This window comes from Bacillus sp. AFS029533 (assembly GCF_002585125.1).
Taxonomy (GTDB): Bacteria; Bacillota; Bacilli; order Bacillales; family Bacillaceae_G; genus Gottfriedia; species Gottfriedia luciferensis_B.
Window position 1 is genome coordinate 173,015 of record NZ_NUQC01000015.1, and the last position, 51,720, is coordinate 224,734.

The following is a 51,720-nucleotide window of genomic DNA, read 5'->3' on the forward strand; positions in this document are numbered from 1 at the left end:
CTTGAGCAAGCAGAGATTTACGCTAAACAAGCTGGCCAAACCTATACTACAGAAGTTCGAGAGGCAGACGTTCTTAAGGGAACAAAAGAAACTTTTCAAAAAAGGGTTTTTGAATATCAAAATGAATTCGGTATTGATGAATTTATTTTTACATCATTAATTCCAGATTTTGAAAGAAGAGTTCGCTCACTTCAATTAATTAAAGAGGCTTTTACAGAAATAACAGTTTGACTTAACAGTTTAGGAGTTGAAGCCATGAAATTTGAAATATCTGATGCGCTACTTGAAAAGCTAATTCAAATAAGAAGGAGTTTACATGCAATTCCAGAGTTAGCGTTTGAAGAATATGAAACAACAGCGACACTTGTTCAACTTTTAACAGAGTATAACATACAAATCCTAACTTTACCGTTAAAAACTGGTCTTGTTGCAGAAATCGGTGATGATCGCAAAGGTCCTACAATCGCAATTAGGGCAGACATTGATGCACTTCCAATTCAGGAGGAAACAGGATTACCTTTTTCATCAAAAAATCCGAATAAGATGCACGCTTGTGGACATGATTTTCATACAGTTGCAATCTTAGGTACAGCCATTTTATTGAAGGAAATTGAGAGTGAGCTGCCGGGAAAAGTACAGATTATATTTCAACCTGCAGAAGAAATTGGAAAAGGTGCATTAGAAATTATTAAAACAAATGTATTAAAGGATACAAAAGTGATTATTGGTATGCATAATAAACCTGATTTAACAGTTGGAACCATTGGGATAAAATCAGGTCCTTTAATGGCAGCTGCTGACGGATTTACTGTTGAAATAAATGGGAAATCGAGCCATGCAGCGGTACCGGAGGCTGGGCTAGATTCAATTCTTACTGCATCCCATATTGTTACGTCGCTTCAATCGATTGTGAGCCGTAATATTAGTCCACTTGAAAATGCAGTTGTAAGTGTAACAAAATTCTATAGTGGGAAAGCATCAAATGTGATCGCTGACAAAGCGGTTTTTAGTGGGACGGTTCGTACTTTTAAGAATGAAGTCAGACAGACCATTCAAAATCGATTAAATGAAATTAGTAAGTCTGTTGGTGTTGCTTTTAAAACAGATGTTCATACAAATTGGAATCCTGGTCCACCCCCTGTTGTTAATGATGAAAAATTAGCTCGAATTGCAAGAGATGTAGCAACTAAACAAGACTTACGTGTAATTGAACCGTCTGTATCTGCAGCAAGTGAAGATTTTTCCTATTATTTAGAAGAGATTCCAGGTTTATTCGTATTTTTTGGAACTTCAGGAAAATATGAGTGGCATCATCCTAAATTTGATCTTGATGAAAAAGCAATCCCGTTAAGTATAAGATTTTTTACAGATTTTTCTATCACAATACTGAATGAACTTTCAAAAAGTGTAGTCAAAATATAGGAGGACATACATGAGTACTTTATCAATTGAAATAAGTGAATTTAATCAACTTTATGATTTACTATCGCAAAAAACTTTCAATCTTTCAAAAGAGAAACTGCATTGGAAGAAAAATGAAAGATCGTGGAGTATTTTAGAAGTGCTAACTCATTTAGTAGATCATGCATTTGTAGTGAACTTTCGACTAAGGGAAGTTTTAGCTGGATCAAGTGTTCAATTACCTGCTTTTAATCAAGATAAATGGATTGCAGGGCAATATGCAAACGACGGAAATATTGTAGAAGTACTAGAAACATATCGTGTTATTTTATATTACAATAGTCAATTGCTTAAAAGACTAACAAGTGATGATTGGAAGAAGAGCGGAATAAACCCTCAAAATGCAATCGTTACAGTTGAAGACATAATTAAATCTTTTATTTCACATGTTCATCTTCATTTAAAACAAATACAACGTATTTTGTATGAATACAGCTTAGTTTAATTGAGGAGGTAGGCTATGTCTTCAAATCGCTTAATTATTAGAGAGTCCCAACCAAATGAAATAGATAATATAAAAAAAGTGTTAATCGATGCGTATGAACAATATGCTTCTATTCTTTCAAAAGAACAATGGGAAAACTATAAAAATAGTATTATTGATGCAACTGATAACAGCCACACTAAGACAAAGCTTGTTGCGACTGTCGATAATGTTCTATTAGGAGCATGTTTTATCTATGACTCTGCCGAAAAAGCATATGGATTACCTGAGTTAGAGATTAATTATCCTATTATTCGATTAATAGGTGTTTCCCCTAAAGCAAGAGGATTAGGGATTGCAACAGAATTAATAAAAGCAAGCTGCAATCTGTCATTAGAGTGGGGATCGGATCGCATTGTTCTTCACACATCAGATATGATGAAATCTGCTATTAGTTTATATGAAAAAATAGGGTTTCAACGAGCTAAACAATATGAGTTTATGAATGGAGATATACTTGTTAAAAGCTATGAACTAAATATTAAAGATACTGCAATATTATTGAATTAATGGAGGGGAAAAAAATGACAGAAAGAAAAAAACTAAAGCTTGGGGCACTAGTGCATGGAGTAGGAGGCAGTATGTCTGGCTGGCGTCATCCAGAGGTTCAAACGGATGCAAGTGTAAATTTTTCCTATTACCAAGAGCAAGTGAAACTTGCCGAGAATGGAAAATTTGATTTAGTTTTTATTGCAGATGGATTATATATAACAGAAAAATCGATTCCACATTTTTTAAATCGCTTTGAGCCAATTACCATTTTATCTGCATTAGCAGGAGTAACAAAGAATATTGGTTTAGTCGGCACGCTCTCAACTACCTATAGTGAACCATTTACTGTAGCGAGACAATTCATGTCAATTGATCATATAAGTAATGGGCGTGCAGGATGGAATTTAGTTACTTCTCCACTTGAAGGCTCTGCTAAAAACTATAGTCGAAATGGTCACCCTTCACATGATAATCGATATAAAATTGCAGAAGAGCACTTAGAAATAACTAGAGGTCTATGGGATTCTTGGGAAGATGACGCGTTTGTTCGAGATAAAGAATCAGGTGTATTTTTTGATCCGAAAAAGCTACACAGATTAAATTATGAAGGGAAGTATTTTCAAGTAGAAGGTCCTCTTAATATCGGACGCTCTAAACAAGGTCAACCAGTTGTTTTTCAAGCTGGATCTTCAGAAAGTGGTAAGGAATTAGCTGCTAAAGCAGCTGACGCAGTGTTTACTGGTCATGATAATATAGAAGAAGCTAGGCAATTTTATAAAGATGTAAAGGATCGTGCAGTAGCATACGGCAGATCAAAAGATGATATTGTGATATTCCCTGGAATTGCTCCTATAGTTGGCCGTACGGAAGAAGAGGCAGAGCAAAAGTATTTAGATCTTGTTAATCTAACTAGTATTGAAAATGCCTTGGATTATTTAGGTCGATTTTTTGAGCACCATGACTTTTCTCAATATCCATTAGATGAGCCATTCCCAGACATCGGTGATTTAGGGAAAAATAGTTTTAGAAGTAATACTGATAAGATCAAGAAAGAAGCAAAAGAGAAAGGGCTAACACTTAGACAGGTAGCATTACAGGCTGCTACTCCTAGAAGTGCATTTATTGGCACACCTGAAAAAATTGCTAATCTAATTCAAGAGTGGTATGAACAAGAAGCGGCAGACGGTCTAATGATCTATTCTACAATTCCAAGCGCATTAAAAGATTTCACTGAACAAGTCATTCCACTATTACAAGAAAGAGGAATCTATCGCAAAGAGTACGAATCTTCTACTTTGAGAGGTAATTTAGGCTTACAAATACCTAAAAATCGACATATTGCTAGTCTAGTTAAAAACTAACTTCTTAAAATTTGGAATCACCATAAAGGTGGTTCTTTTTTTACTATATGCTTCAGATAAGTTATTAAGTAAAAATTAAGGATTCTATTACATAATGTAATTAAACAATATAAAGGAGTGGGATTAGTGATGGAAGATTTAGAATCAAATTTAGTAGAAAAAAAACAAAAAGCGAATTTGAAGAACCGTTCAACTACGGGTGCGTTTTCGCCTAAAGTCATTTCTATTTTATTAGTTATCAATTTAGTAATTGGCATTTTTACGTTAATTGGAGTTGGTTATTTAAGTTATAAAAATAATAATCGAACGGAAATGATGAGAAACTTCCGAAATGGAGGAGGCTTCCCACAAAATGGTGGCGGAGGTTATTTCAATCAACAACCAGGAGGATCATCAGGTAGCAGCAATTAAGGAAAAGCCAGAGTTATTGCACATATTAAGGATGATAAAACTTACAAGCTATAATCGGTAAACATGAACAAGAAACAGATATACAATTACAATTTTTAATCGAATCATTCGTACTTAGCTTATTTGGTGGTATGATAAGTGTAAGCGTAATAAAACTGTATTCAATTATTATCATTACATTTTCTCTATTAGTTGGGGTGATTTTTTTAGAGACCCTGTAGAACTTCAAATATGAGACCAATTCAAGCAGTACGATTTGAATATATAAAGGGGAGCGTTGTTATACGATGAACGCTTTTTTTTAGTCTAATGGAGGCAAAAAAGTGAGAATTTTAGTTGTAGAGGATCATATAGAAGTTTTAAATTCAATCGTTGAATTATTATCAAATGATTTTAAAGTAGATAAGGCGTTAGAAGGGGAAGAAGGCTTTTTCTTAGCGATGCAAAACATATATGATGTGATTGTATTAGATGTAATGCTGCCTGAGAAAAATGGTTTTGAAATTGTTAAGGATTTGAGAAAAGTAGGGGTACATACACCAGTTCTTTTTCTAACTGCCAAAGATTCACTAGAAGATCGTGTTGAAGGATTAAACTTAGGAGCGGACGATTATTTAGTAAAACCATTTCAAGGGCCAGAGTTACTAGCAAGAATCTACGCTTTACTTAGAAGAAGTGGTAAATTAACAATTGATAGTTCATTGAAGTATCAAGGAATTATTTTAAAAGGAAAAGAGCATCCTGTTGAAATAAATAATGAATCGATTCATTTAACAATTAAACAATATGAGTTACTAGAATACTTCATTCAAAACCAAGGTAAGATTTTAATGAAAGAACAAATTTTTGATAGAATTTGGGGATTTGATTCTGATACTACTGTTGCAATCGTTGAAGTATATGTACATCAGCTCCGAAAAAAACTAGAACCATTTAATTATGGTAGTATGATTAAGACTGTCAGAGGAATCGGATATATTATGAAAGATGACTAGGTGAAGAGATGTTTAAGAAAACCAAAATTCGATTAACGATTATAAATTCAGTAGTATTTATCTTAATAATAGGAATCCTTTCATTAATTATTTATTCATATACAAATAATCGTTTATATAAAGAAGTTGATCAATCACTTTTATGGAATATTAATCGTATACAAAATAGTGATAATCCAAACCGTTTACCAATTTCAAATCGAGATCCACGCGTTTTAATGATCATGTGGGATGAAAATAAAAAATTAGTAAATCCCATGCCTGGTATGAATGCGATTATTTTACAAGATGAACTTAAGTATCCTACAAAAATAAACGAAATTTATAATGATAAAATCGGTGATATGAATTATCGAACGATCTCAATTCAAGGTGAAACAAATCGAGGGAAAATTACACTGCAAATATTACGTAATATCGACTCGGAAAAGGATTTAGTTGATACATTATTAATCATATTAATCGTTGGTTGGATTTTGGGAAGTGCATTATCAGTTGTAGCAGGGTATATTTTGGCTGGACGTGCCTTAGTACCAATAACAAATGCGTGGCAAAAACAACAAGAGTTCGTATCAGATGCTTCTCATGAAATTCGAACACCTTTAACTGTAATTCAGTCTCGTTTGGAGTTATTGCTCAGAGAGCCAGATGCAACAATCGAAGAAAAGGCACAAGACTTTTCAATTATGTTAAAAGAAAATAGGCGACTTTCCAAACTAGTAGCAAGCTTATTAACCTTAGCTAGATCAGATTCAGGGCAAATACAATTAAATAAAAAAATATTCTCCTTAAATGAATTGCTAGAAGAAGTTGTTTCACACTTCACTGAAATCATTTCATTTCAAAGTAAAGAAATATTTTTATCAATTAAAGATACGTATTTTTATTTTGGTGATCAAGAAAGAATTCACCAATTACTTGTGATTTTAATTGATAATGCAATGAAATTTACAAACGAAAATGATACGATTCAAATTAGCTGTAAACAGGTGAAAAATAACTTTCTAATTAAGGTTATAGATAGCGGAGTCGGAATTAAAGAAGAAAACCTTCCTCGAATATTTGACCGTTTCTTCCAGGAGGATGTTTCACGTACATCCAAAAATGGAATTGGACTTGGCTTATCAATTGCAAAATGGATTGTTGAAGAACATGGTGGGAAAATCAAAGTTCAAAGTGAAAAAGGAGAAGGGACTAGTTTTGAAGTATCTTTACCAATTATGACCTCTTCAAAAAACAGTTAAATGCCAAGCTATCGTAGCCACTTAAGAAAGTCATTTGGTGATTTCCCCAAGAAGATAAAGTATATTTCCGACATTATTTCCTAAGAAATAACGTTAAACTACAATAAATTAATTATAAAATAGATTTAATGAAGAATTTTATACTAAGTAAGAAAATCTACTATGATATTAGTAGGTTTTTTTATTTGGATAGGGAAGAAATAATCAAGAAAAAGCTGTCCTTAATAAATGAAATTAAGCTATTTGTAGTAAGAAAGGAATCATTATATGTTAAATAGAATATTTATTTAAGTGAATATAAGTATAATTTTTATTGGAAATGCGGGAAGCCTGAGACCCTGCAGGAACGAGGAGGCTTAAGTCGCGCCCCGTGGAAAGCGATTCTTGTAGTGGAAATCAACACAATTTATTCACAGAAATTAAGACAAAGATTATATAAAAATCTAGTTCCTATTTTTCCTTGACCTGTTTAGAGGGCTGAAGCAATTTCAAAGTGATATTTTAAATGTACCTGTCGAGCGGCCTTTAATAAATGAAACAACAGCCTTAGGTGCAGCTTATTTAGCTGGCTTAGCAGTCGGATTTTGGAAAAACCGAGAAGAAATAGCCGGACAATGGCAAATGGATCGATGCTTGGAACAACAAATGACAACTGAATTAAGTAATGAGCTATATTCAGGCTGGAAAAAAGCAGTTCATGCAACTTTAGCATTTAAATAAGTAAACGGCTTAACTATTTTTTAATTCGAAACTCTAGGACCTTTCTACATGCAGATGTAATTGTAGCGGTCCTTTTTCATTTTAAATTGATTTTTTTTGTGTCGCTTTTTTATGACAACTAGAAAATTTGTTGAAGTGAGGTTTTACAATGGACGAACAATTTTCAAGTTTAAATAGGAAAAGGATTAAGAAAACATTAGCTGAAAAAGAGTTCGATTTATTAGTGATTGGTGGAGGAATAACAGGTTGTGGTATTGCACTTGATGCTACTACTAGAGGGATGAGTACGGCCCTAGTTGAGATGCAGGATTTTGCATCGGGTACATCTAGTCGTTCTACTAAGCTAGTTCATGGTGGTTTACGATATTTAAAACAGTATGAATTTAAAATGGTAGCAGAGGTTGGCAAAGAACGTGCAATTGTTTATGAAATTGGTCCACATGTGACTACACCTGAAAGAATGCTACTTCCCATATATAAGGGTGGGACTTTTGGTAAGTTTACTACTTCTATTGGCCTTAGATTATATGACTACCTAGCTGGTGTAAAAAAAGATGAACGAAAGAAAATGTTAAATCGAAAAGAAACGATCGAAAAGGAGCCATTAATTAAAAGAGAGGGGCTTAAAGCTGGAGGATATTACGTTGAATATCGAACCGATGATGCTCGCCTTACAATAGAAGTTATAAAAAAAGCAGTTGAACACGGAGCACAGGCAATCAATTATGTAAAAGTGACAGATTTCATCTATGAAAATAATAGAATAGTAGGAGTCAAAGCAATCGATTTAATATCGAAAGTACCTTTTACAATTCGGGCAAAGAGGATTGTTAACGCAACCGGACCATGGGTTGACCAACTTAGGGAAATGGAACGATTAGAAAGTGATAAAAATCTTAGACTAACAAAAGGGGTTCATTTAGTAATTGATCATAAAAAGTTTCCTTTAAATCAGTCTGTCTATTTTGATACGGTGGACGGTCGGATGGTCTTTGCCATTCCAAGAGATGGAAAGACTTATATTGGTACAACAGATACTTTTTTTGATCGAGATACCGCTAATCCAAAAGTAAGTAATGATGATAGGGAATATATATTAAATTGCGTTCAGTATATGTTTCCAACAATAAAGCTGGAAGATACTGACGTTGAATCAAGTTGGGCTGGCATTCGTCCTTTAATTTTGGAAGAAGGTAAGGATCCTTCTGAAATCTCAAGAAAGGATGAGATTTGGGAATCATCCTCTGGGTTAATTTCAATAGCTGGGGGAAAGTTAACAGGCTACCGGAAAATGGCAGAGACAATTGTAGACCTTATTACAAAAGATAAAGAAAATAGATTTAAAGAATGTCAGACTAAAACTTTACCAATATCCGGTGGCGATGTTGGGGGATCAAAAGGTTTTAATTATTTTAAAAAACGATTTTCATCTGCTGGTATTGCAATTGGATTAAATGAATCGGAATATAAAAGATTAAGTAAAATATACGGATCGAATATAGAACATTTAATGAATATATCATTTAGTGAATTGAAAAATGATTCTAATCTACCACTATCATTATTTTTACAATTAGAATATGGAATTCAAAACGAAATGATTGTAAAGCCAGTCGACTTTTTTATTAGGAGAACTGGATTTTTATATTTTCAAATTGATCTAGTTAATAAGTATAAAGACGAAGTGATTCGTTATATGGCGAATAGATTAAGCTGGAATAAGTACCAAATTTTAGAATATCGTTTGGAATTGGAAGAGCAAATAAAAAATGCAGTTTCTTCATCTGATGAATGATGTTTAAAATAGGTTCCGAAATTAAGAATACCCAGACTGTTTGAAAGCGAGAATTCGTCAACAGCCTGGGTATTTTTTATTATCTTGAAACAAATTTATTTTCCGTAATCCAAAATCTCCATGGATAGTCCCGCGCTTCACCGGTATTTTCAATACCGATTCTAGGTCCACTACTAATATGTTCTGGTTTAATTCCTTCTTTGATGTAAACGGGAGGGAGCCAAATTGGTTTTCCATAAGATTCCATCGTAATATTCAATGCTTTTGTAAGCTTACCTGGTCCATTCGTTAAATTAGAAATGGGTTGATTTTTTCGAAATTCGATCATTTTTTCAATCCCGTCTACAGGTTCTAGTGCTCTAATTAATATTGCATTAGGAATGCCAACTTCCCCGCAAACAACATTTATTAAGGTATGAGTGTGCATTTGATAAGTATAGATGAATCCTGGCTCATGAAACATAATTTCTGTCCGTTTCGTACGTCGGTTTTGAAAACTATGTGCAGCACGATCATCTGGGCCCATATATGCCTCGGTCTCTACGATCATTCCAGAAAGTTCCAATTCATCAGTACGATGAACTAAGATACAGCCCAATAGCTCCTTTGCTAATTGTAAAGTTGGTTTTAAAAAGAAATCTTTTTTAATTGTCGAATTCATAATAAACTCCTCGAAATTTGATTAATAAAAAGAGAAAATGTATTTTCTTGTCACTGAAATAAGAATATGTACCTATTCCTAATGTTAAAAAAACATTAAAAATGGATTAAATAGATTAAGTAAATCATTAGAAATTATTCATAATTACTCATTGTACAATGCCCCTTAAGCTAGTACTATTTAATTTGTTGGAAGATTCTGAAAAGGGGTGTAGATTTATGGCAAGACCATCATACTGGAAGGTATTATCGAGTGTATCACTTGCTGCAGCATTAAGTATGTCCATTTTTTCAACTGGAGTTACTTCAAAAGCAGCAATTCCTACTGAAAGTGAAAGTAAGCAGTTAGTAGAAAGTCCTTATTTAGATTTAAACGTAGTGGATGAAGAAAGATTAGAAAAGGCTTTAAGAGACAGAGGCGTGATCAAAGATTCTGATAGTGCTGAAGTAGCTAAAGAAAAAGTACAAGCATACATAAAAGAAAAACAAGGTGAATATAAAGAGAAAGTACAAGCACAATCTCAGTCAGAAATTGCTGATAAACAAAGAGCAACATTAGAAAAACGAAAAGCTCAACTTTTATCACAATTAAATAAAGGACACGAAAACTATAAAAAAGGCAAACCAACTGGTGTAGTAAAAGTTGATTCTGCTAAACAGGCTAGCTATAACGGCGGAGTTCGTGAAGATAAGGTATTAGTAATTTTAACTGAATTCGCTGATTTCAAACATAACAATATTGATAAACAAAATGGGTACATGTACTCTGATGATTTCAGCAAAAAACATTACGAAGACATGCTTTTCGGAGATAAAGAATTTACTTTACACGATGGCTCTAAAGTAAAAACTTTTAAACAATTTTATGAAGAGCAATCTGGTGGGAGCTATACTGTTAAGGGTACAGTTACAAACTGGTTAACAGTTGCTGGTAATGCAGCTGATTATGGCGATGATAGCCCAACTGGTGGACATGATAACTTAGCACCAAAAGGTCCTCGTGATCTAGTTAAAGAATCACTACGTGCTGCAATTAATTCAGGTATTAATTTAGCTGATTTTGATGATCTAGATATTTATGACCTTGATGGCGATGGAAATATTAATGAGCCTGACGGATTAGTGGATCACTTAATGGTTCTTCATGCTGGAACTGGTCAAGAAGCTGGTGGCGGTAAATTAGGAGATAAAGCGATCTGGTCACATCGTTGGACTTTAAATGGAGTAACTACTTTCTCCGGAACAAAATCAAAATCTACAAATTGGAACGGATTGATGGCTGCATATGATTACACAATTGAGCCAGAAGATGGAGCAGTTGGTGTATTCGCTCATGAATTCGGTCATGATTTAGGATTACCAGATGAGTACGATACCGGGTACACTGGAAATGGTGAACCAGTTGCTTCTTGGTCAATCATGAGTGGTGGTAGTTGGAACGGTGCAATCGCAGGTACAACACCTACAAGTTTCTCACCACAAAACAAAGAGTACTTCCAAAAAACTTATGGTGGAAACTGGGCAAATATGACTGAAGTAGACTATAAGGATATTGATGAAAAAGGTATTGCTGCTATTATCGATCAAAGTGTTACTAAATCAAATAACCCAGGTGTGGTAAAAGTTAACTTACCAAAGAAAGAAGTAAAAAGTAAAATTCAACCTCAATTTGGTGCTAAGTATTACTTTAGTACAAAAGGTGATAACCTTCATACTACGATGACTTCACCAGTATTTAATTTAACAGCAGCTACAAATGCAAGCTTCGCTGTAAAAGCAAACTATGAAGTTGAATACAATTATGACTATCTGTATGTAAATGTATTAGATGCTGCAACAGGTGCTAAACTTGCAACAATTGATACGATTGGTGATGAAAATACTGCAGGTGGACTTGAAACATCTAAAGGACTTTGGGTAGATAAAGTTTATGACTTATCTGCATACAAAGGCAAAAATGTAAAAGTTCAATTTGAATATGTAACTGATGGTGGACTAGCTCCTGAAGGATTTGCTTTCGACGAAGCAAAATTAACTGTTGACGGTGCAGTTAAATTTACTGATGGTGCGGAAGGAACTCCAGCATTTACATTAGACAAAGCAACTGTATCAAATGGTACTGATTTTAAAGATCACTACTACTACTTAGAGTGGAGAAACTATGCTGGCTCTGATAAAGCATTAGAATATGCTCGTGGGGTTAAGTATAATACTGGTTTAGTAGTATGGTATGGTGATGATAGCTACACAGATAACTGGACAGGTGTTCACCCTGGTGAAGGTTTCTTAGGTGTTGTAGATGCTCATCCAGAAGCTATGGTTGGTACATTAAATGGTAAACCATCTGTATCACAAAGTACACGTTACCAAGTAGCTGACGCTGCTTTTAGTTACGACAAATCACCTGAATTCTATATTAATTCACCATCTCGTGGAATCTTTGACTATGATGGACTATCTGGTGTAACAGAATTCAATGATTCAAATAGTTACCAAAATACTTTAATTCCAGATGCAGGAAGAAAAGTACCTAACTACGGCTTAAAATTCCAAGTAATTGGAGAAGCAAAAGATAATTCAGCTGGTGCTGTTTGGATTCATAAGTAAGATAAAAGAATACGAGTCTGATATAAATTCAGACTCGTATTCTTTTTTTTGTTTTTATAGACTGCACCGAAAAATGAGTTATTCAATTAGTCTATTGGTTAATTTCGGTTATAGCTTTTCATGAGTATGATCTTTTTGTCTTCTTGTTTTTTTACATATTCATGAGCAGGTTATGAGTAAGTAAATTACAAAATCCAGCGTAAATAGTTCCTCATGACCCCGTTATGAGGAAGTAATATACGAAATCCAGCGTAAATAGTTCCTCATGATCCCGTATGAGTAAGTAAATTACAAAATCCAAACTACGCCTCTGTTTCCACCTAAAGGCTCACCAATCGGAAAGTTTTCTTTATCGTGGTTTTTATGAACAAAATGGTTTTAATGGACTTTACGTCTTTAACGTTCATAAAAACTTTTTTCAGAATTATTAAACTATAATACTTGTATTAGAAAGCGTTTCCAAAAAAGGGAGGAACTATAGGTGAAATTTAAAAAGACTGGTTTGTTTGTAATGACTTCTTTAATTACTGTGAGTCTTGCAGCATGTAAAAGTAGTAGTGTAACAACGGGAAGCAATAACTCAACTTATCCTAATAAGGCAATTTCGGTTGTAGCACCATCAGGAGCAGGCGGCGGATGGGATTTAACAGCTAGATCGTTTACTAAAGTATTAAGTGAAACAAAACTTGTTAAAGAACCTATGACGGTTGAAAATAAGCCAGGTGGTGGCGGTACGGTATTCATGGCCGAGTATGCTACTCAAGATAAAGCTAATAATGAAAAATTATTTGTAAACTCACCACCTATTATTATTAACAACTTGAAAAAAGAAGGAAATAGTCCTTATGGCTATAAAAATAGTACTCCATTAGCACAGCTAACAAAGGATTATGGTGCAATCGTTGTAAAGGCTGATTCTAAGTATAAAGATTTAAAATCACTTTTAGATGATATTAAAAAGAATCCGAAGAATATTACTTTAGCTGGGGGTTCTGCTCCAGGGTCAATGGATCATTTAGTCGGAATTTTACCTGCTTATAAATACGGTATTGATCCTACGAAAATTAAGTATGTATCGTATGATGGTGGTTCAGAGGCAATAACAGCATTATTAGGTAATAATGCGGATGTCATTTCGACTGATGTCTCTAGTACGCTTGAGTTTGTTAAATCAGGTAAAGTTAAAGTTTTAGCAGTAACATCACCTGAACGTTTACAAGGAGATGTTTTGTCTAAGTTTCCAACAGCTAAAGAACAAGGCATTGATGCTGAGTTTATCATTTGGCGTGGGATTTTTGGACCAGAGAAAATGTCTAAGGATGCATACACATATTGGGAGAAAACAATTTCAAAATTAGTTGAAACAAAAGAATGGAAAGAAGAAGTAGAAAAGCAAGGCTGGCAGCCAGAATATAAAGATGGTAAAGAATTTAATTCGTTTTTATCAGAACAAGAAACACAAGTTCAAGATTTATTAAAAGCATTAGGAATGAATAAATAATTGAAATAAAGAAGGGGGATCACACTCCTTCTTTTCCATTACTGAACTAAAGAGGTGAGATTATGAATAAAAAATTTGATCGATTAGCAGCAATCATTTTTCTTATTACAGGTATTACTTTTATTTTAGAAAGTCGGAGTATAGCAGCTACTGCTTATGGAAGTGTAGTTGGTCCGAACGTTTTTCCATTTATACTTGGCTGTGCGCTTTCTTTATTAAGCTGTAGGTTATTTTACGAAACATTTTCTTATAAGGGAAAAGAGCAGGAAGCAGTTCAATATAATTATAAGCAATTTTTTATCATCCTAGCTTCAGCAATTCTTTACGCACTTTTACTTGAGAAAATCGGTTTTATTATTAGTTCGTTTTTATTCCTAATTGTAGCAATCCAAACAATGGAGCGAGGAAACTGGATAAAATCACTTTCGATTTCATTAGGTTATTCACTTATTATTTATTTTATTTTTGTCGATGTTTTAAAAGGCACGTTACCGGTTTGGTCAATTTGGTTTTAGAAAAAAGAAGGGAGAGTTATTAACTTGAGTACTTTTCAATATTTAATGCAGGGATTTGAAACTGCATTTACATGGTACAACTTATTGTTCGCCTTTGCCGGCGTATTAATTGGTACAGCAGTAGGGGTATTACCTGGTATCGGGCCAATGAGTGGGGTCGCTTTACTAATACCTGTTACTGCTTCGGTAACTGGTTTTTTAGGACCTGAGCAAGCAGCGGGCAGTGCAATTATATTATTAGCTGGTGTATATTATGGTGCTATGTATGGTGGTTCTACTACATCAATTTTATTAAATACTCCAGGTGAATCTTCATCGGTAGTGACAACCTTAGATGGTTATCAAATGGCTAAAAAAGGTAGAGCAGGAAGTGCTTTGTCAATTGCAGCAATAGGTTCATTTGTGGCAGGTATTTTTACTCTTATTGCACTGATCGTATTAGCAAAACCATTATCGGCATTAGCAATAAAGTTCGGTCCAGCTGAATATTTTTCATTAATGCTTCTTGGTTTATGTGCTGTAAGTGGACTAGCAGGAAAGTCAGTAACAAAAGCATTAATTATGACGATCTTTGGACTACTACTAGCTACAATTGGAATTGATTCTGTATCAGGAGTTTCTCGTTTTACATATGACATTCCATGGCTATATCAAGGGCTAGAATTTTTAACAGTAGCGGTAGGATTATTTGCGCTAGGGGAAGTATTTAAAACAATTATTGAAAATGAAGTTGAAGATGGCGAGATGGCAAAGATTAATAATTTATTACCATCTAAAGAGGAATTAAAAGAAAGTGTTGCTCCGATCGCTAGGGGCTCTGTTTTAGGATTTTTCGTCGGTTTATTACCGGGAGCGGGTGCTATTTTAGCTTCATTTTTTGCTTATATTTTAGAAAAGAAAGTCAGTAAAACGCCAGAAAAGTTTGGAACTGGTACAATTGCTGGGGTTGCTTCTCCTGAGTCAGCAAATAATGCCGCGTCTGGCGGAGCGATGATTCCTTTATTAACTTTAGGGATCCCAAGTTCAGGAACAACAGCAATCCTAATGGGTGCTTTAATGATGTATAACATACAACCGGGACCACTGCTTTTCGATGAACATCCTGATGTTGCATGGGGATTAATTGCAAGTATGTTTATTGGTAACGTAATGCTTATTATCTTAAACATGCCTCTAGTGAAAATATTTGCAAAAATTATTCAAACGCCAAAGAAATACTTATTGCCACTTATTGTAGCCATTTCAATATTTGGTGTTTATGCCGTACAAGTATCAGTAAATGATTTACTTCTATTAATAGCATGTGGTATTTTTGGATATTTCCTTTCTAAAAATGATTTTCCAATCGCACCACTAGTATTAGGTATCGTTTTAGGTCCAATGATTGAGAATAATTTAAGAAGAGCTTTAACTGTATCAAATGGTGATTATAGTATTTTCTTTACTCATCCTATTTCATTAGTATTTTTAATAATTGGAGTACTTTGGATCCTCATTCCAATTATTATTAAATTGAAGGGTAAAGAAGTAGTTATTAATGTAGAAGCTTAAAATATTCTAACAAAACTCCTTTTATTAAAGGAGTTTTTTGATTATTATAAAAATATAAGGAGAAATTTTATGCGTTTACATTATAAGTTAATCATCTTTATTTCTGTTCTCATTTTAGTTATTAGTAGTGTTTTTGAAATAGTATCTCAAGAAATGTTTCTAAAAAACCTTAAACATGAAAAGGGATTAAAGGCCTTAGCTATTTCTCAAACTGTGGCAAATATGCCAGAAGTTCGTGAAGCATTTTCAAGTGAAAATCCATCAGGAATCATTCAGCCAATCGTTGAACAAATTCGAAAGAAAGTTGGAGCGGAGTTTATCGTTGTTGGAAATATAAATGAAGTACGCTATTCACATCCAAACCCATTCCTAATTGGGAAGAAAATGGTTGGAGGAGATAATGATAAAGTATTTAAGGGAAAGGAAATCGTATCAGAATCAACTGGTACACTTGGCCCTTCTTTAAGAGGAAAAACTCCTATTTTTGATGATAATGGTAACGTAATTGGAGTTGTTTCTGTAGGTTACTTAATAAAAGATATTGATCATGAGGCACAAACGTTTAGTAAAAAACTAATAAAAAATAGTATTGTCATATTACTTCTTGGAATAGGTGTAGCTTTTTTAATCTCATTTAATATAAAAAAATCGATCTTCGGATTGGAGCCGAAAGAAATTGGAAGGATGTACAAAGAGAAACACGCAATTTTGGAATCGATTCATGAAGGGATTATTGCAATTGATGAATACGGAGAGATTACGGTAGTAAATGAAAATGCTCATAAAGTCCTTTCTATTCCTAATAATATAAAGCTTAGAGGATTGAAAATAGAAGATATATTGCATAATTCGCATCTGAAGAAAGTAGTTGAAACTGGTAAGCCAATTTATGATTTAGAGTTTTTAATAAATGAAAAAGTAATGATTATTAATTGTATACCGATAATTGGAGTGAATTCTAAAATTGTTGGAGCAGTCACAACCTTTAGGGAAAAATCAGAATTGAATAAATTGCTAAATGAACTATCGCAAATAAAAGCATATTCAGAAGGCCTTAGAGCTCAGGCACATGAATATTCGAATAAGTTGCATACAATTTTAGGCTTAATACAGCTTGAATCCTATCAAGAAGCGATTGAATTAATTTCAAAGGAATCAAATATAACTCAAAATATTATCCATTTTATTATGGAAGAAATTTCAGACCCAGTGGTTGCAGGACTTCTTTTAGGCAAAATAAGTTTAGCTAATGAGTTAAAAGTAGACTTTAACATTGATTATAATAGTAGTTTTGCAGATGTCCCAAAAGAAATAAATAGGGAAGACTTAATAACGATAATCGGAAATCTATTAAATAACGCATTCGATGCAGTATTAGAAACAAATAAATCAGAAAAGCTTGTTTCACTATTTCTTACTGATTTAGGTGAAGATTTAGTGATTGAAATTGAGGATAATGCAAATGGTATCCCTGAGGAATTAATCGATGAGATTTTTGAATATGGTATTTCTACTAAGGAGCAATCTAAAAACTCAGGGATCGGACTTCATCTAGTCCAGAGATTGCTCCATAAATTAAACGGACAAATTACTTTTCATTCAAACGAACATGGGGGAACTACATTTATTGTTGCCATTCCGAAACGCCAAAAGGAGAGTAACAGATACGATGAAAAAGAATTTAATAGAAGTGTTAATAGTTGAAGATGATAGTAGAATTGCAGAAATTCATCAGCGATTTATTGAAAGAATAGATGGGTTTAGTGTAATTGGTATTGCGACAAATTACCAAGAAGCAGTTGATTTAATTGAGATTCTAAAACCGCAGCTAGTATTACTAGATGTTTATTTTCCGGATATGAATGGCTTAGATTTTTTACAATGGATGAAGAAAAATTCAATTTTGGCAGATGTTATTATGATTACAGCATCTAAAGAAATCGATTCAGTTAATAAGGCCTTACATTATGGTGTATTTGATTTTATTATTAAGCCAGTTATTTTTGATCGTTTTAAAAAGTCTTTAATTCGTTATGTAAATTATTCAAATAAAGTGCAAAGCCTACAATCAAAAAGTGCGTATCTAACTCAGGAAGAAATAGACGGTCTAATCGGTAAAAATAATTCGGTGATTGAAGAACAAAGTATATACCCTAAAGGCATTGATAAACTTACTTTAGATAAGGTGTTATTTGTGATAAATGAAGTTCATAACGGGATGACTGCTGAGAATATAGGACTGGAAATTGGCGTTAGTCGTACTACTGCCCGGAGATATTTAGAATATCTAGTATCTGAAGGAAAAGTATTAGCGGATTTAGCGTATGGAACGATTGGCAGGCCAGAAAGAGTTTATTTGATAAAAAACTAGATTATTTGATTTAGTAAAGTTTACTTAATGACTATGACAAACCTAACATTTCTGTAACAGGAATTGTGAAAAATCATGAAAAAAGAATCGTCTAAACGCTTGGTATACAAGCGTTTTTTTAAGTTTTTTACAAGTTTATGACAATGTGAGTTTACTAGATTCTAGTTTTTGAAAGCGTTGAAAACCTTCCATTTGTTATATAAAATATACTTTGCAAGAACTACGGAGGGATAGGTATGAAAATACGTTTATTAACAAAAGAAGATGCAGAAATCTATCTTAATATTCGTTTAGAAGGTTTAAAAGAGAATCCTGAAGTTTTTATTACAACTATGGATGAAATACTTGATCAAGATGACCCTATTGAATACAAAGCAGAAATATTGGATCAAGATAAAAATTATACGATCGGTGCATTTACTGACAAAGGTCAATTAATTGGAGTAGCAACTTTAAAAACGTTTGAAAAAGTTAAAGCAGAGCATAAAGGGAAAATTGAGTCTGTCTATGTTTCTCCTAGCGCTCGAAAAATGGGGGCAGGCCATCTTCTAATTGAAGAAGCGATCCACTTAGCAAAGAGCTTTGGACTTGAACAACTTACATTAAATATCGTAGAAGGTAATGAAACAGCAAAGAAACTATATGAAAAACTAGGATTCAAAACATTTGCGAAAACCCCTAATAGTTTAAAATTTAACAATGAATATTGGGACCAAGAGCATATGATGCTTACGTTAATTGCAGGAAATGCTGAAGAAGCAGGGAAAGCAGGGTAAGCAAGTATTGCAGGCGTGGTACAAAAAAAAGTTTACCTAAATTGTCCAATCTGACAATAAAGGTAAACCTTTTTAAATTCTATTATTTAGTAAAAGTCTTTTCAATGTCATCTAACATTAAGTAAGCAGCCTTGATTCCACCTGCAGTGTTCCAAGTTACATCATTTACTTTCATGACATGTCCATTTTTAGAAGCATTTAACTTTTTGAATAAAGGATCTTCTGTAAATTCTTTTTCAAGCTGAGATCCAGACTCTTTACCGTCATCAAATGTAAAGTAGAAAATGTAATCTCCATCCATTGCTGGAATACGTTCTTTTGTTACACCTTTTTCAGCAAAATCAGGGGCATTTTGTTCCTCAGGACGTTGGAAACCTAACTGTTTAAGAATGACACCAGAGAAAGTATCTTGGTGATAGATTCGTACATCAGCACCCATGAAACGGACCATTGAAATTTTTTGATTTACTTTATCGCCTAATTCACCTTTAAGTTCATCAACACGTTTTGTATAATCAGCTATTACTGTATTACCTTGTTCTTCTTTATTTAAAACTTTTGCGTAAAATTTGAAATTTTCTTGCCAGTCTCCACGTAATGTTTCAGCAAAAACTGTTGGTGCAATTGCACTTAATTGCTCATACACTTTTTCTTGACGCATTTTATTACCGATGATTAAATCTGGCTTTAAACCAGCGATTTTCTCAAGGTTAACTTCACTTTCCACACCTACAACTTCTACGCCATCCATATCTTTAGAAATGTGATCGTACCAAGGGTTTCCTGTCCATGATTTAACAGCACCAACTGGTTTCACACCTAATGCTAGTAAAGCTTCAGTTCCTTCATTTGTTAAAATAACAACTCTTTTTGGATTAACAGGAACTTTTGTCGTACCCATTGCATGGTCAATCGTAATTGTATTCGCTTTTTTACTTTCTTTACCAGAAGCTTCGTCTGATTTTTTAGTGCCACAAGCACCTAATACCATAATTGCTGCAATGAAAAGAGCAATTAGTGAGGAAAATTTAAGTTTTTTCATAGAATGGTCTCCCTTTTTAGTTGATAATGATTATCATTTCTCTCGACAAGTAGTATTATAAATTAAGATTTGATTAGAAGTCAATAAGAAAATGAAAATCATTCTCATTGACTTGATAATTCATATCATTTAGACTATTAGTAGAGAATAGAATAGTAGGAGATATAAAATGCTAATTCACCCAAGATCAAGAATTATCGTATTAGTAGCTTGTATTTTATTATTAGTCATTTGTTTTTTTTCTAGTATTTTACTAGGATATACAGATACTAGTTTTACAAGTTTAATCCATTCATTTACACAATTTGATGGGTCTAATGAACAATTAATTATTCAAAATGTTCGATTACCAAGAGCGATCATTGCTTCAATAGTAGGAGCAAGTTTAGCAATCGCTGGTTTATTTATGCAAGTTTTAACTAAAAATCCTCTAGCATCACCAAGCGTTCTAGGAATAAACGCTGGTGCCTCGATGTTAATTGTACTTAGTATCACTTTTTTCCATTTACAATCACCTAATGCGACTATATGGCTTTCATTTATAGGAGCTACATTATCAGCCGTATTTGTATTTGGGCTAAGTTCAATAGGGAGAGATGGAGCGACACCATTAAAAATTACTTTAGCTGGAGTTTCAATTGCAGCCATGTTTAGCTCAATAACCCAAGGCTTACTAGTTACTAATGAAGTGGCATTAGAGCAAGTCCTATTTTGGCTAGCGGGTTCAGTTCAAGGGCGCTCACTTGATTCTTTACATATGGTATTACCATATATCGTCATAGCTTGGGTGGTCTCACTTGCACTTGGTGGAAAGATTAATACATTCATGCTAGGAGAAGATGTATCTAGAGCTTTAGGACAAAATACAGCTTTATTAAAAACGACATTAGTCGTGTTAGTCATCATTCTAGCCGGTGGTGCTGTAAGTATAGCAGGACCAATAGGATTAGTTGGTATAATTGTCCCTCAAATAGTTAGAATGTTCGTTAAAAATGATTATCGCTGGATGATTCCGTTTTGTGGTATTTTTGGAGCAATTTTACTTCTTTTAGCTGATGTGGGATCTCGTTACATTTTAATGCCAGAAGAAACGCCAGTTGGTATTATGACCGCCGTTATTGGAGCACCATTTTTTATTTACTTAGCAAGAAAAGGCGGTACAGTAAAATGAACATGATCAAATTAAGAAACAAGTACTTTTCACTACTATTTAATAAACGATCGTTTTCCGTTTTAATAATTGCACTTCTTTTACTCATTAGTTCATTTATAGTGAGCTTAACGCTAGGTGACCGTTATATTTCTATTCCAAAAGTAATATCTGTTATTTTTGGTGAAGGGGAAAAAATTGATGAATTGTTTATTCAAGCATTTCGAATGCCCCGAATTATCATTGCAATTTTTGCTGGGATTTCTTTAGCGATCGCAGGAGCGGTTCTCCAAGGGTTAGTTAGAAATCCACTAGCCTCTCCAGATATCCTTGGTATAACAGGTGGAGCAGGAGCTGCCGTTGTATTATTTTTAGCTATTTTTAGTGATAATCGTACGAATCAATTAACAGTGAGTATAAAATGGCTACCATTAGCTGCATTTATCGGTGCCATCATAAGTTTAGTATTTGTCTATGTTTTTGCATATAAGGATGGGGAATTAAAGCCATTAAGATTGGTTTTAGTAGGGGTTGGATTTTCAGCATTAGCTCAGAGCACAACTTCATTCTTTATGATTATTGGACCTATTTTTAGAGCAACAGAAGCGAATATGTGGTTAACAGGGAGTGTATATGGAGCGAACTGGGAACAAGTTAAAATTATAACAGTCTGGACGCTAGTTTTTATCGTGTTAGCTTTATCGTTTATAAGACATATCAATACTCAGCAACTTGGAGATGAAGTTTCAACAAGCTTAGGAGTTCAAGTAGAAAAAAATCGACTAATCTTGTTATTTATAAGTACTGCATTAGTGGCAGGTGCAGTTGCATTTGCAGGAGCAATCGCATTTGTTGGACTAATTGCACCTCATATTGCTCGGAAAATAGTTGGTGCTTCTTACGGTGCATTGATTCCCTTATCTGGAATAATCGGTGCGATCATGGTATTAGTGGCTGATACAATTGGAAGAACGGTGTTTAGTCCAATTCAAATACCTGCTGGTGTATTTACTGCCGTAATTGGTGCACCATATTTTATTTATTTATTATTTAAGACTGGAAAAAGGTGATAAGATGTCAACGAGCGCAATCGAAACAGAAAAGTTAACGTTATCGTATGATGATCGTACAATTATAAACGAGCTAAATTTTCAAGTTCCAAAAGGAAAAATCACGGTTTTAATTGGAGCTAATGGCTGCGGAAAATCAACACTACTTCGTTCACTTGCAAGATTACTTCAACCAAAAAGTGGAACCATCTTACTTGATGGAAAAGAAATTAGTAAGCGACCTACAAAGGAAATTGCACGCAATCTTTCAATACTGCCTCAAAGTCCTGTTGCGCCTGAAGGTTTAACAGTTTTTCAATTAGTAAAACAAGGAAGATATCCGTATCAAACTTGGTTAAAACAATGGTCAAAAGAAGATGAAGAAAAAGTAAAACATGCCTTAAAAATTACAAATATGTTTGAACTAAAGGATCAATTAGTCGATTCTTTATCTGGTGGACAACGTCAACGTGCTTGGATTGCGATGACTTTGGCTCAGGACACAGATACAATTTTATTGGATGAACCAACAACCTATTTGGATTTAACACATCAAATCGAGATATTAGACTTACTTTACGAATTAAATGAAAAAGAACAGCGTACAATTGTTATGGTACTACATGATATAAACCTAGCATGTCGTTACGCACACAACGTTGTTGCAATTTCAAATGGTGAAGTATACGCAGAAGGAGACCCAGAAAACATCATTAATGAGAACTTAATTTGTGACGTTTTCTGTATGAACTGCGATATTGTGAAGGACCCATTATTTGGAACTCCACTTTGCATACCTCATGGGCGAGGAAGAAAAATAATTTAATTAATTTTAAAAAGGTGTCCTAAAATAGGGCACCTCAGACTGTTGACAAACGCCCGCTTTCTTCGTTACTTCGCCTGTCTGCGGTGCTCATTACCGTCTAGGGTAACTCCGCTCCTCACCAGGCTTCGCGCCTCGAAAGACAAGCGCTTGCAATCAGTCTGAAAATCAAGTTTAAAGTACTTTGCTACACACTGAGGTGTCCTAAAATAGGGCACCTTTCATTTACTAAGAGGTGAGATAGAATGACTTTATCAATTAACAATATAAGTGTAGATATTCTTGGCAGTTCGATCCTTAAAAACATTAATTTTCAAACTAATAAGGGTGAAATTTTTTGCCTAATTGGAACTTCAGGAGCGGGGAAATCGACATTGCTTCGGGCGTTAAATCGATTACAGTCGATAAGTAAAGGTGAAATTCATTTAAATGGACAATCAATATACAAAATGACACCTCAAAGTTTAAGAAAAAGTGCAGTAATGATCCTACAAACTCCTTCATTATTTGAAGGGACTGTTGAGGATAATATTTTGTTTGGAGTCAAATTAAACGGTAGCTATGATAAGACAGATTCGAAAACAGTTGCGAGATCTTTATTAGAAAAAGTAGGATTAGAGACGAAATTACTTGATCGGAATGCTTCAACACTTTCGGTTGGTCAACAGCAAAGAGTTTCAATCGCAAGAGCAATAGCCATGAAACCAACTATTTTATTATGTGATGAAATTACTTCAGCATTAGATCCACAATCGACTCTACATATTCAGGAGCTTCTGGTAACTTTAAAAAGAGAAGAAAATTTAACGATTATTCTTGTTACACATAATATGGATCTAGTTCAACAAATAGCTGATCGAGTTGGGTTACTGATTGACGGTAAATTAGTAGAAGTGAGTCCAGTTAATGAATTTTTTAATAATCCAACCACAGAATTAGGAAAAAATTTTCTTTCTACAATTGCTTAAAGAGGTGAAATGATGGAAGGGAATTTGCATATTACAGGAGTGTCTCTGACATTTTTATTAATTATTATTGCTATCGCATTATCCTATTATCAGAAACTTGGTGTTGAAAAAGACATTGGTGTTTCTTCAGTAAGGACCGTCATTCAATTAATGATCATGGGTTATGTACTTGAATTCATATTGCAAATTGAGCATTTTTTACTTGTCATCATTATTTTATTTTGTATGATTTTATTCGGTGCTTATACTTCGAGTAAAAGATCACAACAAATTGAAGGCGCATTTTTTATTTCATTTATTAGTATTTTGCTAGGCGTCATGATTTCATTAGGAGTTGTTTTGGTAGCAAACAAAATTGCGTTGAAGGCTCAATATGTTGTTCCAATATCAAGTATGATTATTAGCACATCAATGAATGCAAATAGCTTAGCGTTAACGAGACTTAGGGCTGAAATTCAGGCAAGTAAAAATCAGATTGAGGCTGCATTATGCTTAGGGGCAACAACTAAACAAGCTTCAAATAATGTTATAAAAAATTCAATTAAAGCTGCCTTAATTCCATCAATTGATCGAGCTAAAACTGTAGGAATTGTTACTTTACCAGGCTCGATGACAGGAATGATTTTTGCTGGCATAAGTCCTTTATATGCGATTAAATATCAATTGTTAATAGAATGTATTTTAATTGGCGCAATTGCAATTAGTGTATTCTCCTCAACACTTCTATCCTATAGAAAATTCTTCACAAAAGACGATTCATTGAAATATGAAACGATAATAGAACAAGGATAATGATAGAGGGAGAAGGGACTTTTCCTTCTCCCATTTTGCTAAATATTATCCGATTACTCTTAATTGTACATCCATGTTTCCTTTGGTTGCTTTTGAATATGGGCATACTCCGTGGGCTGCTTTAACTAGTTCAACGGCTACTTCTGTTGGAACACCTTGTACTTTTACATCAAGTTGAGCAGCTAATTTAAATCCTCCATCAGCAGGGTCTTTACCGATTGTTATGTTTGCAGTCACTGATGTAGATTCTAGTTTAATTTTTTGCTGGCGGGCTACTAAATTTAATGCACTGTCAAAGCAAGCTGAATAGCCTGCGGCAAAAAGTTGTTCAGGATTTGTTGCTCCACCAGGTCCGCCTAATTCAACTGGTGGTTTAAGTGATAAATTAATAAAATCATCTGATGAAATAACTCTTCCGTCACGACCACCTGTTGCAGTTGCTGTAGCAGTATATAATTTTTCCATTACGATCTCTCCTTAATATAAGTTATCTATTTTTTATTTTCATTAGCAGCTTGAACTTTCTTTAATAATGCCTTTGTTTGATTTAGTATTGTTAAAAATTCCTCTTGAGTAGTATTACTTTCCTTGAAAAACTTCTCAGGTATACAGAAAGCTTTTTCTTTTAATTTAGTACCTTCTTCAGTTAATGTAATAAATACTTTTCTCTCATCACTTGAATCACGTTTACGGAAAATTAGTCCCGCAGATTCCATCCGTTTTAGCATTGGTGTAAGAGTTCCTGAGTCTAAAAAAAGCGTTTCCCCAAGTTCTTTTACAGTTTGTTGGTCTTTTTCCCAAAGTGAAAGCAATGCAAGATATTGCGGATACGTTATACCAATCTCATCTAAGATTGGACGGTATAATTTAGTAATTTCTCGAGAAGTAGCATAAATTGAAAAGCATAATTGATTTTCAAGCAAAAGCTGATTTTCTTTATTCATTGGATCAACATCCTTTTATATTAGTTGTGCACAATTTAATATGACACAATCATAATTGATGAGAAATAGTTTTGCAAGTAATAATTACTATTATTTTTTACCAATTTTTCAATTTTGATTATTAATTGAGTAGATTTGAAGTGGTAATCAGCTTATTCACAATAAAAAAGCCAGTCAATGTTCAATACATTAACTGGCTGTAAATTTAATTTTTTCTAGACCTAGAAATTAATGAAGTTATTTGTAGCATTGTGATTGGTAAGGATGTTTTTTTATGATATGCCAAAAACTTAGGCGTCCAAGAATTCACATATTTCTCTTTGAAGCTTCTTAAACCTTGAAAGTGATATAAAAATTGTCCATATTGATAAATTTGCGCTGCAATCTTTTCACTTGTAAATGAATACTTAGATAGACCAACGTTTGCTAAAGGTGTCATACCGACATTAAAATAATGAAAATCTCTAGACCTAAACCATTCAATTAAGTTAACAAACATAAAGTCCATAATTCCTTTTGGAGCATCAACTTTATGGCGCATTAAATCTATTGAAATCGTATGATCATTATAGTTTGGCATAATGGATGCAAAAGCAATCATTTTATTTTCATTATTTTTAATAATAGCTACAGGTGCAAGTTTGATGTAATCCTCATCAAAATAGCCAAGTGAAAACCCTTTTTCTTTTCGCCCTTTCAACCACTCTTGTGATAATTCCTTTAATTCCGTAAAGAATTCATTTGAATAAGGTGGTTCAATAATTTCAAAACTATATTCTTCGCGTTCAAATTTATTATAGAGTGCACGAATACCTTTATTACGTTTTCCTGATAAAGAGAACGTTGAGATATCGGTGAATCCTTCTTCACCAAGTTTAAAGAAATCAAATCCGTTTTCATGTAGATAGGATAGTGAATTTGAGTTTACTTGGTAGAAGACAAGTGTATACCCAAATTGATCAGCATAGTTTAATAATTCCTCAATAGCAGGATATAAACGAGATTTTTCACCAACCGGGTCACCTAAAATAACTAATTTGTCTGCATATGGCTGAAAAATAAATAATACAGTCTCATCTTGAGCCCAGAATAAATATTTGTCATGTAAAAAAACCAAATGTGAAAGTTCTGTACCACCATACTTATTAAAATGTTCTTTTATTTTTTCTTCTTCAGCTTTCGTATTTATAAATTCAAATTGTTTTCTTTTAACTTTAAAAAATGCGATATAAAAAAATAGTAAAGCAGCTACAAAACCAAGAACTGCACTAATCACGATATCTCTCGAATTAACAAGTATATAAGGTAAATATTTAGCAGGTATTTTGACATTTGTTGTAGGTAGATTGATATAAGCAATAAGTAAATAACTACCTAAAAAGAAGAATAAAATAAAATTATCAACAATGAGCTTACCCCAAGTTAAAACGAAGCTTTCTCTATAAAATTGTTTCTTTGAAATAAATAATATAAATGCAACTGCTAATACAAAAAGTGCTTCTTCATAATCTAATCCTTTTGAATAGGTTGTAACTGCCCCAACAATTAGCATGAATAGTGTAATATACCATGCTCTTTTATCTTTATAATCAATTCCACGAGACAGTCCTAACAATGTAAAACCCGCTGTGACCGAAATTAAATGTGAAATATTAATGATTGTCGAAGGTAAAATTAAATTTAAAAGACTTATTCTTAAAAGCATGCTTGGCACAGCAGCAGAAACTAATAGAATAACGCCAGATAAAAATACCAAAATCGTTAAAAATTTATGCCCCAAATAAGTTGAAATTTGATTTGGAATATTATTAAATGATTGATTGATTTTATTCCATAATAATTTCAGAGCTAAAATAATACCGCAAGCAAACGGGAAAAAGAAATAACTGAAACGATAAATCAATAAAACAAGAAGTGTCGTTTCCTTATCGATTCCAAAGTATGTAAAACCTAGTAGGAAAATAAAATCAAAAGATCCAAGACCGCCTGGAATCATACTTAAAAGTGCTGCGACTGACGCTACTAAAAAAACAGGCAATACCTCTATGATTGAAATGTCGATATGTAAAAATAAACAAATGAAGTAAATGAATAATAAAATAAAAGACCATTCACATAAGGAAATCACAACCAGGGAAAGCATATATTTTGCGGAAAAATTCTCCGAGAAAAAATTACGCTTTAAATAAACGACTAAAAACATTACCGGGAAATAACAAATTGCAATGATAATAGCGATATATAGATACTTATATTCATTTAAAAATGATAAATCAAATATTCCAGTAAATAAAACTAAGCTCAATATCGATAATCCAGAAAGTAAGAATATCGTTACACTACTCACTGCTTTAACAATTTCGGGTCCGGTGCGATCTTTTCGATAAAATAGAGTTCGAATGGTGGTACCTGCAACCCCACCAAGACCAATTAGGTTTGAGGAAGTATTCGCTAGCCAAGCTACCATTAATATTTTTCGAAAACTAAAGTCTAATTTTAATAGTCTTACAAGTACGAAATCATATAAAAACATTGGAGATACGGCTAAAATACCTAATGCAAAAATTAAAAAGTACTGTATTAATGTAAGAGACTCCATATAGTTAAAGAACATTTTAAAGTCGAAGTTTAAAAGTACGTTTTTTCCAACAAATATAAATGTAACTAGTAATATTGAAATGAAAAATAGTTTAAATAAACCTACTTTACTAATCCGAATCTTATTCATAAGACACTCCTGAAGTTATTATTCAACAAATAAAATAATAGTTATTAGCTTTAGTATTCCATATTATTCCACTATTTAACAAGAAGATTATTATCAGGTCCTAGAAAATTTAATAACTTATTATTTTGGAGATAAAAAATTAATTAGATTTTAATTTTCAAACCTATTTTGCGATTAGTATTAATGAGAAAAAGAGCTTTCCACTCGTTTTCGTTGGAGAAGACCTAATACGCTTCCATTTTCCATTGGAGTAGGGGCAGTAAAATTCAATTATGAGAGGACTTATTTTATGATTTTTTGAATATTTATAAATGAAAATATTAAATTGGTTCTATATAAAAAAGGGAGACCTCTTATTTGGAAGAGAAAAGAAATTCAAACCTCTCTTGAAGAATATTCAAATGATTTCATAAAAGAAATTGTTAAATAATAACGATTGGATCTCTAACCCTAAATTTTTGCTAGATGACTTTATAGCTTAATAAGAGTGTATTCGATGATGCAAGCATTGTATAAATTGGAAGGAAATATGTAAAGAATAAAATATACACTCGATTAAGGAGAGTAAGAATGAAGTATTTTTATAATAAACTTGATCGCTATGTTACGGAACTTTTTCTAGGGGGAATATAATTGAATATAACAAATGTTTTAATTATCCTTGGATTCATTTTTTTTGCCTTACTACTTTTAGTTTTAATAATAGGTACACTCTATTTGTTTTTTATAGATCGAAGACAAAAGCAGCATCCAATACTCCGTAATTATCCAGTAATAGGACGAGTTAGGTACTTCTTAGAAACTATTGGTCCTGAGCTACGTCAGTATTTATTTAACAATGACCTAGAAGGTAAACCTTTTTCTAGAGAAGAATATGAGCATATTGTCAAAAAAGCAAAATATAAACGGGATGTCCTTGGGTTTGGGTCTAAAAGAGACTTTGAAGAAAAAGGATATTATATTAGAAATTCAATGTTTCCAAAACTGTCAGAAGAATTAAAGATGGACCAGCAAATAAACGTAACAACAAACCGATATTTATTGATTAAAGAGCCTTTGTTTACACAGAAGGAAGAAAGATTAGAGAAAAATGATTCACTTGCATTTTTGTTAGATGATAGTGATGCAATTGTGATAGGTAAAAACACGAGGTATCCTTTTATTGTAAAAGGCCAGATTGGTATGTCTGCTATGAGCTATGGTTCCTTAGGTGAAAATGCTATTACTGCACTCTCAGAAGGATTAGCAATTGCGAAAGGGACTTGGATGAATACAGGTGAGGGTGGTTTGTCTGAATACCATCTAAAGGGTGGCGTTGATATTATCATGCAAATTGGCCCAGGTTTATTCGGGGTTAGAGATAAAGAGGGGAATTTTAATTGGGATGCCTTGAAAGAAAAAAGTAAAATTCCTGAAGTGAAAGCTTTTGAACTTAAATTAGCTCAAGGTGCAAAAACACGTGGTGGGCATATTGATGGGGAAAAGGTAACAGAGGAAATTGCAAGGATAAGAATGGTAGAACCATATAAATCTATTGATAGTCCTAATCGCTTTCGAGAGTTTCATGACTTTCCTTCCTTGTTTGACTTTATGGAACAAATTCGAGAACAAACTGGAAAACCAGTAGGAATGAAAGTAGTTATTGGAAGTGGTCACGAAGCTGATGAATTAGCAAAACATATAAAAAGTACTGGGAAGGGTCCTGACTTTATTACTGTAGATGGTGGTGAAGGGGGGACAGGTGCGACATACCAGGAACTGGCGGATAGTGTAGGTTTGCCAATTAAATCTGCATTACCTTTAATGGATCATGCTTTAAGAAAATATGGCGTACGTGACCAAGTTAAAATAATAGCTTCAGGAAAATTATTTTCCCCAGATCGAGTAGCAATTGCACTTGCAATGGGGGCTGACCTTGTTAATATTGCAAGAGGATTTATGATTACGATTGGTTGTATTCAAGCATTAAAATGCCACTCCAATGCTTGTCCAGTCGGTGTAGCCACAACAGATCCTGATTTACAAAAAGCCCTCGTCATTGATGAAAAAAAATATCGAACAGCAAATTATCTAATATCAATGCGTGAAGGTTTATTTCGGTTAGCTGCCGCCGCAGGATTGGATTCCCCTGCCCACTTTCAAAGTGAGCATGTCGTTTATAAAGATGAAAAAGGGAAAGTGTGGTCACTGAAGGAAATTTATCAATCATTGGTAGAAAAAGTAGATTAAAAATAGTACCTTTAAAACGTATTTTTCGGTGCTAGATCGGACTTTATCATAATAGTTGAACAATGAGAGACTACTTAGGTAGTCTTTTTGTGTGTCAGGTAGTCGCATAGAGGGCTGACCTAGTCAGTGCCCTCCATTTATTTTATTAGACTAAAGAAGACACTTCGGTATAACGATTGGATAAAAGATAATTTTCACCTGAAAATTTTTAAGCCGTGCTTATAGCCTATTCCGCAAACTCCCAAGTCTACATATATTATAAAGATTCAAAAGCCCAAGATTGCTAAATACGTTATTCAAAAGGGAGGAAGGTTAATATGAATTTCTACAACCATGTACCTTATAATGATTATTATAGAAATCCACAGCAAGCTGTAAATCCACAACAAATTCTAACATTAATAAATCCAGCTGTTAGCCATGGATTAAAAGAAGCACAACAACTTGGTTATCAACATGCATTAACAGAAGCAGTTGCTATAGGTTATTTGATGGGAAAAGGTTACGATTATAATACTGCTTGGAAAACTGTTGAATCATGGTGGAGACCACCGGGAACGCCTACACCTACTCCATATTAAAATTAAAAAAGTTATTTTTATCATAGCTAAAGAGAATTTTTTGAGGAATCATTAATTTAGGAGATTCCTTTTTTTGTGTTTTATAAATAATTCTTCATTTAGTAATTAGGACTCTATTATAGTACGTATGTAAAGTATAATTTAGATGTACAAAAAAAATCGACTGCAAAATTGATTTTTTAAATGAGAAAAATGGTAGGTATTTTGAAGAAGGTATTTGTAAACGAATATTGAATGATTAGTTACATATGCAAAAAATGTAAAATTTTAGATTTAAATCAATACGAAGGAGGAATCTACCTTGAGCGAACTTGAACTGATTAATACATACAAAAACGAGCTTCAAAATTACTCTATAGAACAGTTAAGGTTTAAATCTGAAGAAGAGGTTTGGTCTATTGGTCAAATGTATGACCATTTAATTATTTGTGCCCACGAATATCTAGATAACATGGAAATTTGCGCCACCTTAAATGATGAACAACCACTTGGAAAAACGGAATTTGGTGAGAAGTTATATAAGATTGGGGGATTTCCACCGATTAAAATCAGATTACCAGATGAACTAAATGATCCACCTAATAATTCAGATAGCAAGGACGAGCTTATTGGCAGAATTGATCAAGTAATTCTAAGGTTGAGCCAATGGGAATCGAAAGTGGATAGTATAAATCCTAATTATAAAGTCAAGCATGGAGGGTTCGGTTGGCTAAATGCAAGGGAATGGTATGATTTGGTTTATATGCATTTTCGTCATCACTTGCGCCAAAAAAATGAATTAGAACAAAGGCTTGTTAAGTGACAGGCATTCTTTAAACTAACCTATATAAAAATTTTAGGTTTACGAGAAAAAAGGAATTTAATATAGATAGAAATTTAAATAAAACAAAAAGACAAATAATAATAGGGAGTAAACAATGAATAAAAACCGGTTGGAAGCTTTTAGTGATGGTGTACTTGCAATCATTATTACAATTATGGTCCTAGAAATTAAAATTCCTCACAGTCCAAATATAAAAGACTTATTACAACTTTTCCCAACCTTTCTTAGTTATTTACTTAGTTTCATTTATGTTGGTATTTACTGGAACAACCACCATCACATGATACACACTTTACAAAGGGTGACAGGATCAATTATGTGGGCAAATCTACATTTGCTTTTCTGGTTATCCTTAATTCCTTTTGCTTCTGGTTGGATGGGAGAAAACCATTATAAGCCTTATCCAACAATGCTTTATGGTGTAATACTCTTAATGGCCGCAATAGCTTACTTCATTTTACAAGGTATAATTATCCAAAAAGAGGGAAAGAATTCAAAGTTAAAAAAGGCTGTAGGTAATGATTGGAAAGGAAAAGCTTCAGTGGTTTGTTACTTATCTGCAGTTTGCACGTCTTTAATCTGGCCCTGGTTCGCTCAAATAATTTATGTAATCGTGGCAATTATGTGGTTATTACCGGATCGTCGAATTGAGAAGGTTATGCAAAGTAAGTAAACAAAAAGTGCTTTTTAATTCATTTATAAAAAGTGAGGGAGTTATCTATGATGATAAAAGGTTTCGGGGGAATATTTTGGAGGACTAAAAATCTGGATGCTTTAACAAAATGGTACAGTAAAGTGCTGAATGTAGAAATAGAAAATTGGAATGGGACTATTATTAAACCGGACTCTGAAAATGAAACGATCTTTTCGTTCTTTACGGAAGAAGACAGTTATTTTCCAACAGAACAGCAAGTGATGTTAAATTTCCAAGTTTATAATTTAGACGAGACGATTAAGCATCTTGAAAAAGTGGGTGTACCTCTAGCAAAGGAAAAAGAGATTAGTGATTATGGTAAGTTTGCTTGGATTAAAGATCCAGAAGGTAGATTGGTTGAACTTTGGGAGAAATAATCTGAGATAAAAAAGGGTTGCTGCGGCGATCCTTTTTTCTTTTTTGTACAAATAGGCATTTTAGCTTAACAAGGTATAAAAAGATTCTCCATAGAATATTAGTTTTTAGTAACTCTATATTAAGTGATTACCTAAAGGAGAAAACTATGTCAGACTTATTTATTTTTTTGCCACTTTTCATTCTTATTATTGTAATAGCTATTATTGTCTTCTTAATTAATAAATTTGCAAAGAAAAAGAATAAAAGCACAGGAAGAATTGTTGTAACTATCTTATTGTTATATGTCACTTTAAATTTAATAATGGGCGTTATTACTTATTTTAAAGGACCATAGTCAACGATTACATACACTAGCAACTGAAGTAGGGTTACATAACAGAGATTGACTCATGCCCCCTTTATGAGCAAGTAATATTGAACAACTTGCTTTTCAAAATCAACTAGGAAGAGAACATCATAATGGTCATTTTTTGGCCCAGCATTTTTAATCAAAAGACATATTAGTTTCTTTAAGTAGTAAAATAGTTTACAATTTAGTAGTTGAATTGTAATTTAAGTAATATACATAAAATTAAATGACCATAGATCGCTGAGTTTTAGTTGAGTGTTTCTTCTATTATTGAGGACATTCAATTTTGAAGCGGGGGAACCAATTTTTGTGCAATTGTACTTTGGGGTGAATCCTTTTTAGGTAGGGCTACTTTTTAGGTCCGAATCCGACAGCTAACCTCGTAGGCGTGTAGGGAGAAGGTTTCCAAAATGATGTCTTATTAAGGCACTGGAGATTTTCCTAGTGTCTTTTTTGCATTCAATTTTGATAAAGTAAGTGGGGGTTATGAAATGCTAGAAATGTATATATTTGGCGGGATTCTTATTTTAACTATGTTAATAGCAGTATTTATGACTCGTAAGGATTCTGTAGTAGATGATGAAAATGGAAAATATAAATGTGGAAAGTCCGGGAATAGGAAGAGAATCGTTAGAGAGAGAAAATCAGGTAAAGTCGTGAGAATAGATTGATTAGTATTGTAGAAAATCGCGAATTTAAATAGGAAACTTCCTTAAGAGAGTGGTCAATTAAGCCATTCTCTTTTTTATATAGTTAGTTTAGGTTTCATAATTCATATTTAGTTCATAATGAGTTTATATAATATGTACATAATTATTTGTAAATGTAAGTAGGTGAATTTATTGAATCATGTAAATGTATTGGTTGTCGATGATGATGCAAATATTCGGGAGTTAATCTCTATATTTTTAAGTGGTGAAGGCTATACAGTTATTGAGGCTGAAAATGGTCAAGAAGCATTAACATTATTGGAAGAAAATAATATTCAAATAGTAGTAGTTGATGTGATGATGCCTGAAGTAGATGGTTATGAGCTGACTAAAGAGGTTAAAAAGTATTATGATATTCCGATTTTAATGGTTACTGCAAAAGGTGAATCTCAAGATAAATTAAAAGGCTTTGATCTTGGAGTAGATGATTATGTTGTTAAGCCTTTTGATCCTTTGGAAATCGTAGCCCGTGTAAAAGCTCTATTAAGAAGATTTCAATTGCTATCTGATAAAAATATTTTTGTAGGTAATTTAACGATCAATCAAATTAAATATGAAATTTCGGCGAATGATCAATCGATTACATTACCATTAAAGGAATTCGAATTATTGTTGAAGCTTGCAAGTCAAGCTGGAAGAATCTTTACGAGAAATGATTTGATTGAGCAAATATGGGGACTGGATTATGAAGGAGATGAACGCACAGTTGATGTGCATATAAAAAGAGTACGTGAGCGACTAAGAGAGATAAAGGCTACTGTCGAAATCGTTACAATAAGAGGTTTAGGTTATAAATTAGAGGAAAATCACGCATGAAAAGCATGTATACAAGATTGGTTTTAATCTTTATTTCAGTTATTTTGTTGAGTTTAGTCATTACTTTTTTTATCGCTTCAAAATACTTTATAAAACATGTTGAAACAGAGGTACAAGGTGATTTAATTGATGTTGGAGAAAATTTTATTTCCATCTATTCTAAACAAGATAATCAAAATGGAGTAGATGCGACCTTACAAATTCTTAGTAAAAATTTTTATCTATCACTGTATGATGAGTCCGGTAAAATTGTTTTGAAAAATACCGCACTAAAAAAGAAGAACATAAAAAAAGAACAAATATTAAGTGTACTAAACAAAAGAGATGTTCAAACAAAAGGATATCTCATCGGTCTACCTTTTGAAAAAGATGGTCATCGATATGCTTTATTTATTCAGCCCAATATTGATCGTGGGTTCTTTAAAATGCGGAGAGTTTTATTTTTTAGTTTGCTTACAACTTTAATCATTGGGTCAGTAACATTTTTATTTGTTGCTAAGTTACTAGTAAAGCCAGTTAAAGAGCTAATACGTGCCACAAAAGAACTGGCTAAAGGCAACTATGACGTTCAAGTAACGATTAAACGTAAGGATGAAATTGGACTACTCGCTTCAAACTTTAATCTGATGACGAATAAATTAAACAATCTAGAAGAAATGAGAAGTGAATTTGTGTCAAATGTTTCTCATGAAATTCAATCACCGTTAACATCGATTAAGGGTTTTGCAAAGGTTTTAAGAAATAAGCAGTTAGCTGAAGAGAAAAAGGAACATTATTTATCCATTATTGAAGAAGAGAGTGAACGTCTTTCTATGATGAGTGAAAGATTATTAAAGCTAGCTTCATTAGATTCTGAGCAACACCCATTCCAGCTAACGACTTACAAATTAGATGAACAAATTCGAAAAATTATTTTGGCATTAGAGCCACATTGGGAAAGTAAAAAGCTTCAATTAGTTTTAAATTTACCACAAACAGAAATAGTAGCAGATCGTTTACTACTTGAACAAGTATGGATTAATTTACTTCAAAATGCGATTAAGTTCTCAAGTATAGCTGGGTATATTAAAGTAGATGTTTTAGAACTAGATCATACTATTCACGTCTTCATAAGCGATAGTGGGCTAGGAATAAGTCAAGATGATATTGATCGGATATTTGAACGCTTTTATCAAGCTGACCGTTCTAGAAATAAAAAAGGAACCGGGCTTGGGCTTTCGATTGTACAAAAAATTATTGAAATACATCATGGGAAAATAGAAGTTGAAAGTGTTGTTGGAAAAGGAACTAGCTTTACGATTATCCTTCCGAAAAACTTGTAAACTTAAAAAGTTCAAATTATGTTCTTAATTGTTCATATTCTGTTCATATAGATTTGATAAACTAATCACGTATTAGAATTGTAACGAATCGAAAGGGGAAATAGATACATTATGTTTGCAGGCTTAACGAAATTAAGTTTGAAGAACACAATATCAGTTATTATATTAAGTGTTCTTGTTTTGATAGGGGGAATATATTCTGCCCAAAAAATACAAATTGAAACATTTCCTGATGTTTCATTTCCAGCTGTTGCAGTACAGGTAGTATACCCTGGTGCATCATCTGAGGATATAGAAACTGAGGTCACTAAACCAATCGAATCAGGTTTAATGAAGCTTGAAAACTATGATCAGTTAACAAGTACTTCAAGTGAAAATATGGCTTCAATCTTTATGATTTATCCTTTTGGAACGGATATGGATAAAATTGAAAAAGACGTTGATAATGTAATCAATAAAACAAAGTTACCTGATAAAGCAGAAGCGACAGTTCAACGTATTGCGATGGATTCTGCTCCTATTTATCAAGTTGCAATTGCAAATAACGGTCAAGTAAAAGATTTACAACAATCAATAGAAAAAGATTTACTTCCTCAAATTAAAAAAATCACTGGTGTTAGTGATGTAAGTCTTCAAGGAACAAAGGATGAAGAAATTCAAATTGTTGTAGATAATAAAAAAGCAGAAGAAAAAGGGATATCTTTAGATACAATTAAAACGGCAATTCAAGGTCTAGATTATGCAGTGCCATTAGGATCTGTTGAGAATAATGGAAAAACAGTTTCTGTTCGAATGAAAGGTACATTAAACTCAGTCGATCAAATCAAAAAAACAGTTTTATCTAGTGCAGCTGCCCAAAGTACACAAATGGGTACGATGACTCAAGGTGCACAACTAGGTAGAGGTGCTGGACAAGCACAAACAGTAACGCCAAAAAATGTTACTGTTGCTGATATTGCAGATGTAAAAGTAGTTTCGGTTCAAGACCAAATTTCTAGATATAATGGTAAAGAAAGTTATATTTTATCAGTTTCTCAAACACAAGATTCAAATACAGCGGATGTAGCAACATCAGTTAAAAAAGAAATTAAATCATTTAAGAAAGACAATAATGTAGAAACGCATGTCATTATGGATAACGGTAAAGAAATCGAGAAATCCGTTAGTTCTTTAATTAAAGAAGGTCTATTAGGTGCGTTATTTACAGTAGTCGTTATTCTGTTATTCTTAAGAAACATTAGAGCGACAATCATTTCAATTTTATCATTACCAATTTCAATCTTTGCAACAATATCAGTATTAAATTCATTAGGTTATACATTGAACATTATGACTTTAGGTGGTCTAGTTGTTGCAATTGGACGTATTGTTGATGATAGTATCGTTGTAATTGAAAATATATACAGATGGAAACAACAAAAAGGTAATCAATATAAGAAAAAAGAGATGGCATTATATGCAACTAAAGAAGTAATTGGTGCCATTGCATCATCTACATTTGCTACAGTAGTAGTATTTTTACCTTTAGCATTTGTAAGTGGTATTATTGGAGAATTCTTTAGACCATTTGCTATTTCAGTAGTCGTTTCGATTTTAACTTCTCTAATTGTTGCGATCATTTTAATTCCAACATTAGGAGCAAAATTCTTATCAAAACCGTTAAAAGAACACAGTAATGATACTCGTTTTATGAGAGGTTACGAAAAGTTACTTCGTTCGGCATTAAAACGTAAATGGATTGTTATCTTATTATCTATCGTTTTATTAGCTGGTTCATTATCGATGATTCCTTTATTAGGATTCTCGTTCTTACCTGGTAGTGTAAATAAAACACTTCAAGTGACAGCAACTCTTCCATCAAATAGTACGGTGGATCAATCAAATGTAGTAGCTAAAGAATTAGAAAAATACTTTGCAAATTCAGACAAAATTGACAGTGTACAAGCTACTGTTGGTGGTAAACGTGACTTTATGATGAATATGGATGGTGGCAAAAATAAAGCAATCTTCCAAATCAATCTAAAAGACGGAAAGAACATGGATAAAGAACTTTCAAAAATCAATAAAGAAGTTCCTTCAATTGTTGATGCGAAAGTAAAAGGTACAACAATTACAGCAAAAGAACTTTCTCAAAATGGTCCTCCAACAGGGAACAATATTGATGTAAATTTATATTCTGCAAACTTTAATGATTTAAAAGATGCAGCTTCAAAAATTGAAAAAGAATTAAATAGTGATGATCGTCTGAAAAATGTTTCTAATAATTTAAAAGATGTACAACCTAAATTAGAAATTACATTAAACGATAAAGCACGCGATGAAAATATCTCAATGTTCCAAGTTATGGGAGCTATTAATGAAAAAATTAACGACGTTGAAATCGGTGATTACGATTTAAACGGCGAAACAAATAAGCTTACTGTAGGTTATAAAACTAAAGCAACTTCAAAAGAAGATATTGAAAAAATTAAGTTTATGACTGCAACAGGTCCGAAAGAAATTAAAGACTATGTAACTATTTCTAAAAAGGATGCACCAGTTTCAATCAACCATGATGATGGAAAAATGTTTGCATCAGTAAGCGCAGAAGTAAAAGGTAAAGATACTGCAGCAATTACAAAAGATGTAACTAGTCATTTAAATAAAATTGATTTACCAAAAAGCGTCGATATGAAAATTGGCGGCGGTTTAGATATGATTTCAGATGGATTTAGCAGTTTAGGAATAGCGATGGTAGTTGCTGTCGGATTAGTATTCTTAATCATGAGCATGACATTTGGTGGGTTAAGAACACCGTTTGTTATTTTAACTTCTTTAATCTTCGTACCAGTCGGAGCTTTCTTAGCGCTATTTATTGGTAAGCAAACACTTTCAATGAGTGCAATGATCGGACTATTAATGTTGATCGGTATAGTAGTAACAAATGCGGTTGTATTATTAGACCGAGTTGAACATAACCGTAAAAATGGATTAGAGGTAACTGACGCATTAATTGAGGCTTCAAAGACAAGATTACGTCCAATCCTAATGACAGCATTAGCGACAATTCTTGCTTTAGTACCAATGGCCCTTTCAAATTCAACATCAGGCTTAATTTCGAAAGGATTAGCAGTAACTGTAATTGGTGGTTTAACAACTTCAACATTCTTAACACTAATCATCATTCCAGTTATTTATAAATTAGTAAGCAAAAAGAAAAAGATTGAAGAATAATTGAAGAAGAGTGCCTCACACATATAGTGGGGCACTCTTTTGTATTTAAACTAAAAAACAGGCTGTCTTATAAGACAACCTTTAGGGAAATACCTTACTAATTCCACCCTTTTGAAGCGTATCAGAGTTAATCATAAAAAGTACCATTTATTAATAATACGATATCTCCTATTGCTCCAATACATGCGAATCAAGTCAAAAACAAATCAATACCACCTCAACAAAAAAAACGCCAATTTTTCTGTAATTTAATGGAAAAGGTGGTATTTTTTAAGTGCAATGAAGTTTCAAATGCAAGAAACATGGGTGTGTAGTAGAATTGATAGTACTGGAGGGGGATTATGAAAGAATCTATATATGTGGAAACCGAAAAAAAATTGAAATTGAATTTTGGAATTTTAAAAAAAGACATTGTACTTACCATATCACTCTTGTTAGCAATTGTAAGTTGTTTATTCCATCCACCAAAACTAGAATATATAAATTTTAAAGTATTAGTTAGTTTATTTAATCTTATGCTCGTAGTTAAGGCTCTGGAAGAACTTAAGTTATTGGATAAGTTCGCCATTTCTATACTGAGTAAATGTCATAATAGTAAAAGTGTTTCAGCGATCCTAATTTTATTATGCTTTTTTAGTTCCATGCTTGTAACGAATGATGTGGCATTAATAACATTTGTACCATTAACACTTATAATTAGTAGGATTATAGAAACTTCTATGTTAGATACTATTATATTAGAGACAATTGCGGCTAACATCGGAAGCAGCCTAACTCCAATGGGAAATCCTCAAAATCTTTTCATATTTACTTACTATGGAATAAGGCCAATACAATTTTTTACAACAATTATTCTATTAGTGGTGCTAGGAATTGTTCTGTTATTCTTTTTTAATCAGAGATTAAATAGTAAAAAATTGGAAATGGATCTTCCATATATTCCTATAAAAAATAAAAAAAAGGCAACATTATGGGGAATACTATTTGGCATTATATCTGTATCCATACTAGGTTTTTTAAGCTACAAACTTGCGTTCATCATCGCACTTTCAACCGCATGTATACTTGATATAAAATTATTGAAGAAAATTGATTATTTATTGCTTCTTACTTTTATCTGTTTTTTTATATTTATAGGAAACATATCGGAATTAAATGTAGTACACACATTTGCCAGCGAAAATCTCAAAAGTCCCACATCAATCTTTTTCAGTTCCATCATTTTAAGCCAACTAATAAGCAATGTACCAGCTGCGATCTTTTTATCAAAATTCTCGGTGAATTGGCAGCCTTTATTAGTAGGTGTGAATTTAGGTGGACTTGGTACGATTGTTGCTTCCCTTGCAAGTGTAATTTCATTTAAATTTTTTATAAAGAGAGATCCACAAAAAAGTAAAATGTACCTTATAAGGTTTAGCTTTTATAACTTTTCGATTTTAGCTCTTTTAACTCTTGTTTATTATTTTGCGATGAAATATCAAAATTTCTTTTAATGCAAATTTATAACAGTCTACTTCAACAGAACCAAAAATAAAAAAAGAGCTTAGGCACAAACGCTACCTAAGCTCCATTTATTATTTAGGTTCATAATCAAAATGTAATTCATTATTTTCATTTACAATTACACTTAAATTATAATCTTTAAAATACCATAAATCTGTTTCGTTTATAAAATAGACTACGTTATCAACCGTAATTGATTCCCCGATGTCCACAGGCTGTTCTTTTGTAACACCTAAAGAATAACCTTTATGTATTGTACTATTTCCCCCGTATCGCGCGAAAAAACGAATTGTATCTCCTTCTTTTACATTCATCTCATCTTGAAACCATTTTAATGCATCTTCGGAAATTTTAATTTTCATTGTAACCGACCTTTCTTTATCTTATAAAAATATTATAGTATGAATGTGAAAAACTATACAGAAAAGTGATGTTAAGTGCAAAAAGTGTAACTAGAATAAAGAAGAAAACCTAGATCAAACAGGCTTTCTTCTATATTTAAGACGAGCGTATTAGATAAATCTATCTTATTTTTTGAAAAAAGATAGGATGCTGTTTTTAAATAAAATAAATAGTGAAACGACGACGAATCCATAGTAGACGATTTGTTCAACTAGTGGTGTAGCATCAATAAAGGAGAATAGACCTTCAGAGAATACTTTACCGCCAAAGAAAATTAATAGAATACCCAGCAAAGTAAAAATCACTTTAATATTTAAATTAATTGTAGTTTTGATAAATAAATATGCAATTAAAATAGCTGCAATAATTCCTAAAAAAATAGAAATCATACCAACGAAGGCGATTGTATGTGCATTTGATAAAACAAACAGAACTAGCTCTAAGCCTTCGCGAATCACAAATACGCTTGCCATGAAAAATAATGAAATACTACTATCTATAATTTTAAATTCTGATTTTAGTTTATCTGAAATATTCATGCTACTTTGACTACTTAACCAGTAAATAAAATAGAAGATTAGCAATGCTGCAATTAATTGGATTACACCTTCAATAGTATGTTCAACATTTCCATTTAGTTCACTGAATGTTGTAAATAAGAAAAATCCAGCAAAAATACTAACTACTACTCCAAGTATTGTTCCGTAGACTACTGACTTAATTAAATGCTCTTTTTTACTCTGAATTAATGCAATGAATAAGTATCCGATTACTAAGGAAACCTCAAGGCCTTCTCGTAAAGCTATTAAAAAATTAGCATTCAATTCACTATCATCCTCCCAATTATATTTAAATCTACTAACTAGATTATTCTTTAATAGAAGAATGGATACTATTTTATTAATAAATAGGCATAATAAGTTGTGTGGTAAAATTAATATAAAATAGCCCAAAATGTAAATATTAGAAGGGGAAAAAATGGAATCTTTTACAAGTAGAGCGATTGAAATTATTAAAAATATACCACCAGGAAAAGTAATGACATATGGCCAAGTTGCAAAATTGGCCGGAAGTCCAAGAGGAGCTAGGCAGGTTGTAAGAATCTTACACTCGATGGGTCAAAAATACCAATTGCCATGGCATAGAGTTATAAATGCTAAAGGTGAAATAGGAATTCAAGATGAAGAAGGATTTTTAAGACAAAAGCAGTTCCTCCAAAATGAAGGGGTTAAATTTACGAGCGAGAGAACAATTAACCTGAAGGAATATCAAGTAAATGTAGTTCTTGAGAAAGAAGATGTGGATTTAATTTAGGATCTAAGGAAAAGGCTAATTCTAACTAGATAGATTTAGAACGAAATTACTACTCAAAATTCATTAATAAATGGATTTTGGGTATTTTTTTTTCAAAAATGACTATAATTAAAACATTGTTACGCATAATATTGTTGTGAAATTGTTTAAATGTTGTATCGAAAGTGTTACGATGGAACACTTTACAATAAAACATTGTTTTGTTATACTCGTGTCAGGAGGAATGTCATATGGGTGAAGAATTAATTTCCAAAAAAGATTTACTACAACTTACAGGCATATCGTACGGACAGCTTTATCGTTGGAAAAGGAAAAACATCATTCCGGAAGAGTGGTTTATGAAAAAATCAAGCTTTACTGGACAGGAAACGTTTTTTCCAAAACAGAGAATTTTGGATCGGATTGAAAAAATAAAAGAGTTGAAGGATGATCAATCATTAGATGATATTGCTAGAGTGTTTTCAGTCAATGAAGAAATCGTTTCTGATCGTGGGAATGCTACTATATTTTTGGAGCAAATCCCTAAACAAGTCGTACAAATATATCAATCACTTTTTCCAAATACTAAATTAGAGCATTTAGGTACGGTTCAACTATGTTCGTTACTTTTTGTAAACGAGTGGCTTTCAAATGGTAGTGTAACAATAGAAGAAATAAAACAATTTTTAAATTTGGTTGAGACGCATAAAAACCAAATTAACTTGGATGAAGCGACTGTCATTTATATTCGAAAATTTGGTATGGGTACATGGATTATTGGAAATCAACATGAGACGTTTGTTGATCAAAAGGATTCGATCTTAATCAATGTTACTCTCTCGAACTATTTAAATAAATCGATTAAATAAATTATGGAGGAGAGATTATAGTGAGCGTTCAATCAAAGCAGAATGCAATTATTAACGGTTCTGGAACAATTGGTACTGGCAAATATGATGACGTTAGAATAAGTGGAAGCGGACGTATACTTGGTGATATTTTTTGTCATGAAGTGAAAGTAAGTGGCTCAGCAAAATTCAATGGAAAAGTCGAAACTGATTATTTTAATTGCAGTGGGAGCGCTAAATGTTTAAGTGATGTTGATGCAAAAAAAATGAGTGTCAGTGGCTCGGCTTCGATTGATGGAAAAGTTTCTGGTGGAGATGTAAATGTTAGCGGTAGCTTTAAAACAAAGGGCGACTTAAATGTTCAAAGTATTAATGTTTCAGGCTCAATGAAAACGACAGGAATAGTGAAAGCTGAAGTAATTACTGTAAAAGGGTCACTTTCTACAGAAAAAGGATCTGAATGTGAAGTATTTACAGCTAAAGGTCACTTATCAATGAATGGTTTATTAAATGCTGAAAATGTAAAAATTACCCATGGGGGATTTGGCTATTTACCTCATAATGGATTTAGCTATATACCTGAAATTGGTGGAGAAACAATTGAAATTAGTCGATTTGATGACAATAATATATTTTCACGTGTTTTTACTAAACTTTTTAACAATCGATTGAACTTCAAATCAGATGTAATTGAGGGAAGTGCTGTAAAGATTGACTATACGACAGCGAGTGTAGTACGAGGCGATGCTGTAACAATTGGACCAAAGTGTGTAATTGACCTAGTTGAATATACAGAAGATGTTCAAATTCATCCTTCAGCAAAGGTAAAGGATGTAAAGAAATTAGAACTATAAGCGGCTTAAGGGATATCCTAAGTTGCTTTTTTTTTGCTTTTTGGGAAAACGGTTTTTGAATAAGGCAGCATAAGGGAGTTAAAATAGGAAGTTCTAATAAAGTGTAAGCTGGCTATTAATTTCAGTTATTGAACTATAGTTAGTTGAATGTTAAGATAATAATGTGCAAACGGTTGCAATGATATTGTACTTAATTTTTTTGAAGGCTTCTAATATAGTCGATAATGAAAACGCTTTTATGTATTTGGAGGAGAGAGATTATGACAAATCAAAGTTGGTGGAAGGAAGCGGTTGCTTACCAAATTTATCCACGTAGCTTTATGGATTCAAATGGTGATGGAATTGGTGATTTAAGAGGTGTAATTTCGAAATTAGATTATTTAAAAGAACTCGGTATAGATGTAATTTGGATTTGTCCTTTTTACAAATCACCAAATGATGATAATGGTTACGATATCTCAGACTATCAGGACATTATGGATGAGTTTGGCACAATGGCTGATTTTGATGAGTTATTAGAGAATGTTCACGAAAGAGGAATGAAGTTAATTTTAGATTTAGTAGTCAATCATACAAGTGATGAGCATCCTTGGTTTTTAGAATCTAAAAAATCGAAAGATAATCCATATAGAGACTACTATATTTGGAGAGAAGGAAAAAAATCAGGCCATGAGCCAAATAACTGGGAAAGTATTTTCGGTGGTTCTGCATGGGAATATGACGAAGCAACGGATGAATATTTCTTACACTTATTCTCAAAAAAGCAGCCTGATTTAAATTGGGAGAACAAAGAAGTAAGACAAAAAGTATATGACATGATTAATTGGTGGTTAGATAAAGGAATCGACGGTTTCCGAGTAGACGCGATCAGTCATATAAGAAAACGACCAGGTTTTCCAGATATGCCTAATCCAAAGAAAGAGAAGTATGTTGCAAGCTTTGATATGCACATGAATCAAGAAGGAATTCACAAATATTTGGATGAACTAAAACGTGAAACATTTGATAAATATGACATCATGACAGTTGGTGAAGCAAACGGTGTAACAACGAAAGATGCACACCTATGGGTTGGAGAAAAAGAAGGTAAGTTCAATATGATTTTCCAATTCGAAAGTTTAGATCTTTGGAAGAAAACCGATGAATCTGAAACTTCGATCGCTGATTTAAAAGAAGTACTTACTAAATGGCAAACTGGGTTAGAAGGATATGGATGGAATGCATTATTTATAGAGAACCATGATATACCTAGAGCAGTCAGTACATTAGGAAACGATGATGAAGCATTTTGGAAAATTTCAGCAAAAGCTATTGGAGTAATGTATTTCTTTATGCAAGGAACACCATTCATTTACCAAGGGCAAGAAATTGGAATGACAAATGTTCATTACACATCAATCAACGATTATAATGATGTAAGTGCAAAAAATATGTATAATACAATGATTGAAAATGGTTCAACTGAACAAGATGTTCTGGACATTTTATGGAAAACAGGCCGTGATAATTCTCGCACACCTATGCAATGGAACAGTACAAAGAATGCTGGATTTACAACGGGTAAACCTTGGCTTAAAACGAATGATAACTTTAATGAAATCAACGTTGAAATCCAAGAAAAAGATGCAGACTCTATTTTATCATTCTATAAAAAGATGATTACATTACGCAAAGAAAATAAAGCACTAGTTTATGCTCCGTATGAATATTTAGACGTTAAAAATGAACCTGTTTATGCATACACTCGAAATGGTGAAAAAGAAACATTCTTAGTGATTACTAATTTATCATCAGAGAAACAAACATTTACTTTACCGAAAGAACTTACGAAAAAGAATGCACAATTAAGCTTAACGAACATTGAATTAACAGATCATCAATTAGTTGAAAATATGGAATTTAAACCTTTTGAAGCTAGAGTTTATCGCTTAATTTAATTTTTTTATATGGTATTTACTGAACAGATTGTCACATGACAGTCTGTTTTCACTTTGTACAGGATGATTGCTTTCCATGGGGGAAATCTGTGGAAGTGTAAATAAAAAAGCTGAAACTGCAATTAAATCTCAAAAAGTGCAAATAAAATGGCCAGAACTGCAATTAAATTTGGCAAATCTTCAAATAAAATAGTCAAAGCTGCAATATAAACTATGAAAACCGCAAATAGGGCTACGAAACAAGATTTTACCGTAAAAATTAAGTAAGACCAGCCCTATGCAATGGGGCAATGGATGTTCGAATTTCTCAATATCCTAAAAAATGGCTGTCGAATGATAGTCATTTTTTGCTGCATATTTTTGGCAAAAACCTACAAGGTTTTATAGTATTACAAACACTTCGACAATTTGTAACACTCCTGTAATGGCTTTCAAAATTATATTTTGTTAGACTTACATTATCAATGAAGGGGGAGAAAAGAGATGAAAAAGCAAGTCCTTATAGCTTTCGTATGCTTACTGAGCATGGTATTTTTTACGACTAAATCACAAGCAGCATCTACATATAACCCATACTCAAAGAAAAATCAGGTAACAAAAATCGCTAAACAATATACTGGAGTGCCATATCGTTTTGGTGGTACATCTACTAAAGGTTTTGACTGTTCAGGTTACGTAGGGTATGTATACAAAAAAGTCGGTACTACATTACCTCGAACTGCTTCGTCGATGTATACTGTCAGCTCAATTGTTAAAAAGCCTGTTCCTGGTGATTTAGTTTTCTTCAAAAATACATACAAAAAAGGTATTAGCCATGTAGGAATTTTCATGGGAAATAATACATTTATTTCAGCGACTTCAAGTAAGGGAGTAGCTGTAGTAAGTCTTTCTAATACATATTGGAAACCAAAATTCGCTGGCTCAGGTAGCGTAATTAAATAAACATAATAATAAATGCAATTTACTTTTCTTAAGAATGGTAGATTGCTTTTTTTTTGCACTTTTTTAGGAATAAAATATAAGTGCAACTACGTCTTTGCCTCCACCTATCGCTGAGTTTTCTTTATCTTTCATAAAGTTTTCATTTTTAATAAATAAGTAGATTATGATCGAATGATATAATGACCCTTAACTAAACTAGTTACATGACTTTAAGGGAGTTGGTAATTATAGCAATAGTCTACTTTACTTTTTTTGTTTTTGGTTTAGTATTTGGTTCTTTTTTTAATGTTGTCGGGTTAAGAGTTCCAAGTGGGAAATCGATTATTTCACCAGGTTCCTCATGTTCAAATTGTGGACATAAATTGAGATCTCTAGAATTAATACCTGTATTTTCTTTTTTAATCCAAAGAGGGAAATGTCGAAGTTGTGGTAGTCTTATTTCCAAACAATATTTATTAGTTGAAATACTAACAGGTATGTTATTTGTTTTTTCCATCTATGAAACTGGTTTTCATAAAGAGTTAATGATTGCTCTTTCGATAATATCTTTATTAGTTATTATTGTTGTTTCGGATGTGAACTATATGATTATCCCTAATCGTATTCTACTAATCTTTTTATTTATTTTTAGTTTTGAACGAATCTTAATTCCATTGGATCCTTGGTGGAGTAGTATAGTAGGAGCAATAGGAGCATTCGTGGTTTTGCTTCTAATTAATCTGATTAGTAAAGGTGGTATGGGAGGAGGAGACATAAAGTTATTTAGTGTGCTAGGCATAATTTTAGGCTGGAAATTAACTCTCATTGCATTTATAATTGCATGTTTTTCAGGCAGTATTTACGGATTAGTCGTAATATTGTCCGGAAAATTAAAGCAACGAAATCCGATTCCTTTTGGTCCATTCATCGCAATGGGTGGAGTAGTAAGTTATTTTTACAGTGAAAATCTATTAGAATTTTACGATATAATTTTTTGTTAAGCTGATAAATAAAAAGGCTATTTAATTGAAAAATTCTTTCAACTAAATAACCAGTACTTTTTCTTATGAGAATAGTTTTTCTTCTACACTATTAATAACCGAATTCCAGTATTTTTTGTCTTCAACGAAGTTTGTTCGAATGGCTTTAAAAACAGCAGTTTGTTTTTCTTGGAAATTTGGATCATCTTTATCTGGAAGCTCTTTTTTCATTTCAACTACAATTTCTTCAATCTCCGCAGAACGTGGACCCCAAACATTTACTTCATTCCCTTTTTCATCCATAAAAACAAAAATTGGAATAGAACGAGATTTACCATTAGTTAAATATTGATCCATTAATTCTAGGTTTTCATCACGAATTAGGAATCTAGTATCTATATTTGCTTTTTCCATCATTTTCTGAATAACTGGTACATTAAGTAATGCATCTCCACACCAATCTGCAGTTAAAGTAACAACCTTCCAATGACGATTCTTTAATTGTTCAAGTTTTGCTTGTGTACTTTCAGGAATCGTTACTTCATTATAGATCTTTAGAAGTTCTTCTTTATTTACATTCATTGCTTCCACATATTCTTCAAAAGTCATGCCTTTTTCGAACCAAGAATTTAATGACATTTCCATACACTCCTTTAAAGTTAATAAATAGTATTATACCCCATTCGTCATAAGAAGGAATGCAAAAAGACTTGCAGAATTATTATACAGTATATGTTTTATATGCAGTTTAAGCAGGAGGGAGAAAAATGAGTGCGCCTATTGAAATCTCAAAAAATCGGAAGCGCTTTCCAAAGTGGATTAAAGTTACATCAACTATCGTAATCGTTATCGTCTTAATCGTTGCGGGCACTGGCTTGTATTTAACCAAAAAATCATTACCAAGCATTAAAGGAAATTTAACGATCCGTACGTTAAACCATAAAGTTGAGGTAGTTAGGGATGATAAAGGAGTACCCCATATTAGTGCTAAAAGTTTGCATGACTTGTATGTTGCGCAAGGCTTTGTAACTGCACAAGATCGATTATTTCAAATGGATTTAAGCAGGAGGCAAGCGTCCGGACAATTAAGTGAAATAATTGGTGATGCAACAGTGGAGCGCGACTCATATTTTCGAACGCTTGGTTTAAGAAGAGCTGCTGAAGCTTCTTATAGCAAATACGATAAAAATGGACAAAATGTATTAAATTGGTATGCAGAAGGCGTAAATGCGTACATAAAATACGCAATAAAAGAAAATAAACTAGCAGTTGAATTTAAAATTTTAAAATATAAACCAACTGAATGGTCAGCAATTGACTCACTAGTAATTGGTAAATATATGGCATTTGATTTAGGCGGTCACTGGAATGAACAAGCATTTCGTTATTATGCTATGAATAAATTTCCAAAGGATAAGGCTTTGGAGCTATTCCCAGCTAATAATGATATAGATCCGTATATTATTCCAAGTAATACTTCAAAAATAGACGTAGAAAAGAGCTTTGCAAGTGCAGTTATTCCCCCAGTTTGGAATGGTAGTAATGATTGGGTTGTGAGTGGTTCTAAAACTAAGTCCGGTAAAGCGTTATTGGCAGATGATCCTCATTTAGGATTGGCGACACCGGCAATTTGGTATGAAACTCAATTAAAATCTGGTGATATGAATGTAAGTGGTGTAATTTTTGCAGGGGTGCCGGGAATCATCGTTGGTCATAATGAACATATTGCCTGGGGAGTAACAAACGTAGGACCAGATGTACAAGATTTATATATTGAAAAACGAAATCCAAATAAATCAGACGAATTTTTATATGATGGCCAATGGGAAAAGGCAAAGGTTATAAATGAAACGATCAAAATTAAAGGTAAAAAGAATAAAGTTTTACCTGTTATGATTACGAGACATGGTCCAGTGATCTCGGAATTTGCGAGTGATGCTGGAAAAGATACTGTATTCTCTTTACAATGGACAGCACTACAACCAACAACAGAGCTAGAAGCCGTTTTAAAGTTTGATGTTGCAAAGGATTGGAATTCGTTTAAAGAAGGATTAGCTTTATTTGAAGCTCCTGCTCAAAATTTCGTATTTGCATCGGATGACGGAACAATTGCCTACCGAGCGAATGGGAAAATTCCAATCCGTAAAAAAGGTGATGGGCTAATGCCAGTCCCAGGTTGGACTAGTGATTATGGTTGGAAAGGATACATTCCATACGATGAACTACCAACAATCGTTAACCCAAAGGAAGGCTTTATTTCATCTGCAAATAATAAAGTAGTGGATGATTCATATCCATACCATATTTCAAATTCATGGGCACAGCCTTACCGTCAATTACGCATTCAGGAAGTATTAAAAAAGAATGACAAACTGACTGTTAAAGATATGCAAAAGCTACAAATGGACGAAATGAACTTACAGGCGAAGGAGCATGCACCGAAGTTTATTAAGTCAATAAAACAAAATAAAGATCAATTATCATCTGTTGAAAAATCAGCTTTAAAGGAACTTGAAAAATGGAATTTTATAGATGATAAAGATGAAGCTTCACCTCTCATATTCCAATTGTGGATGACTGAAATAAATAAAGCATTGTTCGATCAACAAATTTCAAACGATATGATGGATTTATTTGGAGACCGCAAAGTCGTAGTCGATCAATTGCTACGTGACAGCTTAAATGGGAAAAAAGTAATCTGGGTTGATGAACAAGGCGGAATTGATAAACTTTTATTAAAAACCTTCAAATCAACAATTAAAAATATTAGCAAAACAGACGGTGAAAATGCAGCTAAGTGGAAATGGGGGGATCACCATAAAGTTGCTTTCGAACACCCATTATCTAGTATTAAAATCTTAAGCTATTTCTTTAATGCAAGAGATCCAATCCCAGTAGGAGGCAGCTCAACTACAGTTAAAGCAGCAGGATATGATGACCAAGGAATCGTAGACCATGGTGCATCATGGAGAACTGTTGTAGACTTTGCAGATTTAAGTAAATCAGTAAACGTAGTTGGACCAGGACAATCCGGAAACCTCGGAAGCAAATGGTATAGTGATCAAATGGAAGATTGGGCAAAAGGAACATATCATACTACATCTTTGAAAAGTGTTGAAGGTGTTAAAGAAATATTTGTACCGGGAAAAACAAAAAAGAAGTAAGAAGGAAGTATAGAGGACAGACCTTTATGGGGTCTGTTTTTTTGTTTGAGAAGTGAGAATGTAGTGATTTATATAGCATTTTTTAATGAAACCAACCAATAATTTGAAAAATTGAATAAGAAGGGTGGAAACGAATTAATTTTATGAGATGAGCGGGGAATTTGAGTATTATAATTGCGATTCTCAGAATTTAATTGCGATTTCTGGAATTTAATTGCGATACCCGCAATTAAATTGCGGTACCCGAAATTTAATTGCGATTC

47 protein-coding genes, 1 pseudogene and 1 riboswitch (1 of these 49 running past the window's edge) are annotated in these 51,720 nt (G+C 32.9%); of the genes and pseudogenes, 40 read left to right on the plus strand and 8 right to left on the minus strand.

Translation table 11 applies throughout. The features are described 5' to 3' along the window. From COE53_RS08480 to COE53_RS08525, 10 genes and pseudogenes are all read left to right on the plus strand, one after another. On the plus strand, nucleotides 1–231 hold the end of the coding sequence (locus COE53_RS08480) for an LLM class flavin-dependent oxidoreductase (RefSeq protein ID WP_091023818.1). Its footprint begins 780 nt before the window's first position; only the last 231 of its 1,011 coding nucleotides appear in the window; the start codon falls outside the window, past its left edge; the stop codon is at nucleotides 229–231. 24 nt (nucleotides 232–255) lie between these two features. Beyond that, a complete protein-coding gene (locus COE53_RS08485; RefSeq protein ID WP_098947785.1) occupies nucleotides 256–1,422 on the plus strand; it encodes an amidohydrolase in 1,167 nt (388 codons plus the stop codon). 10 nt (nucleotides 1,423–1,432) lie between these two features. Further along, nucleotides 1,433–1,906 carry a DinB family protein gene (locus COE53_RS08490; protein WP_098947787.1) on the plus strand — a complete coding sequence of 158 codons (474 nt, stop codon included), beginning with the start codon at nucleotides 1,433–1,435 and terminating at the stop codon, nucleotides 1,904–1,906. Nucleotides 1,907–1,921: 15 nt separating this feature from the next. After that, on the plus strand, nucleotides 1,922–2,455 hold the full coding sequence (locus COE53_RS08495; protein WP_098947789.1) for a GNAT family N-acetyltransferase: 534 nt from the start codon (nucleotides 1,922–1,924) through the stop codon (nucleotides 2,453–2,455). Between the two features lie 14 nt (nucleotides 2,456–2,469). Then, nucleotides 2,470–3,798 (plus strand): LLM class flavin-dependent oxidoreductase, encoded by a 1,329-nt coding sequence (locus tag COE53_RS08500; protein WP_098947791.1) that lies wholly within the window; start codon nucleotides 2,470–2,472, stop codon nucleotides 3,796–3,798. Between the two features lie 129 nt (nucleotides 3,799–3,927). Then, on the plus strand, nucleotides 3,928–4,209 hold the full coding sequence (locus tag COE53_RS08505) for a hypothetical protein (protein WP_091023814.1): 282 nt from the start codon (nucleotides 3,928–3,930) through the stop codon (nucleotides 4,207–4,209). 323 nt (nucleotides 4,210–4,532) lie between these two features. Beyond that, a complete protein-coding gene (locus COE53_RS08510) occupies nucleotides 4,533–5,204 on the plus strand; it encodes a response regulator transcription factor (RefSeq protein ID WP_091023813.1) in 672 nt (223 codons plus the stop codon). A gap of 8 nt (nucleotides 5,205–5,212) precedes the next feature. After that, a complete protein-coding gene (locus COE53_RS08515) occupies nucleotides 5,213–6,448 on the plus strand; it encodes a sensor histidine kinase (RefSeq protein ID WP_069032828.1) in 1,236 nt (411 codons plus the stop codon). 477 nt (nucleotides 6,449–6,925) lie between these two features. Next, nucleotides 6,926–7,168, plus strand: a pseudogene (locus COE53_RS08520) (glycerol kinase); the annotation flags it as partial. A 148-nt stretch (nucleotides 7,169–7,316) separates the two neighbouring features. After that, nucleotides 7,317–8,963, plus strand: coding sequence for a glycerol-3-phosphate dehydrogenase/oxidase (locus tag COE53_RS08525; protein WP_091023812.1), 1,647 nt, complete (start codon nucleotides 7,317–7,319; stop codon nucleotides 8,961–8,963). A 79-nt stretch (nucleotides 8,964–9,042) separates the two neighbouring features. Here COE53_RS08525 and COE53_RS08530 read toward each other — a convergent pair whose 3' ends face one another. Beyond that, nucleotides 9,043–9,624, minus strand: coding sequence for a DNA-3-methyladenine glycosylase (locus tag COE53_RS08530; protein WP_091023811.1), 582 nt, complete (start codon nucleotides 9,622–9,624; stop codon nucleotides 9,043–9,045). Nucleotides 9,625–9,842: 218 nt separating this feature from the next. Between COE53_RS08530 and COE53_RS08535 the strand changes: the two genes are divergently transcribed. The 7 genes from COE53_RS08535 (at nucleotide 9,843) to COE53_RS08565 (ending at nucleotide 18,944) form a co-directional block, all read left to right on the plus strand. Continuing rightward, nucleotides 9,843–12,230: an immune inhibitor A domain-containing protein gene (locus COE53_RS08535; RefSeq protein WP_069032831.1), complete on the plus strand. Its 2,388-nt coding sequence runs from the start codon at nucleotides 9,843–9,845 to the stop codon at nucleotides 12,228–12,230. 481 nt (nucleotides 12,231–12,711) lie between these two features. After that, complete coding sequence (locus COE53_RS08540; protein ID WP_483295426.1) at nucleotides 12,712–13,731, plus strand: Bug family tripartite tricarboxylate transporter substrate binding protein; 1,020 nt, start codon at nucleotides 12,712–12,714, stop codon at nucleotides 13,729–13,731. 62 nt (nucleotides 13,732–13,793) lie between these two features. Beyond that, entirely contained in the window at nucleotides 13,794–14,246 is a 453-nt protein-coding gene (locus tag COE53_RS08545; RefSeq protein WP_069032832.1) for a tripartite tricarboxylate transporter TctB family protein, read from the plus strand. Nucleotides 14,247–14,291: 45 nt separating this feature from the next. Next, nucleotides 14,292–15,797, plus strand: a complete 1,506-nt coding sequence (locus tag COE53_RS08550) for a tripartite tricarboxylate transporter permease (RefSeq protein WP_420488132.1) — start codon at nucleotides 14,292–14,294, stop codon at nucleotides 15,795–15,797. A 69-nt stretch (nucleotides 15,798–15,866) separates the two neighbouring features. Next, the gene (locus tag COE53_RS08555; RefSeq protein WP_091023809.1) at nucleotides 15,867–17,501 is read left to right on the plus strand and encodes an ATP-binding protein; all 1,635 of its coding nucleotides are present in this window, start codon (nucleotides 15,867–15,869) and stop codon (nucleotides 17,499–17,501) included. Next, on the plus strand, nucleotides 17,467–18,168 hold the full coding sequence (locus COE53_RS08560) for a response regulator (protein WP_091023808.1): 702 nt from the start codon (nucleotides 17,467–17,469) through the stop codon (nucleotides 18,166–18,168). Before COE53_RS08555 ends, COE53_RS08560 begins: the two co-directional genes overlap by 35 nt. A gap of 236 nt (nucleotides 18,169–18,404) precedes the next feature. Then, nucleotides 18,405–18,944 carry a GNAT family N-acetyltransferase gene (locus tag COE53_RS08565; RefSeq protein WP_091023807.1) on the plus strand — a complete coding sequence of 180 codons (540 nt, stop codon included), beginning with the start codon at nucleotides 18,405–18,407 and terminating at the stop codon, nucleotides 18,942–18,944. Nucleotides 18,945–19,026: 82 nt separating this feature from the next. Here the strand turns inward: COE53_RS08565 and COE53_RS08570 are convergent, their stop codons facing one another. Next, complete coding sequence (locus COE53_RS08570; RefSeq protein ID WP_091023806.1) at nucleotides 19,027–19,986, minus strand: ABC transporter substrate-binding protein; 960 nt, start codon at nucleotides 19,984–19,986, stop codon at nucleotides 19,027–19,029. 169 nt (nucleotides 19,987–20,155) lie between these two features. Between COE53_RS08570 and COE53_RS08575 the strand changes: the two genes are divergently transcribed. The 5 genes from COE53_RS08575 to COE53_RS08595 all read left to right on the plus strand — a co-directional run bounded on the left by COE53_RS08575 (nucleotide 20,156) and on the right by COE53_RS08595 (nucleotide 24,768). Then, on the plus strand, nucleotides 20,156–21,157 hold the full coding sequence (locus COE53_RS08575; protein ID WP_091023805.1) for a FecCD family ABC transporter permease: 1,002 nt from the start codon (nucleotides 20,156–20,158) through the stop codon (nucleotides 21,155–21,157). Beyond that, nucleotides 21,154–22,206, plus strand: a complete 1,053-nt coding sequence (locus tag COE53_RS08580; RefSeq protein WP_091023804.1) for a FecCD family ABC transporter permease — start codon at nucleotides 21,154–21,156, stop codon at nucleotides 22,204–22,206. The genes COE53_RS08575 and COE53_RS08580 overlap by 4 nt, the downstream gene beginning before the upstream one ends. A 4-nt stretch (nucleotides 22,207–22,210) precedes the next feature. Beyond that, nucleotides 22,211–23,011: an ABC transporter ATP-binding protein gene (locus COE53_RS08585; protein WP_091023803.1), complete on the plus strand. Its 801-nt coding sequence runs from the start codon at nucleotides 22,211–22,213 to the stop codon at nucleotides 23,009–23,011. 242 nt (nucleotides 23,012–23,253) lie between these two features. Next, nucleotides 23,254–23,976, plus strand: a complete 723-nt coding sequence (locus tag COE53_RS08590; RefSeq protein ID WP_091023802.1) for a phosphate ABC transporter ATP-binding protein — start codon at nucleotides 23,254–23,256, stop codon at nucleotides 23,974–23,976. A gap of 12 nt (nucleotides 23,977–23,988) precedes the next feature. Beyond that, nucleotides 23,989–24,768, plus strand: coding sequence for an ABC transporter permease (locus COE53_RS08595; protein ID WP_175495634.1), 780 nt, complete (start codon nucleotides 23,989–23,991; stop codon nucleotides 24,766–24,768). Between the two features lie 45 nt (nucleotides 24,769–24,813). Here COE53_RS08595 and COE53_RS08600 read toward each other — a convergent pair whose 3' ends face one another. The 3 genes from COE53_RS08600 to mprF all read right to left on the minus strand — a co-directional run bounded on the left by COE53_RS08600 (nucleotide 24,814) and on the right by mprF (nucleotide 28,440). Continuing rightward, a complete protein-coding gene (locus tag COE53_RS08600) occupies nucleotides 24,814–25,233 on the minus strand; it encodes an organic hydroperoxide resistance protein (protein WP_091023800.1) in 420 nt (139 codons plus the stop codon). A gap of 26 nt (nucleotides 25,234–25,259) precedes the next feature. Beyond that, the gene (locus COE53_RS08605) at nucleotides 25,260–25,712 is read right to left on the minus strand and encodes a MarR family winged helix-turn-helix transcriptional regulator (protein WP_091023798.1); all 453 of its coding nucleotides are present in this window, start codon (nucleotides 25,710–25,712) and stop codon (nucleotides 25,260–25,262) included. A 205-nt stretch (nucleotides 25,713–25,917) separates the two neighbouring features. Further along, nucleotides 25,918–28,440, minus strand: coding sequence for a bifunctional lysylphosphatidylglycerol flippase/synthetase MprF (gene mprF, locus COE53_RS08610; protein WP_091023796.1), 2,523 nt, complete (start codon nucleotides 28,438–28,440; stop codon nucleotides 25,918–25,920). Between the two features lie 633 nt (nucleotides 28,441–29,073). Here mprF and COE53_RS08615 point away from each other — a divergent pair. The 11 genes from COE53_RS08615 (at nucleotide 29,074) to COE53_RS08665 (ending at nucleotide 41,048) form a co-directional block, all read left to right on the plus strand. Next, nucleotides 29,074–30,669 (plus strand): FMN-binding glutamate synthase family protein, encoded by a 1,596-nt coding sequence (locus COE53_RS08615; protein WP_091023794.1) that lies wholly within the window; start codon nucleotides 29,074–29,076, stop codon nucleotides 30,667–30,669. Between the two features lie 317 nt (nucleotides 30,670–30,986). Next, nucleotides 30,987–31,250 (plus strand): hypothetical protein, encoded by a 264-nt coding sequence (locus tag COE53_RS08620; RefSeq protein ID WP_091023793.1) that lies wholly within the window; start codon nucleotides 30,987–30,989, stop codon nucleotides 31,248–31,250. A 301-nt stretch (nucleotides 31,251–31,551) separates the two neighbouring features. Further along, entirely contained in the window at nucleotides 31,552–32,052 is a 501-nt protein-coding gene (locus tag COE53_RS08625) for a DinB family protein (RefSeq protein WP_091023791.1), read from the plus strand. A 115-nt stretch (nucleotides 32,053–32,167) separates the two neighbouring features. Beyond that, nucleotides 32,168–32,746 (plus strand): TMEM175 family protein, encoded by a 579-nt coding sequence (locus tag COE53_RS08630; RefSeq protein WP_091023789.1) that lies wholly within the window; start codon nucleotides 32,168–32,170, stop codon nucleotides 32,744–32,746. Nucleotides 32,747–32,796: 50 nt separating this feature from the next. Continuing rightward, entirely contained in the window at nucleotides 32,797–33,144 is a 348-nt protein-coding gene (locus tag COE53_RS08635) for a VOC family protein (RefSeq protein WP_069032850.1), read from the plus strand. A 146-nt stretch (nucleotides 33,145–33,290) separates the two neighbouring features. Then, entirely contained in the window at nucleotides 33,291–33,479 is a 189-nt protein-coding gene (locus COE53_RS08640; RefSeq protein WP_069032851.1) for a hypothetical protein, read from the plus strand. Nucleotides 33,480–33,759: 280 nt separating this feature from the next. Next, nucleotides 33,760–33,897: riboswitch (cyclic di-AMP (ydaO/yuaA leader) on the plus strand. A gap of 88 nt (nucleotides 33,898–33,985) precedes the next feature. Then, nucleotides 33,986–34,165: a hypothetical protein gene (locus COE53_RS08645; protein ID WP_069032852.1), complete on the plus strand. Its 180-nt coding sequence runs from the start codon at nucleotides 33,986–33,988 to the stop codon at nucleotides 34,163–34,165. Nucleotides 34,166–34,336: 171 nt separating this feature from the next. Continuing rightward, entirely contained in the window at nucleotides 34,337–35,020 is a 684-nt protein-coding gene (locus COE53_RS08650; protein WP_069032853.1) for a response regulator transcription factor, read from the plus strand. Beyond that, nucleotides 35,017–36,342: a sensor histidine kinase gene (locus tag COE53_RS08655; RefSeq protein WP_091023787.1), complete on the plus strand. Its 1,326-nt coding sequence runs from the start codon at nucleotides 35,017–35,019 to the stop codon at nucleotides 36,340–36,342. Before COE53_RS08650 ends, COE53_RS08655 begins: the two co-directional genes overlap by 4 nt. A 111-nt stretch (nucleotides 36,343–36,453) precedes the next feature. Next, a complete protein-coding gene (locus COE53_RS08660) occupies nucleotides 36,454–39,555 on the plus strand; it encodes an efflux RND transporter permease subunit (protein WP_091023785.1) in 3,102 nt (1,033 codons plus the stop codon). Nucleotides 39,556–39,896: 341 nt separating this feature from the next. Then, nucleotides 39,897–41,048 (plus strand): SLC13 family permease, encoded by a 1,152-nt coding sequence (locus tag COE53_RS08665; RefSeq protein ID WP_091023783.1) that lies wholly within the window; start codon nucleotides 39,897–39,899, stop codon nucleotides 41,046–41,048. An 81-nt stretch (nucleotides 41,049–41,129) separates the two neighbouring features. Here COE53_RS08665 and COE53_RS08670 read toward each other — a convergent pair whose 3' ends face one another. Together COE53_RS08670 and COE53_RS08675 are read right to left on the minus strand one after the other, a co-directional pair. Beyond that, nucleotides 41,130–41,420, minus strand: a complete 291-nt coding sequence (locus COE53_RS08670; protein ID WP_091023781.1) for a HesB/YadR/YfhF family protein — start codon at nucleotides 41,418–41,420, stop codon at nucleotides 41,130–41,132. A 165-nt stretch (nucleotides 41,421–41,585) separates the two neighbouring features. Next, nucleotides 41,586–42,284 carry an FTR1 family protein gene (locus COE53_RS08675; RefSeq protein WP_175495633.1) on the minus strand — a complete coding sequence of 233 codons (699 nt, stop codon included), beginning with the start codon at nucleotides 42,282–42,284 and terminating at the stop codon, nucleotides 41,586–41,588. A 154-nt stretch (nucleotides 42,285–42,438) separates the two neighbouring features. On the opposite strand from COE53_RS08675, the gene COE53_RS08680 reads away from it, so the two are divergent. The 6 genes from COE53_RS08680 to COE53_RS08705 all read left to right on the plus strand — a co-directional run bounded on the left by COE53_RS08680 (nucleotide 42,439) and on the right by COE53_RS08705 (nucleotide 48,314). Continuing rightward, a complete protein-coding gene (locus COE53_RS08680) occupies nucleotides 42,439–42,774 on the plus strand; it encodes an MGMT family protein (protein WP_091023778.1) in 336 nt (111 codons plus the stop codon). Nucleotides 42,775–43,004: 230 nt separating this feature from the next. Continuing rightward, a complete protein-coding gene (locus tag COE53_RS08685) occupies nucleotides 43,005–43,622 on the plus strand; it encodes a DUF4004 family protein (RefSeq protein ID WP_091023776.1) in 618 nt (205 codons plus the stop codon). Between the two features lie 20 nt (nucleotides 43,623–43,642). Continuing rightward, a complete protein-coding gene (locus tag COE53_RS08690) occupies nucleotides 43,643–44,455 on the plus strand; it encodes a polymer-forming cytoskeletal protein (RefSeq protein ID WP_069032861.1) in 813 nt (270 codons plus the stop codon). A gap of 260 nt (nucleotides 44,456–44,715) precedes the next feature. Next, nucleotides 44,716–46,392 (plus strand): glycoside hydrolase family 13 protein, encoded by a 1,677-nt coding sequence (locus COE53_RS08695; protein ID WP_091023774.1) that lies wholly within the window; start codon nucleotides 44,716–44,718, stop codon nucleotides 46,390–46,392. A gap of 483 nt (nucleotides 46,393–46,875) precedes the next feature. Beyond that, a complete protein-coding gene (locus tag COE53_RS08700; protein WP_069032864.1) occupies nucleotides 46,876–47,334 on the plus strand; it encodes a C40 family peptidase in 459 nt (152 codons plus the stop codon). Between the two features lie 203 nt (nucleotides 47,335–47,537). Beyond that, entirely contained in the window at nucleotides 47,538–48,314 is a 777-nt protein-coding gene (locus COE53_RS08705; RefSeq protein ID WP_091023772.1) for a prepilin peptidase, read from the plus strand. 63 nt (nucleotides 48,315–48,377) lie between these two features. Here COE53_RS08705 and COE53_RS08710 read toward each other — a convergent pair whose 3' ends face one another. Continuing rightward, nucleotides 48,378–48,932, minus strand: coding sequence for a thioredoxin family protein (locus COE53_RS08710; RefSeq protein ID WP_091023770.1), 555 nt, complete (start codon nucleotides 48,930–48,932; stop codon nucleotides 48,378–48,380). Between the two features lie 128 nt (nucleotides 48,933–49,060). On the opposite strand from COE53_RS08710, the gene COE53_RS08715 reads away from it, so the two are divergent. Beyond that, on the plus strand, nucleotides 49,061–51,457 hold the full coding sequence (locus tag COE53_RS08715) for a penicillin acylase family protein (RefSeq protein WP_091023768.1): 2,397 nt from the start codon (nucleotides 49,061–49,063) through the stop codon (nucleotides 51,455–51,457). Nucleotides 51,458–51,720: the final 263 nt, after the last annotated feature.

What these genes read in the sequence shown, in the direction of transcription:
- COE53_RS08485 (WP_098947785.1), top strand. Translation starts at nt 256, where the DNA reads ATGAAATTTGAAATATCTGATGCGCTACTTGAAAAGCTAATTCAAATA.
- COE53_RS08490 (WP_098947787.1), top strand. Translation starts at nt 1,433, where the DNA reads ATGAGTACTTTATCAATTGAAATAAGTGAATTTAATCAACTTTATGAT.
- COE53_RS08495 (WP_098947789.1), top strand. Translation starts at nt 1,922, where the DNA reads ATGTCTTCAAATCGCTTAATTATTAGAGAGTCCCAACCAAATGAAATA.
- COE53_RS08500 (WP_098947791.1), top strand. Translation starts at nt 2,470, where the DNA reads ATGACAGAAAGAAAAAAACTAAAGCTTGGGGCACTAGTGCATGGAGTA.
- COE53_RS08505 (WP_091023814.1), top strand. Translation starts at nt 3,928, where the DNA reads ATGGAAGATTTAGAATCAAATTTAGTAGAAAAAAAACAAAAAGCGAAT.
- COE53_RS08515 (WP_069032828.1), top strand. Translation starts at nt 5,213, where the DNA reads ATGTTTAAGAAAACCAAAATTCGATTAACGATTATAAATTCAGTAGTA.
- COE53_RS08525 (WP_091023812.1), top strand. Translation starts at nt 7,317, where the DNA reads ATGGACGAACAATTTTCAAGTTTAAATAGGAAAAGGATTAAGAAAACA.
- COE53_RS08530 (WP_091023811.1), bottom strand. Translation starts at nt 9,624, where the DNA reads ATGAATTCGACAATTAAAAAAGATTTCTTTTTAAAACCAACTTTACAA.
- COE53_RS08535 (WP_069032831.1), top strand. Translation starts at nt 9,843, where the DNA reads ATGGCAAGACCATCATACTGGAAGGTATTATCGAGTGTATCACTTGCT.
- COE53_RS08545 (WP_069032832.1), top strand. Translation starts at nt 13,794, where the DNA reads ATGAATAAAAAATTTGATCGATTAGCAGCAATCATTTTTCTTATTACA.
- COE53_RS08550 (WP_420488132.1), top strand. Translation starts at nt 14,292, where the DNA reads ATGCAGGGATTTGAAACTGCATTTACATGGTACAACTTATTGTTCGCC.
- COE53_RS08555 (WP_091023809.1), top strand. Translation starts at nt 15,867, where the DNA reads ATGCGTTTACATTATAAGTTAATCATCTTTATTTCTGTTCTCATTTTA.
- COE53_RS08560 (WP_091023808.1), top strand. Translation starts at nt 17,467, where the DNA reads ATGAAAAAGAATTTAATAGAAGTGTTAATAGTTGAAGATGATAGTAGA.
- COE53_RS08565 (WP_091023807.1), top strand. Translation starts at nt 18,405, where the DNA reads ATGAAAATACGTTTATTAACAAAAGAAGATGCAGAAATCTATCTTAAT.
- COE53_RS08570 (WP_091023806.1), bottom strand. Translation starts at nt 19,986, where the DNA reads ATGAAAAAACTTAAATTTTCCTCACTAATTGCTCTTTTCATTGCAGCA.
- COE53_RS08575 (WP_091023805.1), top strand. Translation starts at nt 20,156, where the DNA reads ATGCTAATTCACCCAAGATCAAGAATTATCGTATTAGTAGCTTGTATT.
- COE53_RS08580 (WP_091023804.1), top strand. Translation starts at nt 21,154, where the DNA reads ATGAACATGATCAAATTAAGAAACAAGTACTTTTCACTACTATTTAAT.
- COE53_RS08585 (WP_091023803.1), top strand. Translation starts at nt 22,211, where the DNA reads ATGTCAACGAGCGCAATCGAAACAGAAAAGTTAACGTTATCGTATGAT.
- COE53_RS08590 (WP_091023802.1), top strand. Translation starts at nt 23,254, where the DNA reads ATGACTTTATCAATTAACAATATAAGTGTAGATATTCTTGGCAGTTCG.
- COE53_RS08595 (WP_175495634.1), top strand. Translation starts at nt 23,989, where the DNA reads ATGGAAGGGAATTTGCATATTACAGGAGTGTCTCTGACATTTTTATTA.
- COE53_RS08600 (WP_091023800.1), bottom strand. Translation starts at nt 25,233, where the DNA reads ATGGAAAAATTATATACTGCTACAGCAACTGCAACAGGTGGTCGTGAC.
- COE53_RS08605 (WP_091023798.1), bottom strand. Translation starts at nt 25,712, where the DNA reads ATGAATAAAGAAAATCAGCTTTTGCTTGAAAATCAATTATGCTTTTCA.
- mprF (WP_091023796.1), bottom strand. Translation starts at nt 28,440, where the DNA reads ATGAATAAGATTCGGATTAGTAAAGTAGGTTTATTTAAACTATTTTTC.
- COE53_RS08620 (WP_091023793.1), top strand. Translation starts at nt 30,987, where the DNA reads ATGAATTTCTACAACCATGTACCTTATAATGATTATTATAGAAATCCA.
- COE53_RS08630 (WP_091023789.1), top strand. Translation starts at nt 32,168, where the DNA reads ATGAATAAAAACCGGTTGGAAGCTTTTAGTGATGGTGTACTTGCAATC.
- COE53_RS08635 (WP_069032850.1), top strand. Translation starts at nt 32,797, where the DNA reads ATGATAAAAGGTTTCGGGGGAATATTTTGGAGGACTAAAAATCTGGAT.
- COE53_RS08640 (WP_069032851.1), top strand. Translation starts at nt 33,291, where the DNA reads ATGTCAGACTTATTTATTTTTTTGCCACTTTTCATTCTTATTATTGTA.
- COE53_RS08645 (WP_069032852.1), top strand. Translation starts at nt 33,986, where the DNA reads ATGCTAGAAATGTATATATTTGGCGGGATTCTTATTTTAACTATGTTA.
- COE53_RS08655 (WP_091023787.1), top strand. Translation starts at nt 35,017, where the DNA reads ATGAAAAGCATGTATACAAGATTGGTTTTAATCTTTATTTCAGTTATT.
- COE53_RS08660 (WP_091023785.1), top strand. Translation starts at nt 36,454, where the DNA reads ATGTTTGCAGGCTTAACGAAATTAAGTTTGAAGAACACAATATCAGTT.
- COE53_RS08665 (WP_091023783.1), top strand. Translation starts at nt 39,897, where the DNA reads ATGAAAGAATCTATATATGTGGAAACCGAAAAAAAATTGAAATTGAAT.
- COE53_RS08670 (WP_091023781.1), bottom strand. Translation starts at nt 41,420, where the DNA reads ATGAAAATTAAAATTTCCGAAGATGCATTAAAATGGTTTCAAGATGAG.
- COE53_RS08680 (WP_091023778.1), top strand. Translation starts at nt 42,439, where the DNA reads ATGGAATCTTTTACAAGTAGAGCGATTGAAATTATTAAAAATATACCA.
- COE53_RS08685 (WP_091023776.1), top strand. Translation starts at nt 43,005, where the DNA reads ATGGGTGAAGAATTAATTTCCAAAAAAGATTTACTACAACTTACAGGC.
- COE53_RS08695 (WP_091023774.1), top strand. Translation starts at nt 44,716, where the DNA reads ATGACAAATCAAAGTTGGTGGAAGGAAGCGGTTGCTTACCAAATTTAT.
- COE53_RS08700 (WP_069032864.1), top strand. Translation starts at nt 46,876, where the DNA reads ATGAAAAAGCAAGTCCTTATAGCTTTCGTATGCTTACTGAGCATGGTA.
- COE53_RS08705 (WP_091023772.1), top strand. Translation starts at nt 47,538, where the DNA reads ATGACTTTAAGGGAGTTGGTAATTATAGCAATAGTCTACTTTACTTTT.
- COE53_RS08710 (WP_091023770.1), bottom strand. Translation starts at nt 48,932, where the DNA reads ATGTCATTAAATTCTTGGTTCGAAAAAGGCATGACTTTTGAAGAATAT.
- COE53_RS08715 (WP_091023768.1), top strand. Translation starts at nt 49,061, where the DNA reads ATGAGTGCGCCTATTGAAATCTCAAAAAATCGGAAGCGCTTTCCAAAG.